At 54.6% G+C, this 56,478-nt stretch carries 55 protein-coding genes (2 of these 55 only partly in view); 19 read left to right on the top strand and 36 right to left on the bottom strand.

Annotated features, from left to right (window positions below; all coding sequences use genetic code 11):
* From AC2FIB_RS01670 to AC2FIB_RS01650, 5 genes are all read right to left on the bottom strand, one after another.
* A protein-coding gene (locus AC2FIB_RS01670; RefSeq protein ID WP_058277666.1) for a CarD family transcriptional regulator crosses the window boundary here: on the bottom strand, positions 1-363 show its 5' portion. The gene continues 156 nt to the left of window position 1, outside the view; the window shows 363 of its 519 coding nt (coding positions 1-363); it begins with the start codon at positions 361-363; the stop codon falls past the left edge of the window.
* A 285-nt stretch (positions 364-648) separates the two neighbouring features.
* Positions 649-987 (bottom strand): ferredoxin FdxA, encoded by a 339-nt coding sequence (gene fdxA, locus AC2FIB_RS01665; RefSeq protein ID WP_058273871.1) that lies wholly within the window; start codon positions 985-987, stop codon positions 649-651.
* Positions 988-1,053: 66 nt separating this feature from the next.
* Positions 1,054-1,419, bottom strand: coding sequence for an RNA-binding S4 domain-containing protein (locus AC2FIB_RS01660; protein WP_496732991.1), 366 nt, complete (start codon positions 1,417-1,419; stop codon positions 1,054-1,056).
* A gap of 6 nt (positions 1,420-1,425) precedes the next feature.
* Complete coding sequence (locus AC2FIB_RS01655) at positions 1,426-4,257, bottom strand: helicase-related protein (protein ID WP_496841625.1); 2,832 nt, start codon at positions 4,255-4,257, stop codon at positions 1,426-1,428.
* A gap of 22 nt (positions 4,258-4,279) precedes the next feature.
* On the bottom strand, positions 4,280-4,849 hold the full coding sequence (locus AC2FIB_RS01650; RefSeq protein WP_496732989.1) for a tetratricopeptide repeat protein: 570 nt from the start codon (positions 4,847-4,849) through the stop codon (positions 4,280-4,282).
* 69 nt (positions 4,850-4,918) lie between these two features.
* On the opposite strand from AC2FIB_RS01650, the gene AC2FIB_RS01645 reads away from it, so the two are divergent.
* From AC2FIB_RS01645 to AC2FIB_RS01635, 3 genes are all read left to right on the top strand, one after another.
* On the top strand, positions 4,919-5,209 hold the full coding sequence (locus AC2FIB_RS01645) for an SCP2 sterol-binding domain-containing protein (RefSeq protein WP_058273875.1): 291 nt from the start codon (positions 4,919-4,921) through the stop codon (positions 5,207-5,209).
* On the top strand, positions 5,209-6,186 hold the full coding sequence (locus AC2FIB_RS01640; protein WP_496732988.1) for an alpha/beta fold hydrolase: 978 nt from the start codon (positions 5,209-5,211) through the stop codon (positions 6,184-6,186). Before AC2FIB_RS01645 ends, AC2FIB_RS01640 begins: the two co-directional genes overlap by 1 nt.
* Before the next feature lie 74 nt (positions 6,187-6,260).
* The gene (locus tag AC2FIB_RS01635; protein WP_496841622.1) at positions 6,261-8,081 is read left to right on the top strand and encodes a M3 family oligoendopeptidase; all 1,821 of its coding nucleotides are present in this window, start codon (positions 6,261-6,263) and stop codon (positions 8,079-8,081) included.
* Here AC2FIB_RS01635 and AC2FIB_RS01630 read toward each other — a convergent pair whose 3' ends face one another.
* From AC2FIB_RS01630 to AC2FIB_RS01620, 3 genes are read right to left on the bottom strand one after another with little or no spacing between them, the layout of a single operon-like run.
* Positions 8,082-8,969: a DMT family transporter gene (locus AC2FIB_RS01630; protein WP_496841620.1), complete on the bottom strand. Its 888-nt coding sequence runs from the start codon at positions 8,967-8,969 to the stop codon at positions 8,082-8,084.
* 13 nt (positions 8,970-8,982) lie between these two features.
* Complete coding sequence (locus AC2FIB_RS01625; RefSeq protein WP_496732985.1) at positions 8,983-9,252, bottom strand: DksA/TraR family C4-type zinc finger protein; 270 nt, start codon at positions 9,250-9,252, stop codon at positions 8,983-8,985.
* Between the two features lie 58 nt (positions 9,253-9,310).
* Entirely contained in the window at positions 9,311-10,285 is a 975-nt protein-coding gene (locus AC2FIB_RS01620; protein ID WP_496732984.1) for a Gfo/Idh/MocA family protein, read from the bottom strand.
* Positions 10,286-10,508: 223 nt separating this feature from the next.
* On the opposite strand from AC2FIB_RS01620, the gene AC2FIB_RS01615 reads away from it, so the two are divergent.
* Positions 10,509-11,579 carry a fasciclin domain-containing protein gene (locus tag AC2FIB_RS01615; protein WP_496732983.1) on the top strand — a complete coding sequence of 357 codons (1,071 nt, stop codon included), beginning with the start codon at positions 10,509-10,511 and terminating at the stop codon, positions 11,577-11,579.
* 41 nt (positions 11,580-11,620) lie between these two features.
* Here the strand turns inward: AC2FIB_RS01615 and rpoH are convergent, their stop codons facing one another.
* Positions 11,621-12,517 (bottom strand): RNA polymerase sigma factor RpoH, encoded by an 897-nt coding sequence (gene rpoH, locus AC2FIB_RS01610; protein ID WP_058273882.1) that lies wholly within the window; start codon positions 12,515-12,517, stop codon positions 11,621-11,623.
* A gap of 146 nt (positions 12,518-12,663) precedes the next feature.
* Entirely contained in the window at positions 12,664-13,698 is a 1,035-nt protein-coding gene (locus AC2FIB_RS01605) for an RluA family pseudouridine synthase (protein WP_282168528.1), read from the bottom strand.
* On the opposite strand from AC2FIB_RS01605, the gene AC2FIB_RS01600 reads away from it, so the two are divergent.
* Positions 13,697-14,002 carry a DUF6476 family protein gene (locus AC2FIB_RS01600; protein ID WP_058277654.1) on the top strand — a complete coding sequence of 102 codons (306 nt, stop codon included), beginning with the start codon at positions 13,697-13,699 and terminating at the stop codon, positions 14,000-14,002. The genes AC2FIB_RS01605 and AC2FIB_RS01600 overlap by 2 nt on opposite strands.
* Positions 14,003-14,005: 3 nt before the next feature.
* Here AC2FIB_RS01600 and AC2FIB_RS01595 read toward each other — a convergent pair whose 3' ends face one another.
* From AC2FIB_RS01595 to AC2FIB_RS01575, 5 genes are all read right to left on the bottom strand, one after another.
* A complete protein-coding gene (locus tag AC2FIB_RS01595) occupies positions 14,006-14,989 on the bottom strand; it encodes a hypothetical protein (RefSeq protein ID WP_496841617.1) in 984 nt (327 codons plus the stop codon).
* Positions 14,990-15,020: 31 nt separating this feature from the next.
* Positions 15,021-16,019, bottom strand: coding sequence for a glycosyltransferase family 2 protein (locus tag AC2FIB_RS01590; RefSeq protein WP_496841615.1), 999 nt, complete (start codon positions 16,017-16,019; stop codon positions 15,021-15,023).
* A gap of 109 nt (positions 16,020-16,128) precedes the next feature.
* Positions 16,129-18,126: a hypothetical protein gene (locus AC2FIB_RS01585; RefSeq protein ID WP_496841613.1), complete on the bottom strand. Its 1,998-nt coding sequence runs from the start codon at positions 18,124-18,126 to the stop codon at positions 16,129-16,131.
* Entirely contained in the window at positions 18,123-19,067 is a 945-nt protein-coding gene (locus tag AC2FIB_RS01580) for a hypothetical protein (RefSeq protein WP_496841611.1), read from the bottom strand. The genes AC2FIB_RS01585 and AC2FIB_RS01580 overlap by 4 nt, the downstream gene beginning before the upstream one ends.
* Positions 19,068-19,072: 5 nt before the next feature.
* Positions 19,073-20,056, bottom strand: coding sequence for a glycosyltransferase family 2 protein (locus AC2FIB_RS01575; RefSeq protein WP_496732978.1), 984 nt, complete (start codon positions 20,054-20,056; stop codon positions 19,073-19,075).
* Positions 20,057-20,466: 410 nt separating this feature from the next.
* Between AC2FIB_RS01575 and AC2FIB_RS01570 the strand changes: the two genes are divergently transcribed.
* Positions 20,467-20,697 carry an integrase arm-type DNA-binding domain-containing protein gene (locus tag AC2FIB_RS01570; RefSeq protein WP_496732977.1) on the top strand — a complete coding sequence of 77 codons (231 nt, stop codon included), beginning with the start codon at positions 20,467-20,469 and terminating at the stop codon, positions 20,695-20,697.
* Positions 20,698-20,947: 250 nt separating this feature from the next.
* Here the strand turns inward: AC2FIB_RS01570 and AC2FIB_RS01565 are convergent, their stop codons facing one another.
* Positions 20,948-21,889, bottom strand: a complete 942-nt coding sequence (locus tag AC2FIB_RS01565; RefSeq protein WP_496732976.1) for a response regulator — start codon at positions 21,887-21,889, stop codon at positions 20,948-20,950.
* 556 nt (positions 21,890-22,445) lie between these two features.
* On the opposite strand from AC2FIB_RS01565, the gene AC2FIB_RS01560 reads away from it, so the two are divergent.
* The gene (locus tag AC2FIB_RS01560) at positions 22,446-23,186 is read left to right on the top strand and encodes an acyl-homoserine-lactone synthase (protein WP_496732975.1); all 741 of its coding nucleotides are present in this window, start codon (positions 22,446-22,448) and stop codon (positions 23,184-23,186) included.
* A 403-nt stretch (positions 23,187-23,589) separates the two neighbouring features.
* Positions 23,590-24,723, top strand: a complete 1,134-nt coding sequence (locus AC2FIB_RS01555) for a response regulator (RefSeq protein ID WP_496841608.1) — start codon at positions 23,590-23,592, stop codon at positions 24,721-24,723.
* A 66-nt stretch (positions 24,724-24,789) separates the two neighbouring features.
* On the opposite strand, the gene AC2FIB_RS01550 is transcribed toward AC2FIB_RS01555, so the two are convergent.
* Positions 24,790-26,040: a cytochrome P450 gene (locus AC2FIB_RS01550; RefSeq protein WP_496732973.1), complete on the bottom strand. Its 1,251-nt coding sequence runs from the start codon at positions 26,038-26,040 to the stop codon at positions 24,790-24,792.
* Positions 26,041-26,423: 383 nt separating this feature from the next.
* Between AC2FIB_RS01550 and AC2FIB_RS01545 the strand changes: the two genes are divergently transcribed.
* Positions 26,424-27,857 carry a sensor histidine kinase gene (locus AC2FIB_RS01545; protein ID WP_496732972.1) on the top strand — a complete coding sequence of 478 codons (1,434 nt, stop codon included), beginning with the start codon at positions 26,424-26,426 and terminating at the stop codon, positions 27,855-27,857.
* A gap of 1,476 nt (positions 27,858-29,333) precedes the next feature.
* The gene (locus tag AC2FIB_RS01540; protein WP_496841606.1) at positions 29,334-30,485 is read left to right on the top strand and encodes a tyrosine-type recombinase/integrase; all 1,152 of its coding nucleotides are present in this window, start codon (positions 29,334-29,336) and stop codon (positions 30,483-30,485) included.
* Between the two features lie 461 nt (positions 30,486-30,946).
* Here AC2FIB_RS01540 and AC2FIB_RS01535 read toward each other — a convergent pair whose 3' ends face one another.
* The 11 genes from AC2FIB_RS01535 to AC2FIB_RS01485 all read right to left on the bottom strand — a co-directional run bounded on the left by AC2FIB_RS01535 (position 30,947) and on the right by AC2FIB_RS01485 (position 42,003).
* A complete protein-coding gene (locus AC2FIB_RS01535) occupies positions 30,947-31,291 on the bottom strand; it encodes a hypothetical protein (RefSeq protein WP_496841604.1) in 345 nt (114 codons plus the stop codon).
* 822 nt (positions 31,292-32,113) lie between these two features.
* Positions 32,114-33,502, bottom strand: coding sequence for an NAD(P)/FAD-dependent oxidoreductase (locus tag AC2FIB_RS01530; protein WP_496737260.1), 1,389 nt, complete (start codon positions 33,500-33,502; stop codon positions 32,114-32,116).
* A 20-nt stretch (positions 33,503-33,522) separates the two neighbouring features.
* A complete protein-coding gene (locus AC2FIB_RS01525; protein WP_496737262.1) occupies positions 33,523-35,028 on the bottom strand; it encodes an aldehyde dehydrogenase family protein in 1,506 nt (501 codons plus the stop codon).
* Positions 35,028-36,092: an aminoglycoside phosphotransferase family protein gene (locus AC2FIB_RS01520; RefSeq protein ID WP_496841602.1), complete on the bottom strand. Its 1,065-nt coding sequence runs from the start codon at positions 36,090-36,092 to the stop codon at positions 35,028-35,030. Before AC2FIB_RS01520 ends, AC2FIB_RS01525 begins: the two co-directional genes overlap by 1 nt.
* Positions 36,089-36,433 (bottom strand): cupin domain-containing protein, encoded by a 345-nt coding sequence (locus AC2FIB_RS01515; RefSeq protein WP_496737266.1) that lies wholly within the window; start codon positions 36,431-36,433, stop codon positions 36,089-36,091. Before AC2FIB_RS01515 ends, AC2FIB_RS01520 begins: the two co-directional genes overlap by 4 nt.
* Before the next feature lie 15 nt (positions 36,434-36,448).
* Positions 36,449-36,811, bottom strand: a complete 363-nt coding sequence (locus AC2FIB_RS01510) for a cupin domain-containing protein (protein WP_496737267.1) — start codon at positions 36,809-36,811, stop codon at positions 36,449-36,451.
* Complete coding sequence (locus AC2FIB_RS01505) at positions 36,808-38,094, bottom strand: nucleotide disphospho-sugar-binding domain-containing protein (RefSeq protein WP_496737268.1); 1,287 nt, start codon at positions 38,092-38,094, stop codon at positions 36,808-36,810. The genes AC2FIB_RS01510 and AC2FIB_RS01505 overlap by 4 nt, the downstream gene beginning before the upstream one ends.
* Before the next feature lie 58 nt (positions 38,095-38,152).
* Positions 38,153-39,217: an ABC transporter ATP-binding protein gene (locus AC2FIB_RS01500; protein ID WP_496737270.1), complete on the bottom strand. Its 1,065-nt coding sequence runs from the start codon at positions 39,215-39,217 to the stop codon at positions 38,153-38,155.
* A complete protein-coding gene (locus tag AC2FIB_RS01495; RefSeq protein ID WP_496737271.1) occupies positions 39,214-40,005 on the bottom strand; it encodes an ABC transporter permease in 792 nt (263 codons plus the stop codon). Before AC2FIB_RS01495 ends, AC2FIB_RS01500 begins: the two co-directional genes overlap by 4 nt.
* A gap of 1 nt (position 40,006) precedes the next feature.
* Positions 40,007-40,861 carry an ABC transporter permease gene (locus tag AC2FIB_RS01490; protein ID WP_496737273.1) on the bottom strand — a complete coding sequence of 285 codons (855 nt, stop codon included), beginning with the start codon at positions 40,859-40,861 and terminating at the stop codon, positions 40,007-40,009.
* A 92-nt stretch (positions 40,862-40,953) separates the two neighbouring features.
* Entirely contained in the window at positions 40,954-42,003 is a 1,050-nt protein-coding gene (locus AC2FIB_RS01485; protein ID WP_496737275.1) for a polyamine ABC transporter substrate-binding protein, read from the bottom strand.
* A 194-nt stretch (positions 42,004-42,197) separates the two neighbouring features.
* Here AC2FIB_RS01485 and AC2FIB_RS01480 point away from each other — a divergent pair, with 194 nt between their 5' ends.
* The 3 genes from AC2FIB_RS01480 to AC2FIB_RS01470 all read left to right on the top strand — a co-directional run bounded on the left by AC2FIB_RS01480 (position 42,198) and on the right by AC2FIB_RS01470 (position 44,695).
* The gene (locus tag AC2FIB_RS01480; protein ID WP_496737276.1) at positions 42,198-43,130 is read left to right on the top strand and encodes a GntR family transcriptional regulator; all 933 of its coding nucleotides are present in this window, start codon (positions 42,198-42,200) and stop codon (positions 43,128-43,130) included.
* Positions 43,127-44,413 carry a nucleotide disphospho-sugar-binding domain-containing protein gene (locus AC2FIB_RS01475; RefSeq protein ID WP_496737277.1) on the top strand — a complete coding sequence of 429 codons (1,287 nt, stop codon included), beginning with the start codon at positions 43,127-43,129 and terminating at the stop codon, positions 44,411-44,413. Before AC2FIB_RS01480 ends, AC2FIB_RS01475 begins: the two co-directional genes overlap by 4 nt.
* 144 nt (positions 44,414-44,557) lie before the next feature.
* Positions 44,558-44,695, top strand: a complete 138-nt coding sequence (locus AC2FIB_RS01470) for a hypothetical protein (RefSeq protein ID WP_496737279.1) — start codon at positions 44,558-44,560, stop codon at positions 44,693-44,695.
* Positions 44,696-44,929: 234 nt separating this feature from the next.
* On the opposite strand, the gene AC2FIB_RS01465 is transcribed toward AC2FIB_RS01470, so the two are convergent.
* Positions 44,930-46,972, bottom strand: a complete 2,043-nt coding sequence (locus AC2FIB_RS01465) for an amidohydrolase (protein ID WP_496841597.1) — start codon at positions 46,970-46,972, stop codon at positions 44,930-44,932.
* 263 nt (positions 46,973-47,235) lie between these two features.
* Here AC2FIB_RS01465 and AC2FIB_RS01460 point away from each other — a divergent pair, with 263 nt between their 5' ends.
* The 3 genes from AC2FIB_RS01460 (at position 47,236) to AC2FIB_RS01450 (ending at position 50,466) form a co-directional block, all read left to right on the top strand.
* Positions 47,236-48,066 (top strand): class I SAM-dependent methyltransferase, encoded by an 831-nt coding sequence (locus AC2FIB_RS01460; protein WP_496841595.1) that lies wholly within the window; start codon positions 47,236-47,238, stop codon positions 48,064-48,066.
* Between the two features lie 43 nt (positions 48,067-48,109).
* Positions 48,110-48,904, top strand: a complete 795-nt coding sequence (locus tag AC2FIB_RS01455) for a class I SAM-dependent methyltransferase (protein WP_496841594.1) — start codon at positions 48,110-48,112, stop codon at positions 48,902-48,904.
* Between the two features lie 224 nt (positions 48,905-49,128).
* Positions 49,129-50,466, top strand: coding sequence for an alpha/beta fold hydrolase (locus tag AC2FIB_RS01450; protein WP_496841592.1), 1,338 nt, complete (start codon positions 49,129-49,131; stop codon positions 50,464-50,466).
* Positions 50,467-50,580: 114 nt separating this feature from the next.
* On the opposite strand, the gene AC2FIB_RS01445 is transcribed toward AC2FIB_RS01450, so the two are convergent.
* Both AC2FIB_RS01445 and AC2FIB_RS01440 read right to left on the bottom strand, forming a co-directional pair.
* On the bottom strand, positions 50,581-50,799 hold the full coding sequence (locus AC2FIB_RS01445) for a GDCCVxC domain-containing (seleno)protein (protein WP_496841590.1): 219 nt from the start codon (positions 50,797-50,799) through the stop codon (positions 50,581-50,583).
* 4 nt (positions 50,800-50,803) lie between these two features.
* Positions 50,804-51,127: a hypothetical protein gene (locus AC2FIB_RS01440; RefSeq protein ID WP_496841588.1), complete on the bottom strand. Its 324-nt coding sequence runs from the start codon at positions 51,125-51,127 to the stop codon at positions 50,804-50,806.
* An 89-nt stretch (positions 51,128-51,216) separates the two neighbouring features.
* Here AC2FIB_RS01440 and AC2FIB_RS01435 point away from each other — a divergent pair, with 89 nt between their 5' ends.
* Positions 51,217-51,606, top strand: a complete 390-nt coding sequence (locus AC2FIB_RS01435) for a MerR family transcriptional regulator (protein ID WP_271946491.1) — start codon at positions 51,217-51,219, stop codon at positions 51,604-51,606.
* A 189-nt stretch (positions 51,607-51,795) separates the two neighbouring features.
* On the top strand, positions 51,796-52,593 hold the full coding sequence (locus AC2FIB_RS01430; protein WP_496841586.1) for a GNAT family N-acetyltransferase: 798 nt from the start codon (positions 51,796-51,798) through the stop codon (positions 52,591-52,593).
* 248 nt (positions 52,594-52,841) lie between these two features.
* Here the strand turns inward: AC2FIB_RS01430 and AC2FIB_RS01425 are convergent, their stop codons facing one another.
* From AC2FIB_RS01425 to AC2FIB_RS01405, 5 genes are all read right to left on the bottom strand, one after another.
* Entirely contained in the window at positions 52,842-53,516 is a 675-nt protein-coding gene (locus AC2FIB_RS01425; protein WP_496841584.1) for a class I SAM-dependent methyltransferase, read from the bottom strand.
* Positions 53,517-53,690: 174 nt separating this feature from the next.
* Positions 53,691-54,461: a DUF2182 domain-containing protein gene (locus AC2FIB_RS01420; RefSeq protein ID WP_496841582.1), complete on the bottom strand. Its 771-nt coding sequence runs from the start codon at positions 54,459-54,461 to the stop codon at positions 53,691-53,693.
* A gap of 28 nt (positions 54,462-54,489) precedes the next feature.
* On the bottom strand, positions 54,490-55,110 hold the full coding sequence (locus AC2FIB_RS01415) for a DUF1326 domain-containing protein (RefSeq protein ID WP_496736534.1): 621 nt from the start codon (positions 55,108-55,110) through the stop codon (positions 54,490-54,492).
* 246 nt (positions 55,111-55,356) lie between these two features.
* Entirely contained in the window at positions 55,357-55,551 is a 195-nt protein-coding gene (locus tag AC2FIB_RS01410) for a DUF1059 domain-containing protein (protein ID WP_496736533.1), read from the bottom strand.
* A gap of 31 nt (positions 55,552-55,582) precedes the next feature.
* Complete coding sequence (locus tag AC2FIB_RS01405) at positions 55,583-55,993, bottom strand: GFA family protein (RefSeq protein WP_496736532.1); 411 nt, start codon at positions 55,991-55,993, stop codon at positions 55,583-55,585.
* 159 nt (positions 55,994-56,152) lie between these two features.
* Here AC2FIB_RS01405 and AC2FIB_RS01400 point away from each other — a divergent pair, with 159 nt between their 5' ends.
* Positions 56,153-56,478 carry the 5' end (the start) of a LysR family transcriptional regulator gene (locus AC2FIB_RS01400; RefSeq protein ID WP_496736530.1) on the top strand. It continues 571 nt past the right edge of the window, so the window shows 326 of its 897 coding nt (coding positions 1-326); it begins with the start codon at positions 56,153-56,155; the stop codon falls past the right edge of the window.

The following is a 56,478-nucleotide window of genomic DNA, read 5'->3' as shown; positions in this document are numbered from 1 at the left end:
GTCAGTGCGGTGCAGATCGCGCACAACTTCAGCGATCGAGATCAGATCACCGGAATTGATCTTTTGTTCATATTCTTGCGCCCGGCGCGACCACATTGCGCGTTTCACCTTGGCCTTACCCTTCAGCGTTCTCATCGCCTGGCTTATAACGTCAGGAGAGCTAAGGGACCGAAGGCCGGATTCGGTAACCTTGTTGGTCGGCACCCGCAGGGTCATCTTGTCTTTTTCAAAAGAAATGACAAACAGCTCGAGCGAGTATCCCGCGACTTCCTGCTCTTCGATCGAGATGATCTGGCCCACACCATGGGCGGGGTAGACAACATAATCGTTCGGGCGGAACTCAAGCTTTTTCGACTTAGACATACAGGTTCATCCTTGGTTACAAGAGAGAGGCAGAGACAACAAAAGACCCCAAACCGCGCCACTATCTGGCCCAGTCAGGCGGTAAGTTTGTCAAAAAATCAGAACTCCAAAGCGTACATACTTACGGAGTCATCCCCATCTCATTCTTCATTCAGTTTCTGAGTATATCACAAAATTGCGACGCCCGAAAGTCCGGCCCCCACATTGGTGAAGAAACCCCAGACTTTTCAAAGCGATACAACAGAAGACCGCTATTCAAACTACCCGGTTCAGTTACCGAATCGCTTAACCGCCTTCGCCGGGTGCTTCGGAGAAATACTTCTCCATTTTGCCCTCTTCGCCGTCACGCTCTTCCGCTTCAGGCAAGGGGTCTTTCTTGGTCACGATAACCGGCCACTGTTCCGAGAATTTTCGGTTGAACTCGACCCACTGTTCCATTCCAGGCTCAGTGTCGGGACGAATGGCGTCCGCAGGGCATTCGGGTTCACACACACCACAGTCGATGCATTCGTCGGGGTGAATGACCAATGTGTTCTCACCTTCGTAAAAACAATCCACCGGACACACTTCGACGCAGTCGGTGTATTTGCAGCCAATGCAGTTTTCGGTGACGACATAGGTCATTGTGGGATTCCCATTCTCGGTTTGGGCGTCTAGCTAATTCAGTCTGGCCTTCTCTTCAAGGTAGGATCAACCATCCCGGGGGCGAGAAAGATCAAGCGCGCGCCTATCTTTCTTTGTTGGACGACCCCTTCCCTCAAATCCCGGATTCTTAGGAGGCACGTCCTTCTTTTCCGTTATATCGAAGTATAACGTTTGTGCCTCGGTCGCCGGGCCACGCCTTTCCCCCAGTGCTTCGACGCGTACTACGCGCACGATACGGCCTTGGGGGAAGGTCAGAACGTCACCGGGCCCGACGGCCTGTGCCGGTTTCAGAACCCGGTTTCCGTTCAATCGGACATGGCCGCCGCTGACCTGTTTGGCGGCCAGGCTGCGGGTCTTGAAGAACCGCGCCTGCCACAACCATTTGTCGATCCGCAGCTTGGCCTCGGCCATCGCAGATCAGTTGCCGTCCTTCAAACCCATAAGCGCTGCTGCAAACGGGTTATCGGGGTCGATCGCCTTTTCCTTCCGGGGCGGACGGGATGAGAAGGTCTTGCCACCTTGCGGTTTTCCACCCTTCTTACCCTGCGGTTTGCCGCGGCCGTCCTGAGGTTTGCCGCGCGGCTTGCCTTTTCCTGGCCCCTGCCCTTGCCGCTGTTCGCGGCGCGGAGCGCGGTTGGCTGGACGCTGGCGACCCCAGGTGAAAGTGTAGAACACCTCAACTTCGGTCTCATCTGAGGCGGGTTCGGTTGCCGGAGCCTCGACTACCGCCTCGGTGCTTTCGGTGGCCTCGGCTGGCGCCTCGGCGGTCGCGACGACCTCTTCGACTTCTGCCTCGGGTGCCGGGGTTTCTTCGGCGGCAGGTTGTTCCGTCACATCGGTCGCAGGCTTTTCGGCCTCGACCGGTGCAGCTTTCACCTTTTCACGCTCACCGCGCTCGGCCTTATAGCCCAGCCCTTGCATCAGATCCGCGAACTGCTCAAGCGTCATGCCGGTGATCGACAGCATATCGGGCTTGGCCTCGAAACCACCCCGGCTGTCTTCGGCACGCAGCATGTCTGCCAGACGTTCCAGCATGTCGATACGGATCGAACGCTCGCCCGCATCGCGGTAACCGCACATAGTATCGTAGCCATCGGGCGCGCCTTTGGCGACCGGAACCGTGACCAGACCCGGAGGCGGCGCGTCAGGGAATTCCTGCAACCCACCGGCCAGAGCCCAAAGAACCAGACGCAGACGCGTAGGCGCGGGTTTCAGCAGAAGCGGCATGAAGATTGTGAACTGACCAAACCGGATGCCGTGCTTGCGCAAGGCTCCGCGGGCGTCCTGATCCAGATCTTTGACCTCTTGCGCAACACCTGCGCGGGGCAGAACGCCCAGCCCTTCAACCATGCGGAAGGCGAACCCTTTGGCCAGACCTGACAACTCTTCGTCGCGCGACAGGTTCAGCAGCGGCTCGAACAACGCCGCAACCTTGCGGTCGATGAAGTGCTGCAAACGGCGCTGCACTTTCTGTTCGACATCCGGGCCTGCGGCCTCATCCACAAAAACCTCGACCATCGGCTTGAGAGGTTCTGCCCCGGCAACCAACTTGCCAACAGCATACTCACCCCACATCAGGCCACCCTGATCGGTAAAATCAATTTCGGTATCGGGCGCGTTATAGAAGCGGTCTGCACGCAGATGGAATTGCGGTGCGAGTGCTTGCAGAGAGGCCGATTTGAGAGCTTTCGCCTCGGTTCCCTGTGCGCTTTTGTCCGGGGTAAACCGGAACCCTTCCAGACGACCGACGAATTCTCCTTCGACGGTCACTTCACCCTTGTCATTTACTTCGGCCAAAAGGGCCTCCTTCTGTTTGAGCCGGCGCAACAACACTGACGTGCGCCGGTCCACAAATCTCTGAGTCAAACGATCATGCAGAGCGTCCGACAGCCTGTCTTCTACAATGCGCGTTTCCGCGCGCCAATGTGATTCGTCACGCACCCATCCGTTTCGTTGCGCAACATATGTCCAGGTGCGAATATATGCCAACCTTTTGGACAGTGCATCAATATCCCCATCTGTTTTGTCGATGCGGCGGATTTGCCGCGCCATGAACTCGTCAGGGATAGCGCCGCGTTCATGCAGATGACCATAGATCACCTCAAGCAGGCTGGCGTGTTCTGCGTGGCTGATACCGCGAAAATCGGGGATTCGACACACATCCCACAGCAATCGGACGGACGGCCCATCGCTGGCGCGGGCGATGACCTCGGCCTCCTGAGACAGCGATTTCAGAGCGCTCATGTCGTCTGCGGGTCGGGCCTTGATCAGATGTTCACTGTCCGGGCTGACTTCCAATGAGTCGATGAGGGCCTCAACCGAACCAAACCGCAAAGCGGCATTCCGCCAATTCAGCTTTTTCATCGGCGTGAACCGGCTGTCCATGATCGCCTGCGCGACCCCGTCGTCCAGCGGAGGGGCTTCACCAGTCACCCCAAAGGTGCCATCAGACATCCCGCGCCCTGCCCGGCCTGCGATCTGGGCCAGTTCATTGGGGGCCAGGTGGCGCATCCTACGACCGTCGAATTTGGTCAGCGACGAAAACGCCACGTGGTTCACATCAAGATTCAAACCCATCCCAATGGCGTCAGTTGCAACGAGGTAGTCCACCTCACCGTTCTGATACAGCTCGACCTGCGCATTCCGGGTGCGCGGGCTGAGCGCGCCCATAACGACGGCCGCCCCGCCCTTTTGGCGGCGCAGCAGCTCGGCAATGGCGTAGACGTTATCGATCGAAAACCCGACAATGGCACTACGTGCGGGCATGCGGCTTATCTTTTTCGAGCCGGAATAAACCAGCTGAGACATTCGTTCACGGCGAATGAACTGCACTTCGGGCACCAGCGCCGCAATCGGACCGCGCAAAGTGTCAGAGCCCAGAAACAGCGTCTCGTTCGTTCCGCGCGAACGCAGCAGACGGTCGGTGAAAACATGTCCACGCTCGGGATCTGCACACAGCTGGATTTCGTCGATGGCTACGAAATCTGCGCCCATGCCTTCCGGCATCGCCTCAACAGTGCAGACCCAATACTTAGCACGCGGCGGAACGATCCGCTCTTCACCCGTTACAAGGGCAACGACCGACGGTCCGCGGATCGCGACGATCTTGTCATAGACCTCGCGCGCCAGCAGACGCAGCGGCAGGCCGATCACACCTGTCCGGTGCCCCAGCATCCGCTCAATCGCGTAATGGGTTTTGCCTGTGTTGGTCGGGCCCAGTACGGCCACGATTCGGGATGACCCGCTCACCTTTGCCCCCTGCCCCAGCTTGTTAGAGGGCCGAGCCCTCGACCCGGGGCTTCAGTCGATTCACGGCATTGGTTACTTCTTCGTGATGGGGATGTATAGCTAAAGCACGCTCGTAAGCGTCCAGCGCTTTGTCGGGTCGATCGATGATCTCAAAAATCAGTCCCAATCCGTAGATAGCCTCGTAGTTGTTGGGGTTCAGCGTCAGGGCGTATTCCAGATCAGCCGCAGCCATACCGAAACGTTCGATCCCAAAAAAGGCCGATGCCCGCACGTGCCAGGCTTCGGCGAATTGTGGCGCGTGATCAGTCAGCGCAGTCAGATGCTGGATCGCGGCCAGCGAGTCGCCGTCCTCCAGCGCCTCTCGCCCGCGCTCAAGCAACAGATCTGCCGAGGCCGAGCCAGACTGTGCCCACAGCGCCTTAAGCTGACGATCTATGTTCATCGCCTGTTCGGGGGTTGCCTGCGACAGTTGCAACAATAGCTGTTCTTCATCCTTGGAATCCGCCGTTTGGGCGAAACAAGGAATGGAAAACGTGACTAGAAGCGCTGTTGCCGCGACGATACCTTTGAGATTGGTGCTTGCAATGCTCATAACAACGTTCAGTGTAGCGCTGCGCCCGCGGATGTCCATTCCCGGCGCACAAACATAGTGAGGAGAATCATGAGCGACACTCTGGAAAAAGCGGCAGCCGCATTGAACGAAAAACTGTCGGGCGGCGATTTTACCGCGTCGGCAAAATTTGCCATCGCAGATCTGGGCTCAATCGTTCTGGACGCAAGCGGCGCGCGCGTCAGTGACGAAGAAACAGACGTCACCATGAACGCCGATGCGGACACGTTCGAACAAATACTCAGCGGTGAATTGAACCCCACCGGCGCGTTCATGTCAGGCAAGCTGACCGTGGATGGTGACATGGGCGTTGCCATGCAACTGGCATCGGCACTGGCCTGATGGACCTGTCGCCGGCCCCTTTCTTTGCAGACATGGCCGGCGTCCCCGCCGGTGGTCAGGCTCATTGGCTGAACACAGCGGACAACACACGCATTCGGGTGGGCCACTGGTCGCCCGAACGCGATGCCTGCGGCACGGTGATGATGTTCCCCGGCCGCACCGAATACATCGAGAAGTACGGCAATTGCGCGGCCGAATTCACTGGCCGCGGCTTTGCCTTCCTGGCTGTCGACTGGCGCGGTCAGGGTCTGGCCGACAGGCTACTGGATGACCCGCGCGTCGGGCATGTCGAGCAGTTCACGGATTATCAACAAGATGTTCAAGCCACACTGAACCTGGCAACCGAGCTGAATCTGCCGAAGCCTTGGTTTGTGATCGGACATTCCATGGGCGGGGCCATCGGTATGCGCGCGGCTTTGGAAAAGAACTGCTTTGCCGCCTGCGCCTTTACCGGACCGATGTGGGGCATTTTCTTTACGCCGATCATGAAACCGCTCAGCCGTCTGACAGCCTATTGGGGGCCTAGGATCGGGTTGGGGGAAAAAACACCACCGACCACATCCTTGGAAAGCTATGTGGCCTCCCAACCGTTCGAGGGGAATGTACTGACCCGCGATCCGGACATGTTCCAGATGATGAAGGATCAACTGGCTTCACAGCCCGAACTGGCGCTTGGTGCGCCTTCGACCATCTGGCTGCGCGAAGCCTTGGATGAATGCGCCTGGTTGATGGACCAGGCCGCTCCGGATACGCCATGCCTGACCTTTCTGGGCAGCCATGAACAGATTGTCGACCGCAAGGCTATCCGCGCCCGCATGGCGAACTGGCCCAGTGGCACTCTGGTCGAAATCCCAGATGGCGAACACGAAGTTCTGATGGAGGCACCCGACGTGCGCGGGCCGGTCTTTGACCAATTGGCCGCTCATTTCAAAGCCACGCAAACTGACGCGGTGCCGGAACCGGTTCTGTCTTCCTAAGTCCGATCACGCACCGCTTGTGATCCCTGCCTCGCGCGCCTAGATGTTGGCGAAAGCTATTATCGAGGTGATCCATGCGCGACCTTCCTTTTCCTGTCCGAGACGCAAATGCTGCCGGAGGTGCCGGCAATCTGGGCAACCTGCCGGAATGGGATCTAACCGATCTCTACACCTCAGAGGACGCCCCCGAACTGTCCCGCGATCTGGACTGGTTGGAAAAGGAATGTGCCTCGTTTGCCGAAAACTACGAGGGTAAGCTGGCTGATCTGGATGCTGCGGGTCTGCTGAACTGCGTCGAGCGCAATGAGAAGATCAATTCAATCGCCGGGCGCATCATGTCGTTTGCTGGTCTGCGGTACTATCAGCTGACCACAGATGCCGAGCGTGCCAAATTTCTGTCCGACATGCAGGAAAAGATCACCATCTTCACCACCCCCTTGGTGTTTTTCACGCTCGAAATCAACCGCATCGACGATGATGTCCTGAAGGCACATTTCGATGTGAATGCCGATCTGGCGCGGTACGAGCCGGTGTTCCGCCGCATCCGCGCGATGAAACCCTACCAACTGTCCGACGAGCTTGAGAAATTCCTGCACGACCTCGGCGTTGTTGGCGACGCGTGGGAGCGTCTTTTTGACGAAACCATTGCCGGGTTGACCTTCACTGTTGATGGCGAAGAACTGAACATTGAAGGCACCCTGAACTTTCTGACAGAGCAGGACCGTGCCAAACGCGAAGCAGCCGCGCGCGAGTTGGCCGCAGTGTTTCAGGACAACGTCAAAACCTTCGCCCGTGTCCACAACACACAGGCCAAGGAAAAGGAAATTGTCGACCGCTGGCGCAACATGCCGACCGCGCAAACCGGTCGCCACCTGTCCAACGACGTGGAACCCGAAGTCGTTGAGGCCCTGCGCGAGGCGGTCGTGGCCGCCTACCCCAAGCTCAGCCATCGCTATTATGAGCTGAAACGCAAATGGCTGGGTCTGGATGTCATGCAGGTCTGGGATCGTAACGCTCCGCTGCCGATGGAAGACACCCGCATCGTTGATTGGGATGAAGCCGAAAAGACAGTGATGGACGCCTATACTGCCTTCGATCCCCGCATGGGTGAAATCGCGGCTCCGTTTTTCTCGAAGGGTTGGATCGACGCTGCGGTTAAACCCGGGAAGGCTCCGGGCGCGTTTGCGCATCCGACCGTCACCGAGGTTCATCCGTACGTGATGCTCAATTATCTGGGCAAACCGCGCGACGTGATGACACTGGCGCATGAGTTGGGGCACGGCGTCCATCAGGTACTGGCGGCCGATCAGGGCGAGATGCTGTCTTCTACCCCACTGACGTTGGCAGAAACGGCTTCGGTCTTTGGTGAAATGCTGACCTTCCGCAAGATGTTGGACAAGGCCGAAACTCCGGAACAGCGCAAGGTGCTGCTGGCCGGCAAGGTCGAGGATATGATTAACACGGTCGTACGTCAGATCGCCTTTTACGACTTTGAATGCAAACTGCACGCCGCCCGTCGCGAAGGCGAGCTGACCCCGGATGACATCAACGCTTTGTGGATGAGCGTTCAGGCCGAAAGCCTTGGGCCCGCATTTGAATTCATGGATGGGTACGAGACCTTCTGGGCTTATATCCCGCACTTCGTCCATTCACCGTTCTACGTCTACGCCTATGCGTTCGGTGACGGTTTGGTGAACGCGCTATACTCGGTCTACGAAAGCGGTGCGGACGGGTTCGAAGACAAGTATTTCGAAATGTTGCGCGCTGGTGGGTCCAAACACCACAAGGAACTGCTGGCACCGTTCGGATTGGATGCAAGCGATCCCAAATTCTGGGACAAGGGTCTGTCGATGATTTCCGGCTTTATCGACGAGCTGGAAGCGATGGAAAACTAGTCACTTCTGGCTTTTGGTCGTCAGGAAAATGGCGACCACAATCAACACAGCCCCTAGGGCCGCGACCGGCGTGATTGCGGCCCCCAGAAACAGGGCTGAGTTGATGAACGTGAACACCACAGATGCGGCGAACATCAAGGTCGCGGTCAACGTCGAGACCCGCGCGGCGGCCTCGTACCAGAGGTAGTAGGCCAAAGCGGTCGGCAGCACCCCCAACAAAATCAGGAACACGGCATCGTTGGCTGTTGGTATTTGCAGTGAAAATGCGGCCAGCGGGACCAATAGCACACCCGAGCACAAGAATATCCCAAATAGGAAGTTCAGACGTTCTCCGGTCGTTTCAGAATTTCGCATCGCCCGGCTGCTCGAGATTAGGAAAACCGCCCAGCTTAGCCCTGCGCCAATTTCAAGCAAGTCCCCGAACAGGGGCTCTCCACCGCCTTGGAAATCCTGATAAACCGTTAGGAATACGCCGAAAATCGCCAACCCCGTGGCAAGTATGTCTGTGCGTGTAACGGGCGTGTCGGCAAAGAAATACAAGAAGATCAGCACAAAGAATGGCGCCGTGTTCTCAAGAACCATGGCATTGGCTGCACCGGTATGTTCAAGCCCGATATGGAACAGGATGTAGTTGACCACGGTGGACAGAACGGCCAGCCGAAAATTCCAGTCATTCAACCGGATCGAAACAGCGACCTGCATCACGCGCAGCATGCAATAGATGGCGATGGCTGCGATGAACAGGCGCGTTACCGCGATTTGCAGCCCTCCCAGATCGCTGGTCAGGTAGCGGACTATGACGCTGTGCGTGCCCCACAGGAAAGCCGCAAGAAACCCAAGAACCAGCCCGTTTTGCAAGAGTGGCTGCTTCTCTTTTGCGTCGGGCATCCCTATGCCCCGCTTACTTCAACTGACTGTCTTTTGAACCACGGCGATTGATGCCAGAACGGGCCTTGAAGGCCCCGTCCCGATCCTGCTGGCAATCCAGGCAGAGTTTAACACCAGGAATGGCGGCCCGTCGCTTTTCTGGAATTGGCTCTTCGCATTCAGCGCAATGGGTCAGGCTTTCCCCGCCAGGCCGCTTTTGCGCCTGCATCCGGGCCAGTTCGTCCGTAATGGACGCCTCAATCTGTTCACTCACCGCGCCGTCACGCGCCCAGCCGCCTGCCATGGTCTCCCTCCTGATCAGGTGACGACCAGAATAGTCCAGCCGAGTGCTGCGTGGCAAGTCAGAGGGCGACCGCGCCCTCAAACACCCTGTCAATCATTGCTTGCGTTCCACGCGAGAATTCCAGCGGGCATGGGTAGTTGGCCCCGTCGCGGACTGACTTGCAGAATGCCTCGACCTGAAGCTTGTAGTGATCGTCGCCCGGGAACCGCGTGACCTGAACCTCAAGTCCCGGACGATGCAGTTCCACCCGTGCCTCACCAAAAACACGCGCATTGAAAGGCGCGGTCATGCGGATCACGCCACCCTCGCCATGGAACACCATTTCCTGATGCGGGTGCATCCGGATCGAGACGTAGCTGGAATAGGTAAAATCGGGGAATTGCGCGCGTATCTCGGTGAAGGCATCAATGCCATCTTCCCAGCGGATCGCGGATTGCACCGAAACTGGTTCTTGCCCAGTGGCGAACCGGGCGCTGCCAATCACGTAGACGCCGATATCGCGCAGCCCACCGCCGCCGGTTTCGGCCCGGTTTCGGATGTTGCCGGTGTCCGCCCGATTGTCAAAGCTGAACGCGCCGGTCACATGCACAAGCTTTCCGATCGCCCCATCCGCGATCAGTTGCCGTACGAATTGCCACTGCGGGTGGTGCACGATCATGTACGCTTCGGCCGCCAGTAAACCGGTCTGATCCCTTTTTTCGATCAGCGCATCAAACTCGGGCGCGGACATGGCCATGGGCTTTTCACACAGAACATGCTTACCCGCGTCCAGTGCCTTGAGGCTCCATTCGACATGCAGATGGTTGGGCAGCGGGATATAGACCGCGTCGATCTTGGGATCGGCCAAAAGGGCGTCATAGCTGCCATAAACCGTCAGATCAGGGCAGTACTGCTGGAACGGCTCAGCCTTGGCTGCGTCCGACGTGGCAAGACCTGCCAACCGGGCCCCGTCCGCCGCGTGAATTGCCGGCGCCATGAACTGTCGTGCGAATTTCGCGGCGCCAAGAACGCCCCATTGAACAGGTTGCTGCATACCGCCGCCTCATCCTTTGTTAGCTTGTGCCGTCTCTATCAGGGAATCGCTTTAAAGTCAGGGGTTTCGTGGTGTTTTCCGCCCATTAACGCACGCAAACCTGAGAATTTCTTGATCCGTTTCATTGTCTGCGCCGTAGCAACTATGTCACCGGGATGTCGGCATTGTCCGCTTTTGCACCCGGGATTGATGTTGTGACCAACTGGGTGGGAGATTACCGGACATGCCAACACCGACAGAGACAATTACCGGAACCGTGTTGATGAGCGGAGCCGTTGGCTCGTTCGATGACAACAACGGAGATTTGGACATCCTGCGCGAGGCCGTTGTTGCCGCTGGCCTTGCTGGTGCACTGGATGACCCCGAGGCCAGCCTTACGGTATTCGCCCCAACCGACGCCGCCTTTATCGGACTTGCCCAGGCTCTGGGCTATGCGGGTTCGGACGAAGCAGGCGCGTTGGGGCACATCGTCAAGGCGCTGACCCTGTTGGGCGGAGGGGATCCCATCCCCCTGCTGACAGAGGTGCTGAAATACCACGTGGTGAACGGGGAATTCGACCTGGCTGCCGTTGCCGGCTTGGGCGACGGCGCGCAGATCGAAACGTTGCAGGGTTCGTCAGTTGAATTGAACCTTCAAAGCGCCCCACCAAGTCTGGGCGATGCGGATGACGGCATCGCCGATCCGGGTATCATCCAAACCGATATTGAAGCCACAAACGGGATCATTCACGCCCTAAACGGAGTCCTTCTGCCTGTATCGGTTACGGACATTCTGGGTCAGAAGAACACCGATTTCATCCTCGGCGACGACTCGGACGAGTTCTACTTTACCGGGCGCGGTCAGGACTTCGTTCATGGTGGTGGCGGAAATGATGTCATCAATACTGGCCGAGGCAATGATGTCGCGCTTGGAGGCGCTGGACACGACGTGATCTTTGGCGGTCGTGGCAAAGACATTCTGCGCGGTGATGAAGGCGAAGATACGATATTCGGCGGCAGAGGGGCCGATGTGATCGACGGTGGAGCCGATGATGACATCATGTTCGGCGGACGTGGCAAAGACATGTTTGTCATTGAAAACGGGGATGGCGATGATTGGATCGTCGACTTCCGGGTCGGAAAGGACAAGATTGACTTGTCCGGCTACGAAGGCATCGCCGGATTTGAAGATATCGAGGATGATATCTCCGGTGGCTTCTTCCAGACCACCATCGAACTAGGGGACGGGGACAGTATTGTCCTTACGGGCGTTGGAGCCGGACATCTGACCGAAGACAGCTTTATTTTCGCCTAAAGAAAATCAGCCCGCCGTTGTGGCGGGCTGAACCAATGGGGTCAGACAGTACCCAGCATGCCCTTTTCACGGGCCAACTCGCGCATCTTTTTCTGCAGCTTCTCGAAGGCACGAACCTCGATCTGACGAATACGCTCGCGGCTGACATTATACTGCGTGCTGAGCTCTTCCAGCGTGACGGGCTGATCCATCAGACGGCGCTGAGTCAGGATGTCCTTTTCCCGGTCATTCAGGACATCCAGCGCAGCCGCAAGAAGCTCGCGGCGGGCGTCAAGCTCGTCGCGAGCTTCGTAATCGCCGGCCTGATCTGCATCTTCGTCCTCAAGCCAGTCCTGCCATTGCATGGTGCCTTCGCCTTCGGACCCGACGGTCGCGTTCAGCGAGGCATCACCACCAGACATCCGGCGGTTCATGCTGATGACTTCAGCTTCGGTCACGCCCAGATCAGTAGCGATCCGCTTGACGTTTTCAGGACGCAGGTCGCCTTCTTCCAGTGCACCGATACGGGCTTTGGCTTTGCGAAGGTTAAAGAACAGCTTTTTCTGTGCCGATGTCGTGCCCAGCTTGACCATCGACCACGACCGCAGAACGTATTCCTGGATCGAGGCACGAATCCACCACATTGCATAGGTCGCCAGACGGAAACCTTTTTCCGGATCAAACTTTTTGACTGCCTGCATCAGGCCCACATTGGCCTCGGAAATCACCTCGGCCTGTGGCAGGCCATAGCCGCGATAGCCCATAGCGATCTTGGCCGCCAATCGCAGGTGCGACGTGACCATCTTATGTGCAGCTTCAGTGTCTTGCTCTTCGACCCAACGCTTGGCGAGCATGTACTCTTCTTCCGGCTCAAGCAGCGGAAATTTGCGAATTTCCTGCATATAGCGGTTCAGGCCGCCCTCGGGCGTCGGCGCGGGGAGATTTGCGTAATTTGCCATGATTCATGTCCCTCCGACAAATGTTTACTTCGTTAACATGGGATATGGGAATAAGTCCCGATCCATTCAAGAGGTACCGTTAACAGTTTGAAATTAACGATTGATAAAGGAAAGCTAAGAACGCGTTACTCACGTATGTTTGCGTATTATGTCAGCGGCGCGCGCAGTTGTTCAATCAGAAATTCCATATCATTTGGCAAATCGGCCTCAAACCGAAGGTTTTCGCCTGTCACAGGGTGCTCAAAGCCTAAAACTGCGGCATGCAGCGCCTGTCGCGAAAAACCGCGCACGGCCTCGGCAGCGGCCGGGTTGAAGGCTTTCGCCGCAAGCTTGCGTTTACCCCCATACACCGGATCGCCAACCAGCCCATGCCCGGCATGGGCCATATGGACACGGATCTGGTGCGTTCGGCCGGTTTCCAGCCAACATTCAATCAGCGCGATGCCTGCCGGGTTGCCAAATGTCTCGACCAACCGCGCCCGAGTTACCGCATGCCGACCACCGTGGAACAGAACCGCTTGTTTCTGCCGGTCGTTTTTGTGGCGCGCCAATTGCGTGGTCAGGCGCATGATATTGCCCGGTTCAAAGCTGACACCCTTGATGCCGCGCAAACGTGGGTCATTCGCATCCGGTACGCCGTAGCAAATCGCGCGGTAATAGCGTTCGACGCTATGCGCCTCGAACTGCGCCGCCAGACCGTGATGGGCCGCGTCAGACTTGGCGACCACCAGCAAGCCGCTGGTCTCTTTGTCGATGCGGTGCACGATGCCAGGGCGTTTGACGCCCCCCACACCTGACAGGTCCTCGCCACAATGATGCAGCAACGCATTGACCAGCGTTCCGTTGGGCGAGCCCGGCGCAGGGTGAACGACCATGCCTGCCGGTTTGTTGATGACGATCAGGTCCGCGTCCTCATAGACGACGTTCAGTGGGATATCTTCTGGACCGATGTGGCTTTCTTCGGCTTCGGCGACGGAGATTGACACGGAGGCACCTTCGGCCACCTTGGCCTTTGGGTCCCGAACTTCGACCCCGTCGATGGTCACCTCGCCGTTTTCGATCAGACGGGTCAGGCGGGTGCGCGACAGGTTTTCATCCGCTGGTACATCCCGTGAAAGCGCCTTATCAAGGCGTGGCGGCGGATCGGCCGCGATCTGAAATTCAATCTGGCGGGTGCCCATGACTGTCCCTTCCGAACCCCAAGAACCGCAGGAAACACCGCAGCTTCGCTTGCTGCGGCGCATGGTCATGCTGCTGACCGCGGTGATGATTGGCGGGGTTCTAGTGACATTCGCACTGATTGTCATCCGGCTATCGGACAGAACCCCTACCCTGCCCGATCAAATCGAACTGCCGGACGGGGCCAAAGCTCAGGCCGTGACCATCGGCAGCAACTGGTACGCGGTCGTGACCGACGACAACCGCATCCTAATTTTTGACAAGACGACCGGAAAACAGCGTCAGGAAATCGCCGTTCAGGAATAACGATCAGGCGTCCAAAGCCAACCGAAACACAATCTCAGAGGCTTTACGCAAAGCCTCATACTCTTCGGGCGTATCCCGGCGAAACATCTTGTCCTCATCGCTTAGTTTTGTCGGGGTGAACAGTTCGGGCCGGTCGGGAAAGAACTCTTGCTGAAAGGCGGTATCCTGCTTGGCCACGAATTCGTCTAGCCAAGCGCGCTCATCGGGTTCCAGCACATCATTCCGGCGCACCATGACAGGATCATCGACAAATATCCGGCGTAACTGGCGGCTCTTCTTACGCCCCAGCGCACGGGAGATGACACCAAAAGCTTCGCTCGCCGCGCGGGATTGCGACGGGTTGGACACGGCTCCTGCTGAAACTTCCTCAGCCAATGGCGTACCGATCCGAGACAGGAAGTCATCGACGACATTCCCCCGCACCATGCCCGCGCGTTCGTATAAAAGCGGAGCAACGGTGACGCCGGGAAAGGCACTGCGGATTTCGGCCAGCTTGGCAGAAAAGCTCAACCGTTCCGGGTGATTGCGGATAAGATCAAGTTGCTGGCGGATGTATTCTGTCCCGCCGTTGGACAGCCGCCCTGCCTTGGCCCGCTGTTTGTAATCAGCCTCGAAGAAATCGGAATACCGGCGGCAATAGTAAGTGATCGTCAATCCACGCGAGGGGATATCAGCAAAAACCTCGGCCAGCCGTTTCAGATTGCAGCCATAGAACATCTCGGAAGAGACAACACAGGTCTGATCCGCATGCGCGTCGTATTCAGTCGTCATGGCAGACCGAAACGGATCCATCGGATCAGCGCTCTGGTTGATGTGAAAGGCGACGATGTTGTGACTTATCGCCAGACGTGTGCCGCCATCCAGCCGGCGTCGGCCGGTTTCCATATAATGCAGGCCGATCTCGTTCATTACCGAATGTTTCCGGCGCAGAAATCCCTGCAAGGCAGTCGTGCCGGTTTTGGGCATCCCCATGTGCAGCCAAAGCATTACCTAGCTCCTGTCCCCGAACTGTGCTACGTCATGCCTGCTGGCTGGCCGTGAAACCTGCGGTCATCTGCTGCATGAGGTCCTGCATCTCGGGCAGGTCACGCAATTGCGCGATCTGTTGGCGGTGCAGATCGCAAGACGCATGATGAAGACGCGCAACCTCGGGGTCAGAGAGCATTTCGTAATAGAAACCACGTTTGCGATCCAAAACCACGTCTATCGAGGTATTCGTCTCGGCGTTCTGGTTCATCATGTTCCAGTATTCCAGACCAAGGCTTTCCCCCAAATGGTGGGCCCGACCGCGCATCTTTTTGACCAGATAGCTTTCACAGGACTTCAGTGCGTAATGGTTGACCTGCACGAACTTATACCCGACCGAGTCACGGGCCGATCGCCAGCTTTTTTCATAGTATCGTTCAGGCATCAGTTGGCCTGATCCGTTGTACCAACGACATTCTTCGATGGTTTCAACGGTCGGCTTTTTGGGGCGGTGAACACCCAACCCATCCCAAATCTCCCGCTGAAACATGGTCTTGAAGCCCCATGCCTGCGGCGGCCGGTAAGTCTGTTCACGGGCAGCCTGTCGGAACTGATCCGACAAAAACCGGTCTTCATACCGCACAACGCCTGCGTTTCCGAACAACCGCCACGTCATTGAGATCGTCTTGGCGTCCGGAATGGCATCGGACAAAGCCCGCAGCGTATGATCACCGGTCTTGACGTTGATATGTTCGTCGGCGTCGATCACCACGACCCAGTCCTGCGGGCGTGCGACTTCCATCTTCAGAAAAGTCCTATAGGCCCGTTTTTGAGGACTGGTCTTGCGACGCGAGTTGTTGTCGACGTGGATCAGAATGCCCTTTTCATCCAACCGTTGCAGCAAGGCATCGGTACCATCGGTGCAGTCATTGGTCATCACGACCATCTGGTCGATACCAATCGCACGGTTATGGGCCACCCACTCTAGCACGAACGGGCCTTCGTTCTTCATCGGAGTGACACTGATATATCGAGGGTCCTGATCGGTCATGATTGACTGCCCTGTTCGTTGTTTTTGCCCGGAACTAATCGGGATCATTCTGAATTTGCCGGTAAATTACGTTGAATTGGTGGAACTACCAAGGGGAAATCCACGCAATTCACCCGCCCGTCCGTTTAAGCTGGTTTGAGAACCGCTTGTACGTCGGGCACAAATCTCGGGCTTTTTGAAGAAACGCACGAGCAGCTTCCTTTTTGCCCTGTTGCAACAATATTCGCCCGGCCTCGCCCTGAATAGCGGCGGTGTCGTCGTCGATCTCTGCGGCCTGAATGATCTGCCTCTGGCCCTGTTCAACGGCACCGTTCATTTCCAGCATCTGTCCCATAGCAAAGATCAAAAAGGCGTTACCCGGATCGCAAGCCAAGGCATCCGCCATGGTTATCCGCGATGTTGTTCCCTCGCCTTCTGCTTGGTACAGTTCGGCCAATCGTTTGTGATAGAGTGGATTGTCGGGCACATCCGACAGAACCTTACGTGTGATATCAATAGCCTCAGCATTGGAAATACTCCCAATATGTGCTCCCAGCTTGGCGCTAAAACTCCGTACGCGCGGATCCTCGTCAGGCATATCGGTCATCCGAATAAGACCGTCATGCAGCTGCTTCAAACGGGGTTTGTTTTCCAAAAGTCTGCGGGCTTTTTGATCCAGAGAAAGGATCGACCAATCCAACAGAAGAAAGTCGAAATTGCACGGCAATCTCACCAGCACTTTGCGCTGTGCGACATGGGAGTTGAAATTGAACCAGGGCCTGCGGATAACCTTTTGCAGCGACCAGTCGGTAGGTGGAAACAGCCGCAATGATATCTGATCCCGGTAGACAACACGCGACCCAAACACCAACACGTCAGGTCGGATCGGTTTGGCCCAAAATGCACGGCTGAATGCCTGGGCTGCTTGCCAGCGCTTTCGCTTTTCCCCCAACGCTGCTGCCTTCAAGGCCCCACAAACCGCGTAGTCTTCGGGCCATGTATGGGGGTCCAACAAAGCCGTCTCGACCATCTCTGCAGATTCATCCCACTTGTTTGCGTAAAACAAGTTGAGCGCTTGAAGAAGTGGCAGAAACGCGTTGTCCGCCCCCTCATCCAGCAACCTTGAAGCGATATCGCTGGCCTCTTCGGTTCGATCGTCTGAATGCAGCCGGTTCATGTGGAACAGAACCTTGCCATAAATATGCGCGGCCTCGGACGTGTTCAAAAAGCCATCAAACCCAGCCTGTAGGCGCCGAATTGCGCTCTCATTCGCCTGAGAAATCTCTTCTTCTGTCAGAACATCCCGAAACACTTTTCGCTGCTGTCCCGATATTCGGGCTGCTGCCATGGAAAAGGCTGAGATGACCGGTGCAATCACCTGATCAGCACGCGACATCGTATAGAGTTCCAGAAAATCGCGTTTCGCCCGTGTCATCCCGGACACATCGGCAATGTCTGGCATCTGCAGCAGGTGCGGAAACTTTGACTGAAACCGGGCAATCAGTTCCGGCTGGTCCGAGAACATAATGGCCGCTTTATCGGCGTTCTTCGCCAGATGTGCCTCATATAGTTCTTCGGGTTCGATCTTTGCGGGCCAGGTCGTGTGCTTCCACGGCAACCCATTCAGAATATCACCGCGGCGGATGTGATAGGCAGATACGCCCTGCCCTGACAGTCTGGCATCCGCGCAACCCATGATTTCACGTATTTCTTCGGTGAACCCGACCCGGTGAATGAAGTCGCGATACCTTGGCCGGATGGTCTCGACGTCCTCCCATGGGAAGGCCAGCACCTCGAAACCTTCCTCGACCAACACCGACCGTCCGGCGTTGAGATGCGCAGTCAGGCGGTCGGGCGACGTGTCGCTTTGAAACGACCAGATCGGCAAGGCATTCTGCGAAAGAGCTCCGAACTTCTTAGGAGTAAGGAAATGTTCATCCATCCAATCCTGCGCGAACAACTCTTGTGGGTGGTCAAGCTCGGGCGCGTCCGCGCCCTGCGGGAACCAATTCACCCGGTAGGTCGTGCCGAAATCTTCGGCCAGCCGGATGCAGGTCAGCATCATCAGCAACCGCGCGCCCATGCGGTCCTTGCGCTGACCGACAAACACACCTTTGGCGGCGCTCACGAGGCGTCCCTTTCCTTCTCGGCCATGGCCTGCCGGCGCAGTCGGCGGAACCGCTGCCGGGCTTTTGCCGCCAAGTCAGGGTGCCGCTCGGCGCCGATGGCCTCAATCCCCCGAATATACATAGGCAGGCGACGTCGGGCGCGCATCATCTTGTAATACTCGACCGTATCCAGTGAGCCGTCCATCGCCCCCAGCATTACGGGCTTGAGGATATCCAGCTTGCGCAGCATGGGCGCCGCGAAATGGTTTGAAAACCAGGTCTTGAGCAACATCACGTTGTCGCCCTGCAGACGCTGGACCTGCTGCCGGTCCAGATCAAAGAACGGGTCGTAAAAGACGTAAGCCTTACCAGCTGTCTGAACGGTTTGGGCCGCATCGCTCATCGGCAGGTCCCAGTCCTGCACGCGGCCAAACCGATAGCGGGTTTCCCAAGGCACCAGCCGTTCATCCAGGGTTGTTTGGGGATTGAACGCGATCACATGCGCACCAGGTACATGCGCCGAAAAGGTCAGTGCCCCAAAGCCGCCCATCGATGCGCCCGCAAAAACCACCTGATCGAACCGGTCAAAGAATCCCTCGGCGACCTTGTTTTCAAAATAGGAAATGATCTCGGGGTCGCGATACCATGCCTTGGTGCGTGCGAAGACGCCCATGTGGGACCACCCTTCGTCGCGAAAGAATTTCCAGCCCCACGGCTCGCGCGCAAAGGACAGGTCATTGGCGTTCGCGATATTGTCGAAGCTGACTACCAGACGCTTTGGGTAGCGCTGATGGAACAGGATCGAGTGGCGTTCCAGCTTTTGAAAGAAGCCAGTGCCGTCGCCGCCGGGGTACAGCTCGACAAACCAGGGCGGAGCGGGATCCGTCAGGATACGCTCATACCCTGTCTTGCGATCAGGGTGTTCCGGTTTTAGCTGCTCTTTCGATAGGTCTTCGGCCATGATGATCAGATCAGGTTATCGGCGAGCCAGACGCGAAACTCTACCCATTCCGGGCGCATCTTGATTTCGGATACTTTGGCTCGGTGCCAGTCGCAGGCCTGCGCGTGCAATTCGTTCAACTCTTCATCCGCCTTCAGTTCGGCCAGCAAAGGTGCGGCGCGGCGTGCGGCAGGCAAGATGGATTGGTCGGCCTCTTTGTTGGCATTCATGTCCTGCCAGTAGGCTTGTCCCTGATCCACCTTGATGTGGTTTGTGCGTCCCCGGTCGCGCTTGACAAGAAACCCGTCCATGGACCGGACTGAATAGTGGTGGATGCGTCCCAAGGAATGGTCGAACCCGCGCCACGCCCGCCAACCGACTTTATCGGCTGGAAACAGCTTTCCGCCAGCATCTGACCAAGCGATGTCAGGCGCTACCTCCTCGTCAAAGCCCTTTGGGCGATGCGGACCAAACCGGGTGAACTTGCCATTGTTTCGGAACAGCGTTTTCAGCCCAAAAGCGCGGCTTGAATGATAGGGGAACTCTTGATCCCCCATCGAGAATACCTCTGTCACCGGTCTGTCTTCGAAACTGATGTTTCCAGAACTTCCAAACAACTTCCACGCAAGAGATATCGCATCGACCGGTTGACCTGCCTTTTGTTCGACCTCGGAAATCAGGTCATGAAATCCGTTGTCGCCGCAGCGGATATTCCAGAATTCATCTACATCCAGACACAGCAGCCAGTCGGCCTCCTTGACCTTGGGCTGGCGGCGCGCGCGGCGCAGCATCTGGTGCTGGGGATTGCCCCCTTCTTTCACTTCATTGCTGACATGAGTGGCCAAGCCAAGCTCTTGCAACCTTGCAGCAATCTTGTCCGTTCCGTCATCACAGTCGTTGGTGAAAATCACAAAATGGTCGACGCCCAGTGTTTTGTGGAACGCAACCCATTCCAACATATAAGGGCCTTCGTTCTTCATCGTTGTGAACACGGTGATGGACTGAGACATATTACCCTTCCCAAATAGTCTTGCCCACTCATACACATCCCGATCCGCGTGGGCGAGACAGGAAATTACGGTGCGGGCATTCCAACGCGAACTGGTGCAACTCTACACGGCAGATGCACTGAAATACGTTTGTTTCGGGAGTACAATGGTGTGGTCGAGATGCATTGAAAACTTGAACACGCCTCTTTCCGGACGTTTCCGGCATCTCAAGAAACTAGGAAATTCATTTAAAACAATACAATGAGGTTCCCAGTCACCTCTAGATGGATCACTGTGTCTCGCAGTAAAAGATGGACCATGGGGTGGACCATTTCTAGCAGTCAACAAGCTATCATTTTTGCAAGCGAAGGAAGCTCAACCTGGTCAGTATTAGGATAGCGAGGACCTCAGGTTGCCATAAAAAGACGGCGATGCTGGCAAGTGGTTGCTGCATCGGGTTCATGCCCCGGGCATCGCAGAGAGTTGGTTTTGGCGTTCCGTCAGCCGTAGCTCTGAAGGATGCACGCCAAGAAGCCGAGAAATGGCGAACCGTAGCCCGTCAAGGAAAAGACCCGATTAAAGAACGAGAACGGATACGCCGGGAAGCTGCTAAAGCCGATCACACTTTGACCGTGGTCGCGAAAGAAACCTTCAGGAAATGAAGGAAAGGCGAAGATGACAGATCTCGCATCAGATGAGAATTCGAGAAGAGGCTGACGGGTTCTTTCTGCGAATTGTTGCCGCCGGGCGGGCACTGAGATCGGGCAAAGTAGGCCAAAAGCACAAAGGTTGACCGCCTGATGGATGAGGGCGCGGCTTTGCTTCAACCCGCAAAATGAAGAATTCTGGGCGTTTTAACGTGCCCTTTTCACCATTAGCCTAGTCTTGAACATCATCGATATTTGCAGTTCTTCAACCGATACTCGCCGCTCGACCTTCCGACATTTCAGCCATTTCGACGGCCTTGTCTATCAAGAACAACGCCTCCATTTTGGTTTTGGCTTTAAGAATAACTTCTTGGCTCACCTGGAAGCCAATTGGCCGACCTGAAGTGGCATCACCGGAAATATCTTTCAATGCTTCCGGAAGCGGAGCACCCAACTGGTCCACTCTCAAGTTAATTTGATTGTCGTAGATCACCAAGAACACGCCATTTCCCCAATAGGTCGCCACTTTACGCCCTTCCTGATTAGATGACAGAACCGCTGTGCCAGCTAAAGTCATGGCACTACGGAATTCACTGACCGTGCTCGTCTTATAGATTTGTTCGGCGCCTGTGCATTTAACCGCCACAAGTTTTGCAGCCATAGAGTGCATCGTTGAAAGCTGAATTACGTAGTTCTCAAATTCAGCTAACCCAATGAATCCGGGCAATTCTCCGAAACATTGCGGGTCACTTAAGCGAACGTCCGGACTATTGTCAAAACACAACTCAAAATCCGCTTCAGCTTCGAGCACCTCGATTGCGGCTCTGCGTTCCGCTGCCATCCTATACGCGTCGGACAACCTCTGCTTCAGATCAGAGAACTCAAAAGGCTTTGTAACGTAGTCTGTGGCCCCAACTCCGAATGCCTCGTCGATGTACTCTTTTTGTACCATGGCGGTCACCATGATAATGGGCGTGTACGTGTGTTCTGGTAGTTTTCGCACTTCTTCGCAAAGAGTAATGCCGTTCATTTGCGGCATCTGCACATCCAGTAGCAAGCAGTCGAACGCTTCGTTTGGTCTCGACAATATTTCAATGGCCTCCCGCCCACTTCTGGCGGTGACGACATCTTTATAGCCGAACGCGTCCAGAACTTTATCTAGCAACTCCAGGATGCTCGGGTCGTCGTCTACAGCAAGTATACGCATAACTTTTCACCAACCTTTTGCACCTCACCAAACGTTGGGCATTGCAGACTTAGGGCAACGTTTGGCTGGCGCATAAAACACTCAGGGTTCATTCATCCTCTCTTACGAAGGCGGCAAAACCGTGACATAAGGCGGGCTTCCTTATGTCTGTGCATTTTTTTAATTTGCACAATTTTTTCCGCGCGGGTGCACAAGTTGAAAAGTAATTCCCTCCAGTTCTTGATGCCATTTTGACTTTGCTCCTATCAGCCGTCACGGCTGCCTCGAAACGTTATCGGACAGCGACACGACGCCTGATCCATCGTGAATTCGAAAGGAAAACGCAAAAGAAGCTGTCTTTTTTCAAAATGTTGCCGGACACAGGGAAATAAATGAAGCCCGCGGCAGAAAATAACAGCCAAGAACTTTCTAAAGTTATTGGTCAGTCAGCAAACTCGGCCAAAGAGAGGGAGGAGATTTAGACACACCTATCCATCTATTCGGGCAACTACCGCATAGGGTTGTGGACTTGCTGGGCTGAATCTTGCCATAAGTGTGTCAAAAATATGAGTAAAATATGGACCGACCACTCAGGTATAAGCAGACATACCAGGTCCCGGAGGGGATTCCGGAACTGACACCTGCTAACGGCACTTCAGGCGCACCAAATACTTTGGCGCGACTAGAAATTTTTGCTGTCAAAAGCAGTCCGCCAACGTCACATGGTGACATTGGCAATATTCGCGCTGCTACACTAAATTTTCGCAATATTTACGAGTATGGTACCCTGCTGGCAAAATACCTTGAAACCAGAAAGTCAATTTTCATTGACCAGTTAAAGTGGCAAGTTGGTGAAGCTGACGGGATGGAATTCGACCAATACGACACGCCAGCCTGTCGATGGGTTGTGTTGCATGAATTCGGTGAAGTTTTAGGAGGTGTGCGACTTCTGCCCACGACGGCAGAATGCGGAGTATATAGTTATATGCTGCGCGACGCGCAAAGAGGTATCCTTAAAGGAATACCATCTGACGTTCTATTCATTGACGCCCCGGTAAAGCACTCTGTTTGGGAAGCATCTCGTTTCTTCGTGGCAAAGGATGTTGCATCGTCACGCAGGCTGCTGGTTCAACAGGAGTTGTTTCACCAGATGACTACTGTCGCGATGGAAGGTGGTGCAACCAGCATACTGGGCATCGTCCCCTCAGTCTGGGCACGGTGGTCACGGCGACTGGGCGTCAATGCCTCGCCTGTCGGCGCAAAGTTTTCCATCGATGGCACCGTCAGTCAGTCGGTTTTGTTCAACATCCATAAGTAAATGGAACAACTCAGCCACTAGAGCATCTTTTGTAGTCCTGATCGCGCGACGCAGATTTCATAGCAACTATGAATGTTTTCCAGGCTATTGGGAAACCGCGGCTGTTGTGCATGTTAGTGGGGCTTCCAGAATTGATGCTTGGACTTCCAACCGTTGTTCCATTCCGTAGTTTTGCGGTCGAAGACTGCTCTTAGGCACGAAAAATTTGCCGAAGAAATAACGTTAAGAGAATGCGACGGTAGTTCACAACAATAACAGGCAACTCTTCGCTGACGCCGTTGTCGCCAAATAAAGGTCAAGAAAAAACCCCTTTCTACGACGATTTTCTCCGATTTTGCCGCTGTTTCGACCCACTTGCCTCATAAGTTTAACCCGTTATGAGGATATCGGCGGTTCACAAGTTATGAGACATTCCACATTCGAAAGTGATCGGTTTCAAAAAAAGTTGGAGCTTAGAGCACAAAGAAAGACCGCGCTTACAGTACTGGCGGTTGATGATGATCCTGACATTCTGAAATTGCTCCAATCAGCACTTCCTGAACTCGAAAACTGCAAAGTGGTTGCAGCCAGTTCAGCTGATGAAGCACTTCGGCTGATAGAAGCAGCGGAATCCCCGTTCGACTGTCTGCTTGTTGACATTCAGATGCCCGGAACCACTGGGATTGAGTTGCTTTCACAAATCCGAAACTTGCCGGACAATCTGGAAACCCCTGTCATAATGTTAACTGCTCTAGATGACAGGCAGAACATAGAGAGGGCATTTTTAGAAGGCGCGTTTGACTATATAACTAAGCCCTTCGACTTCTTTGAATTGCGTAGCCGTATGAACGCCGCCCATCTTCTTATGATGGAGAGAAAGAAAACCCAATCCTCTTCAGCGTCGATAGAAAATCTTCGTTGTGAACTGGATTTTAATCAGAAATTCAGTTTCGAAGACCCCCTGTCCATCGACGAGCAGGAGCAATGCTTGGGGTATGTCGAGTTCGACAACTATGTGGAGCAGCTTTCACGGGGGCGCCGATTTGACTCCTGGGTAACAGCAATCAAATTCCGCGATGCGGAGTACCATTTTGATCTGAGGGAATTTGGTGATTTTCGGCGCGCTGTTTCCGACATTGGATTTTGCATTCAAAATACAACACAGGCAGCCGGAGGAATCTATTCCTATCGAGGGAGCGGCGTTTTTCTCGTTATTACACATGGACGGGAACGTACCCAGAATATTCCAACCGAAGCTTTTCTAAACCAAGAACTAAGGACCGTTCTCAGAAACCGTTGCGCCTCTGCCCATCTTAACGCGGTGAAGAGTACACCGATATCGCTTCGTTCATTTACAAAGGTTGGAGCATTCGCATCTTTGGACATGGCTGTTAAAATGGTGAACCTTCGTGAGACCAATCTCAGAAAGGGCCTTGTTGCGACCTGCCCCTCGATTTCGAAGCACACGCCGCATCGCAAAGAAATGGTCAACAATAGATTGTTTGATACCGTCCTGCGTGAAATGTACGGCGATGACACTTACCTCACTCGCCGGTAGCAAGCTTTGTCTTTGGCAAAGGCCGACCTCGAACAGAAGTCGAGCACTAGGGTTTAGATATTAACTTTAGTCGCGAACCCGTTCGGCATTGAGGATGAGTGGGCCACTAGTACGCATGGTGAACGTCAAAACTGGTTCCGGTATTTCTGACTCAGTAGTCGAAAAATTTATTCTACGGAGCACCGAAGCCATAAGCACCATGATCTCAGTTTCAGCGTACTGAGCGCCAATGCAGATTCTGGGCCCTTCTCCGAACGGAATGTACTGACCTCGAGGCAGTGTAAATCCCAGGAACCGTTCCGGCCGGTAGTCGTTGGGAGCATCCCATAATTTTTCATTTCTGTGCAAAGAGTAAACTGGGAAAAACAACGCATCGCCATTTTCGATCTTTACCCCTTTAATTTCAAGGTCCGCAGCTGCGTCTCTGGCAAAAAACGCGGCGGAGGGATAAAGCCGCAGCGTCTCTTTAACATGCGCGCGCAAGAGTGGCATTGCCTCCAAGTCCGAAAATTCCACTAAGCCTTCTGGGCGAACAGATCGAATTTCTTGTCTAACCCTTGCTTGCATATCTTGGTGCAAGGCCAGCAGATAATACCCCCAGGCCAATGCGTTAGCGGAAGTTTCATGACCAGCGACGACAAAGGTCAAAAGGTTGTCAACAGTTGTAGCTTCATCTTCGAAATCGGTTTTCAACGCCTCAATCATGAAATCGAGGAAGTCCAATGGCTCGCTACGGCCTTCGGCCCGACGCTGATCTATGACCCGTCTGGCGAGGTCTCGCATATTAGTAACCGGGGCCAAGCTGCGTAGCCAATTTTTCCGCGGCAACCACTTTGGCAAACCCATTAAATCGAAAAGGGACAGATCAGAAATGTACTCAAAATACTTGATCAGCCCCACTCGTACCTGCTCTGAACTGACTTCCTTATTACCTGAAAAAATCACTCTAGAAATATTCGTCAATGTTGAAGCAGGCGCAATTTGTGCAATATCCACGGGGCCTTCGTGTTCCGCCAATGAGTCTGCAATCTCGACACCAGTCTCTGCAAAATGCCGAGCCAGAACCGGAAGGTTTCTGGCGGCGAACAATGGAGAATACCTTCGCCTCTGCTGACGCCATTTTTCCCCTTCTGAGAGTATTAGACCGTTGCCTACAGCCGATCCAATAATGTCTTTGGTGAACTTGGCTTTGGGAAACGAACGGCCCTGGCCGACGAGTAATTCGGTTACCATTTCAGGATCGCAGATATAGTGTATGTTCAAAGGACCACGAACATAAGTTTCACGCAGAGTTTCTGCCGGGATGACTTCGAACATGTTGCGGCCAGCTGACCTTGCAAACTGAAGCAGTGTCACCGGCTTTGTCGCAAGCCTAGCGGTAACAGGAGCGACAGTACCCTGCCTCAACTTCGTAATTTCAACTGCAGTCAAACCCCAACCCTTTTAGAATTATCCCTTCTTTCGGACACATTAAGGTGAAAAAATTCCCACTTAGCAACGAGATCCTCGATTTTGGGTACCTTTCTCTGCAATTGTGCAAAAAATTTGCGGTCTCCTATACCAAAAACTTGCGTGAAGCGCCCAACAATCGCGATGGGCTTCAAAGGATTGGTGCCAAACTGTGAACCCAATTTGGACCAACTAAGTCCTCATTATGTCGGTATTGGTACTTTCCAAGCGCGAAAAACGAAGACATTTGGATGACAGCCATCGACGCCAATCTGCCGGACCGGGATTCCGGTGAAACGGAAAACCGGCTTCTGCAAAACATCATAGATTATACTGCCATGAGCTTTGCGCTTCTGTGGCAGCGGCAGGCTATTTATCTGGCCACGACCATTTTGACTGCATTCTTCTTCGACCCCTTTAACGCCATGCTGTTCTATGGGACAATCCTCGTTTGCGAAGTGCAAGATTTATTGCTGGCCAAACGCGTACCGCGCTTAAAGCCAAACCAGCACAAAGCAATAGGTATGATGGTTGTTTGGATTCTGTTAAACACGATCCTGAGCTCAGCCGCAATCTGCCTATATGCTGTTTCAGTTGCTTTCGCACAACCCGCCGGTGGTCACTTTACGCCAATGTTCTTCTTGTTTGCTGCGGCGTTGTTTGCAGCAATGAACAACCATCAGTTTCTGTGGGCGATGATTGTCCGATTGGCCATGTATGGCGTTTCGTTCATGTTGATTGTCGTCAAGGACATCTGGATCGAACGCCCCGAGCTTTCATCTGAACTCTGGCTGCACTTCTTCACCGTTATCTTTGTAATGTATTTTCTGATCGACTGTTCGATAGTGTTTCTGAAGCTCTACCGCAGGAATTTGGAACAACTCGAAAAACTCAAAGCAGAGCACGAAAGAACAAAAGCGGCTTACATTGCGAAAACTCAGTTCATATCGACAGTCAGCCATGAGCTGCGTACGCCTCTTACATCGATCAAGGGGTCACTTGACCTAATCAACACAGGTGCTTTGGGTGAAGTTCCAGAATCAATGCAAAGCCTCATACATTTAGCATGCAAAAACAGCGAACGGCTCGCGTCACTTATCAATGATGTGCTGGACATACAAAAAATGGAGGCCGGTGAAATGAACTATCGTGAAGGAACTATTGAAATAAATACGCTAGTTCAGGAAGCGATTTCCGTTAACACTGGGTACACCAGTGCTCACAACGTAGAAATTGTGGAGGACATAAGGGGAAACGAAGATCTGTTCGTTAAAGGTGATGCGTCCCGCCTTCTTCAGGTGTTGGCCAACATGATATCCAACGCAGCCAAATTTTCCCTTGATGGAGGCGAGATTACCGTCGGATGCGAAAAAGTCGATGGGAAGATTCGCCTCTTCGTCAAAGACCACGGCATCGGGATACCCGAGGGGTGTCAGGACAAAGTCTTCGATCGCTTTTCCCAGATCGACTCTTCCGATGAACGTCATGCAGGCGGTACAGGGCTCGGGATGCACATTTCAAAGGAAATTGTGGAGCATTTTGGAGGAGAAATAGACTATAGAAGCAAACTTGGTGAAGGCACAGAGTTTTTTATTATGCTTCCCGCGATAAACGGGCATGAAGTAGGTTCCGCCGGAGACGAGCACACCTCACTACCCTGCGCCATGCAATCCAAGCAACTTTAGCCGAATCCCACTGGGCAAGTTCGATGGCATATCACCATACTTTTTCGAAGGGATCCCACGGTTTCAGAGCGGGTCTTCCGCAGTAAAGCTAGCCTCAAAATTACATGACTTCATGGCAAACTCGAAACCGCCTGTGGTAAAAAGAGGGAGCCTGCATATTGCCAATGCAACTCCAAAAATAGAAAATGCTGTCCCGATCATACGATCAGAACAGCACACTCGTTACCCAAAACACTTCCGAAGATGCAGTAGATTTACAACTTTCGGCAAAAAGGCCTCCTACTTGCAGGCCGCGATATCACAACACCCATTCTAAAGGATGAACTATCCAAGCACCGAGAATATCCTGTATTTTGCTCGTTTCAATTGCTCTAAATGATGGAAATCGGAAACAAAGAAGCCAATCACCACCAAACTGTCAACAGTTTCGGCTTCTTCATCGATTCGGCACACTCTATTTGAACTAATTCACGCAAACTTTGCCGCCCAACTCATATTGCATGGACGTGACAGCTCTTAAGCCCGTCTTGCATGCAATCTCAATTTTCGCGGCAAATCAGCCCCACAATTGCGGCAGAGCGCGAACCGGAAATTCGGTATGTCGGTGAAACAAGAATCGTAGGAAACGGTCAACAAAAAATGTTTGATTGGCCAACTTTGGCTTACAAACATGCATTCAGGCGGCAACAGGGTAAGTTGTGCAAAAAATGCCTATGCCACCCGCCTTCCAACGCACATGGGCCAACTGACAAGCGGATACGTGACCCTCTTGGAGCTTGGGATGGCAGCAGACCGGAAGGTGAAAGTGGTTAGGCGGAAAGCCATGTTGTCGAAATTTAACAAAAAACGCGTACAAGCAATGTATATTGCGGTTGCTTCGTGAAAAAATTCTGTTGACTTATTGTATACTTCAAGTGCTTTTGCGATTTGGGTACTTCGAACAACCGAAAAACTTGCTGGCCGATTTGCGGTTTGTGCGCGTCACCATCTGTGATCCACCTTTCTAGAATTTTGCCAATAGTGAACCTGTTGCCCGGATAGTGACTTTACATGCTTCACGTGATTTCAACGGGTCTTGCAGCCAGTTTCGTTGGCGCGCTCATACAGTCTCTTGATCAACAGTGGAACTTCATCCTCGACAAACAGTAATTGGTGAAAGCCATTTATGTACTTGAACAGTTGTCGGGCACTCATATTGACGATCGGAGGCATCAGCGTTCGCGCGTGCAGAAGCAACGAAAGCGACTACGTTGCGCTGATGACCAAAACACAAGCCATAAGGTGGACCAAGATCGTTCACGTCAACATAATAAATTGAAATTACACAACTAGATGAATTATGTGGTGCGGTCGAGACGCATCCACCTACTGCCACGCTGTAACACACCATTGCACAAAAACCCTTGCAACACATAGCACCTATCTCCAACTGTGCCTCACAGGACCACACGATACCACAGTGCATAGAGGTTCAAGATGGCGGGTAAAGCGGCGGGTAAGTTGAAAGCAGCGCAAGTGATGAGATTGCCGGATGGTCGTCACTCTGATGGGCGCGGATTGTACTTGTATGTCACAGGTTCGAGCCGTTCGTGGTTCTACCGCTACACCGACGAGAACAAAAAACGCCGTGAGATGTCCCTCGGAACCGTCGAGGTGCTGTCGCTCAAAGAGGCACGAGACCGGCGCGACGAATTGGCAATCAACAAACACCGTGGCCACGATCCGATGAAGGAACGCGCCAAGGGTGGCCGCACAGTCGAGGAATTGGTCGAGGAGGCGTTCGAGGCGATCAAGGGCGATCTAAAAAACGAAGGCAAGGCTGGTCGCTGGATGTCGCCTGTGAAAGTCCACATCATCCCCAAACTCGGCAAGAAGGATGTCACCAAGTTGACCGCCGTCGAGGTGCGGGACGCTCTGGCTCCGATCTGGCGTGCAAAGACAAGTGCAGCAGCCAAAGCCATGGATCGCCTCGGCATCACCATGCGCCACGCGGCGGCCAAGTTTCCCGGCGAGGTGGACGCTACCGTGGTGCCAAATGCTCGCATTCTCCTCGGATCTCAGGGCCACAAGGTGAAGCATATCCCGGCAATGCCATGGGCCGACGTCCCGGCCTTCTACGCCTCGCTTGGGGAACAGACAGCAGAGCTTGCGCTGCGGCTGTTGATCCTGACCGCCAGCCGCTCGTCGCCGGTACGCCTCGCGCACGTCGATCAGTTCGACGATGACACTTGGACCGTGCCAGCCGAGAACATGAAGGGTGGCCAAGAGTTTCGCATTCCACTCTCCGAAGAGGCGCAGCGCGTTGTGGAGAAGGCCAAACCGCTCGCCAGAGAGGGTTTTTTGTTCTGCGCACGCAGAGGCAAGCCGATCAGCGACATGGCCATGACTAAGCTCCTGCATCGTCGTGAGCTTGTGTATCGACCTCACGGGTTCCGTTCATCGTTCCGAGATTGGGCCGCTGAGACTGGACAAGATTGGACCTTGGCAGAGACGTCGCTTGACCACCGCATCGGCGGTGCCGTGCAGCGTGCCTATCAGCGCTCAGACCTTCTCGAGCAGCGCAGACCGCTGCTCAATAAATGGTCAAGTCTAATACTAACTTTAGAAAAACCACGATCAGAACACTAGCACTGGTCCTGGGCAGCGTTCTATCTGCTGATAGTGCACACGCACACTTACGCGCGAGCGCAACCTCTGTGTGTGCCCCAAAAACCTTACTGTTACCAGGATAACTAAAACTGTACTACGGAAGTCGCTCACCGACTGCCTCAACCTGCGCAGCCCAATCAAAGCTGTACCACATCAATTGGTCGGTAGCCGATTGAAGCTTCAGGAGGTGATCGGTTCAATTGGTGGCCAGAGGACAAGTGGACTTGCTGAACGATAGCATAGCGCTCAGAGCGGAGCCTCGGCGCGTTGGCAAACCCCTATCCCGAAGCGCCTGGCCCTTTGATGTGACTGGCCAGCTTTCATCGCCGAAGTTCAAGCTGGATGTGGGCGGGTCGAGAAACAAGGCCCCGGAAGGCGCTGATGCCATGCCTGTCGACAAGCGACCCTGTGTGCCAGACATCAATCAATTGCGATAATACCTAATTCTTCAGTGGTTCTGGCTGTTCGGCCTGGCACTCCAGAACGGCCTCAATGGCTTTGGCAGACCCGCTGAGGTCAAGTTCCACCTCGGCCCCGCTTTCGCCAATAATCGTAACACTCTGGCGTTTTCCAAACTCGGTCACGAACGCCGGGTTGTCGAAAAAGGCGTAGCCACCGGGTACGCCATTCTTGAAGACCCCAACCGCTTCGCCTTCGAATTTCGCATCACCAAAATCGAACTGTACGATCCCGGTCGCCCCGTCCTCGATTTGCACCCAGGCCGGATTAGAGGCTGCAAAAAAGCCACCCGCCTGATTGGGTGCCGCGCCAATTTCAACGGTCATTTCATTTTCAAAGGGTTTCCAAGCTATACAGCCGTTGCCCTTTTCGGGGTCAATCAGGATTGTCCAGTCCCCGGATTAGTTTTGAAGGATTACTCATCCTACCGATCAAGGAAGATCAATCAAACGATACAAAAGAAGCTTCATCAGGACACAAGTTGTCGGGGCGCAACCGTGAAGTCTGCTTCCTGTTCACGCCGCATACGCTGCTATTGGAAGGAATGCCCGCTTTGAGCAGTCTGCTGCACTTTGCAAAGTCCGCTTTCTGCGCGTTGCTGTAATTGGGGCATCGAGCAGCATCGGTCAAAGTGGGCTCGATGCGGCCGTTCAGCAGAATTCATTCAACGTCTGCTCTGCGGACAAACCGGACCCTGGACGCAAGAAGCTCAATGGCCGCTTTCAACTGGCCGTAACGGAGCCAAACGCTGAAAGGGCGGAGGCGTGAATTCGCTGCGGGTGCAAGCCAGCGACGCCGGGACGGTCAAAACTGACATTCAATTTGCTGAGAACCGGAAACTATCGCCGCTCTGCCGCAAGTCGGTTGAGAGCCCATTCTGACTGCTGCTACGCTATGCACGAGCTGGCGCGTGGCGCTCATTGGTGCCAGTGGCAGAAGAAAAGCTGGCTCATTGCCTATGTTCGGCGTGGTGATCCGATGCTGCATTGCAGCCTACCGAATCTGCCATTCTTGCGCTGTGCAGCGTTTCCAACGTCGCGATGGTTAATTTTGCGGGATGATGTCATCCTTCCCTCGTTGATTGCGGACTGGTGTTTTCGCCGTTTTTACCGTCTCACGGTGGCTTGATCAGCGATTCAATCAGTGTCTTAAGACCCGAACCCGATGCCAAAACGGTCGAGTGTTTTGAGGAACAATGAGCGCCGCCCTGTTCTGTCTTCTCGGGCCAAATCGATTTGTGCCCATTTCACCGCCAATGCCCTGATCGGTTCCGGGGGAAACGGGACAGTTCTGCTCCGCGTCATGCGTAATTCTGTGCGCTCGGTTTGCACATCCTGTAACAGATCCAGCATAGTCAGGGCCGCAAATCGGGTCGCCGAAACACCTTGGCCGGTAAAGCCAAGCGCATAGGCAAGCCGACCCTGCATGGTTGTACCCGCAAAGAAAGTAAGGCGTGCCGACGTATCGATGATGCCGCCCCACGCATGAGAGAACCCTACATCCGACAAGGCCGGAAAGGTTTCCCGGAAATTAGCTTCAAGACGGGCATAGCTTTCCGGGCGATGATGCAAGGCCTCGTCGCGCTTGCTGCCAAAATGGTAAATCGCGTCATAGCCACCCCAAAGAATTCTGTTGTCAGCAGTCTTTCGCGAATAGTGGAACTGATTGCCGCTGTCGGCAATACCGTGACGCCCCAACCACCCGATCTCGCGAAGCTGCTGCTGGCTCAGTGGGTCTGTCATCAGGGTGTAGTCGAAAATCGGGATAATCCGCGATCGCAAATGCCTGACCAATGGCACCGCAGCATTTGTGGCCATGATCGCCTGTTTGGCCACCACTACACCATTGGTCGTACGAAGAACCAGCCCATCGCGGTGCAGAGACAGATTGGTGACTGCGCTCTCCTGGAATATCTCGACACCTTGGCTGGCGCAGGCCTTGGCAAGACCGCTGACCACTTTGCCCGGGTTCAGCAAGGCGTAGTTGGGCTCAAACAGACCTGCATTGTATTTTGGGCTGATCATGCGGGTTTTGAGTGCGTCGCCCTCGAGGAAATCGGTCTGGATTCCGAACCGGGCATAGGCGGCCTGCATGGATCTGAGCCCGTCGACTTCCCAAGGTGCAGCCGCAACATTCAGCTTGCCTTCGCGTTCGAACTCACCGTCGATGCCATACCGCGCAAGGTCATCTTCCAACTCATCCAGATTCTGGCGCCCCAGACGAACAAGGGTTTCGGCTTCGTCCGGCCACCGGGCAACCGCATTGGTGACCCCGTGCGAAATGCTTGGCGCACAAAAGCCACCATTGCGCCCGCTGGCAGCGTTGCCAAGCTGACCCGCCTCCAGCAACACAATCCGTGCATCCGGAAAACGTTCGCGTGCTTTTAGCGCCGACCAAAGCCCAGTAAACCCTCCACCGATGATCGCAAGATCGCAAGAAATCTCCGAATCCAGTGGCTGGCTTACGATCTGCGCGACGACCGTTTCCGCCCAAAACGGCGACGGCTTTGCCGACGCGAAATCGGTGTGCCGCGTCACGTTAATCGACCTTGCTGACATCAGACATGCTTGCGCCCACCAGCATCAAGAAACCAATCATCCGGGTACGGGTACCACCAGTCTGCTTCTTTGGCGGTCGGGTCCAGAATAACCATCTTGGGTTGGCGAAAGGCGTCAATGCCATTGCGCCCCAAAGCCCGACCCATGCCAGAGCTTTTTACGCCCCCGAATGGCAGGGCATCATTGTCGACCAACGGATTGTTGACCCAGACCATTCCAGCCTCGAGCTGATCAATCGCCTGATGGGCTTCGGCCAGATCGTTGGTAAAAATACAGGCGCCAAGACCAAAGTCAGAGTCATTGGCCAGTTTGATCGCCTCGTCAAAAGACGTCGTTCGGACGATTGACACGGCCGGGCCGAAAATCTCTTCGTTCAGAATGCCCATGTCCGGTGTCACATCAGTCATCACCGTCGGCTCAAGATACCACCCCTTTGGAAGGTCGGCTGGGATGCTCCCCCCCAAAGCAAGCGTTGCCCCCTTGGCCCTGGCGCGCTCAATCCAGTTCAAAACCTTGTCCCGGGCGGCTTTAGACACAAGTGGACCAATCTCGGCAACCCCCAGACCATTGCCGATGCGCAACTGCTGTGCTCGGGCAATAAAGGCTTCGACAAAATCATCATGCACTGCGTCATCAACGTAAATCCGCTCGGTCGATGTGCAAACCTGACCGGTTTGCAAGTAAACACCGGTGACTGCGGCAGCAGCGGCAACGGCGACATCGGCATTGCGGGTCACGATCATCGGGTCGTTGCCACCACCTTCAATGACAAATGGTTTCATTCGACCCGCTGCTTCGGCAGCAACCAGGCGTCCGACCTCGGCAGACCCGGTAAAGGCAACGGCATGGGTTTTCCGGCTGGCCACCAGCTTTTTGCCAATTTCCGGCCCACCAGCCACGCAGGCCACCAAGTCGGCGGGCAGACCATCAAAGAATTTCATGAAGGCAAGCGTGCACAACGATCCGGCAGGCGCGGCCTTTAACACGATACCATTCCCGGCGGCTAACGAAGCCGCAATCGTCCAACACCCCAGGATCAATGGAAAATTATAGGGAACGATATGGACAGATACGCCATAGGGCGCATAGGTCTGGAACTGAAACGAGCCGGGCTGCATGGTTCCGGCGATCTTTCCGGCGTCATCCCGGGCAAGCTCGGCGAAATAGCGAAACACCGGTGGGATATTGGCAATCTCTCCAATCGCCTCGGGATAGGGCTTGCCAATTTCACGCGTCATGGTGACGGCGATGTCTTTCATATCCGCCTTTTCCATGGCATCGGCTATGCCGTGCATCAGGCCCGCACGGGTCTTGCAGTCCATTTTTGACCAGACCTTCTGGGCGGCATTGACCCGGTCAAGGATGTGATCAAGCTGTGCGTCGGACGGGGTGCCAACAGCACCGATGTCCTCCAGTGTGGCTGGATCAACGGCCATGTGCTCGGTGCCTTCGGTCGGCACGAAACCAGGCGCAAGATAAAAACAGGGGGCGAGAACATCAGACATCAGACACTCCTAGATTGGATTGGCATTTCACGCCCAATATCAAGCGCCTTATGTGCCCAACCGGGCAATTCTCTGTCGAGAAACGATGCGATTTCAGATAATTGGGCACTCGCAAGTGCGGTTTGGAACTGAGCCAGAACACGGGGGATGAATTCCAGATACCGTGGTTTGCCATCCCGCTGGAAGAGGCGGACGAATACGCCAAGGATTCGGGCGTGGCGCTGCGCACCCAGCAGGGCATAGCGCTTGCGAATGTTATCTGCCGGACCCAAATGGCCCGGCGCGTTGGCCACGTAGTGCTCGAGAAGCTGCGTCTCCAGCCCGGGGCCAAGGTCACGTCGCGCGTCCTGAAGCAACGACACCAGATCATATTCGCATGGCCCCAGAATACCATGCTGAAAATCCAGCAAACCACAGCGCGCGACCCCGGTGCGATCCTCAAGATGCATCAGGTTGTCGACGTGGAAATCCCGTAGCACGAGCGTGTCAAAGCAAGTAGCCACAGGGACAAGCGCATCGCGCCAAAGCCCGAGAAAAGACCGCGCAAACGGCACAGGATCGACTTGCGGAGCAACCGCCGGTACGAACCAGTTCGCGAATATCTTCAACTCGTCCAAATGCACCGTCAGATAATAGCTCAGCTGATCAACTTTGGCGGCGTTGCTGTCATGGTGAAGGTGGAGCAATGCATCGACTGCAAGCTGGTACAACGCCGCTTCGTCATGACCCTGTTCCAGACAGGCAGCATAGGTTCCTTCGCCAAAATCCTCGACCAGAGCCAGCCCATGGGAAGGATCCGCGCCAAACACCTTTGGTGCCGACAAACCGCGATTGTTCAAGTGGTGCGATAAACGCAGATAGGCGGCAAAACCGACAGGATCCTGCCGCTCTTCCATCAGCGACAGCCCTTCGCCCTTCACACGGTAGTACCGCCGCGGCGATGAATCCGCCTCGAACTTCTCTAGCGCGAACCTCTCCAACCCGTGACGGGTTAGAAAGGCTCTTGCCGGTGCCGACAACTGGGCCGCAGTCAGGTGTTTGTTTCCGGGCGGTGGGCGGTTCATCGGATCATATAGACCTTCTTGACCGTTTCATGGACGGTACAGACACCCTTCCAATCTTGCTGAAAGAACGCCGCTGTGTCGGGTGTCACTTCGATCACATCGCCGCTTTCGTGAACGTAAGTACAGCGCCCTTCAAGAAAGTGGCAAAACTCATCTTTGGTGACATGGCACTCCCACTTTCCGGGGGTGCAAATCCACAGGCCACATTCACTTTCGCCATTCGGGCCTTTGTGAAGAACCCGGCCCGAGGTGTGGCTTTCACCCTCGATCATGGTCGGGATGATGCCCCAGTCCACCGTGTCGGTGACCTGAAGCGGGTTGCGCATAACGGGTGCTTTCATGATCCCAATTCCTGTTCAGACAAGCATGTAAATGTTGCGGAGCGTTTCGGTGATCTCGGCCGTGCCTTCCCAGCCTGCGGGAAACAGCACGCAGGTACCGGCAGAGGCTTCAATGACTTCGTCCGACCCATCGCGCCGGTAAATCACGTGACCTTCGACAAAGTGGCAGAACTCGTCTCGTGGCACGCTGATGCGCCATGTTCCCGGTGTGCACACCCAGACGCCGGTTTCCGGCGAATTGTCCGGACCTTTGTGCAAAAGGCGGCCCGTGGAATGAGACTGCCCTTCGATCATGTCCGGCTGTGGCCCCCAATCGAACAAGTCGTCATAGCGGGTCGCCTCATGGATATGGGGCGCCGATGATACCAGGTTGGTCACGCGTTGTTCTCCACCAATTGAACCAGAAGACTTGCTGCTTTTTCCTGGCCATTTTGCGATTGCATATGCGCCGATGTCGCCTTGAGTTTCGCGGCCATCGTCTCGTCATTCAGGCAGGCCTCGATCTTTTCGATCATCTCGTCGTCGGTCCACTCGTAACGATCCGAGCGGAACCCGTGACCGGTTTCCTGAACCCGCATGGCATTGTCGTGACCGTCCCAGACATAAGACATGATAATCGCCGGTTTACCGAAGTAGAGGCATTCCGTGAACGAGTTGTTGCCACCATGGTGGATAACGGCGTCCATCTGCGGGATCACCGAGGGTTGCGGGAACCAGCCGTCGATAATCACGTTGTCAGGAATGTCCTTGTACTCGTCTTTGTAGTCGCCCACATTCACCAACGCCCGGTACCGGCTGTTTCCAATGAGTTTGATCAGCCGCTTGAGAAGATCGGTATCTCCCGCCCCAAGCGAGCCAAACGATACGTAAAGAAGCGGGCCGTCATTGTTCATTTTGAAGGTCGGCACGACGTAGGGATCATCCTGGCGCACACAGCCTTCAAGATACTGGAATTGCGCCGGATCCAACGGCACAGGGCGATCATATTTCGCCTGCTCGGGATAGAGCAGCAGATTCATATGAGGCGAGGCCTCGAAAAACTGTGGGATCGGATAAGGGTCTTCGTTGCAGTCGGCCAGGAAGGCGTTGAAATCATCGTGGATCGGCTTGATCACCTCGTTGAACTTTGCCCGAAACGCGGCGTGACCTTCGGTGTCGTTTACAGACATGCCCGACAGATGCGGCGGAATCGCATCGTCCTCGATCTCGTTTTCCGAGCATGAAATGATCCGCACCCACGGAACCCCATGCTGTTTGATGGCTGGAAACAGGATGACGTTGTCGACGGAAATAACATCCGGTTTGATCTTGGCAAGAATACCCGGCAGGTCTTTTTGCGCCCATTTGGCACTATCAACGATCGCCTCCCAACACTCCTTTACGTAGTTATCAATCTGGTCGATCGGGGCTTTGCGAAAATTCGGGATATGACCGTTAATAAAGTCTTCCCAGAATTTGGCCATCTGCTCAGCTGGCATCGGCTCGGACAGGTTCACAGGGTGGGCTTCAAATCCATAGCCCTTGTAAACATCGACAAATCCCGGGTCGGACAGGAACACAGCTTTGTGCCCCATGCGCTCGACGGCCTGCGCAATACCAACCGAGTTTAGCGCTGGCCCAAAGGCCGCCTCGGGAAAGAAGGCAAAGGTTTTCTGTTCCATGGTGTTCTCCTCTGTTGTGTCTGGCCACTTTGCGGCAGCCTGTTATTTGTGCGCCGCTTCAGGCGGCAAAAACCCGTGTGTCTTTGGCTGACCATCCCACAGTGATGTCGTCGCCAACCGATAATGGGTGCCCTTCGGCGGCGTCGGCCGTTACGCGAACCATGATCGGGTTGGCAGAAAGCGGCGTGTCCAGATGCAATTGCAAATCAAGCCCGTGATAGGCCAAGGCACTGACCTTGCCAGTCATGCTGTTTTCTTCACCTTGCCCTCCCAGACGCAGGCGTTCCGGGCGCACGGCCGCAACCGCCTCGCTGCGATCTGCAAATCTGTCATCCAGTTCCGCGATGATCTTGCTGCCGTCCAGCGCGATCAGATCGCTGCCAACACATCGCACCGGCACAAAATTCATCACACCGATGAAATCCGCCGCGAACCGGCTTTGCGGATGCTCGTAAATTTCGTGCGGACTGCCGCATTGCAAAAGCTTGCCGTCTTGCAAAATGGCGATCCTGTCCGCCATCACTAGGGCCTCTTCCTGATCATGGGTGACGATGATGAAGGTGATGCCAAATTCGTGCTGGATCCGCTTTAGTTCGAGCTGCATTTCGCCGCGCAGTTTCTTATCCAGCGCGCCCAGCGGTTCATCCAGCAATAAAAGTCGGGGGCGTTTGATCAGGGCGCGCGCCAAGGCAACCCGCTGACGTTGACCACCGGACAATTGATCCGGCTTGCGATTCGCCAGATCCGACAGTTGGATCACGTCCAGAATCTCGACCACACGCGTCTTGATCTCTGCCCGCGGCAGCTTCTCCATTTCAAGCCCATAGGAAATGTTTTGTGCGACGCTCATATGCGGAAACAACGCATAGGACTGGAACATCAGGTTCACGGGGCGATGGTTGGGCAAGGTGTTTGAAATGTCCTGCCCGTCAAGCTCGATTGTCCCTGATGTCGGCATCTCAAACCCTGCCAGCATCCGCAGCAACGTGGTCTTGCCGCTGCCCGACGCGCCAAGTAGGGCAAAGAATTCGTTTTCATGGATATCAAGGTCGATACCTGCGACAGCATGCACCGAACCGAAGTGTTTCTTGATGTTCCGCAGCGAAAGCAAGGTTTGGGTCATTGTCCCGGAAGCCCTCCGCGATTGAGGCGCTGTGACACGGCCAGCGCGATGACGGATAGCGTCATCACGATTGTGGCCAGTGCGTTGATTTCAGGCGTGACACCAAAGCGGATCATGGCAAAGATCTGCATTGGCAATGTGATTGAATCCCGCCCGGCCCCCGCCGTGAAGAACGCGATGATGAATTCATCCACCGACAGTGTGAAGGCAAGCAGAGCCCCCGCGATTACCGCAGGCAGCATCACAGGCAGCACCACGCGCAGCAGGGTGATCGGTGTTGACGCCCCCAAATCGGCAGAGGCCTCAACGATTGACCAATCAAACGTTTTGAGCCGTGCACGGACAACCGAACAGACAAAGGCCAGATTGAACACCACGTGGCTCACGATCACCGTATGCAGCCCCATCGTGACGTTTAGCATGGAGAAAAAGCTGAGAAGCGCGATGGCCAGAACGATGTCAGGAATGATCATCGGAGCGAAAATGATGGTTTCGAGAAACCGCCCCTTGCGGCGGCGAATTTCGACTCCGATGGCCAGAAGCGTGCCCAGAACCGTAGCCAACAACGTCGAGATCAAAGCAACGATCAGAGTATTGAGCGCAGCCCCGATGATATCTTCGTTGGCGAACAACTCACCATACCATTTGACCGAAAACCCGGTCCAAGCGGTCGGCAGGCCGCCTTCATTGAAGGACAGCGCGAACAGAACCGAAATCGGAATGTACAGGAAGGCAAAAACTGCTGACAGGATCATTAGCATCAGACGGGGATTGGCCTGAATTCGCATCTCAGGTGTCCTCGTGTCGGGCACCGGACGCGCGTTCGGTGGCAAAGGTTTGAAGTGTCAGCAAGCCCATCATGATCGCGATAAGGAACATCGACAACGCGGCCCCAAAGGGCCAGTCGTTGGCCGTGAGGAACTGGGCATAAACCAGATTGCCGATCATCTGGAACTGGCCACCACCCAACAGGGCCGGGGTTACAAAGTTGCCAATCGACAGGACAAAGACAAATACAAACCCGGTTGCAATTCCTGGGGCGGTCATCGGCAATGTTACACGGCGAAATGTCGTCCAGCCTGATCCGCCCAGGTCACGCGAGGCTTCGGTGATTTCCGGATTCAGCCGGGACAGCGGCGCATAGCAGGCCAGGATCACGAAAGGCAGGTAATTGTAGACCAGCCCAACCACCACCGCAGTTTCGGTATAAAGCAACTTCGGCAATTCCCCGTCATACCCAAGCGAATGCACCACCGACGCAATCAGACCTTCGCGGTTCAGCAACACAATCCAGGCATAGGTGCGCACCAGATAGTTCGACCAAAAGGGTAGGACAGCAAAGAACAGCAGGGTCGGCTGTCGGCGGGCGGGTGCCGCAGCGATGGCATAAGCCGCCGCATAGCCCACGATCACTGCAATTAGAGCTGACAGCCCGGCAATGATCGCGGATTTCAGGAAAATACCGGCGTAAAGCGGATCAAAGACCAGCCAGATGTTTTCCAAAGTAAAAGTGTATTCAATGCCTCCGTAGATACCCCGGCGAAAGAAGGCGAGCGCCAGGATCAGCAGGCAAGGGATCACCATCAGACCCGTCAACCAGGCCAGCGCCGGTGTCATCAGATAAAGTGATTTCCGATCCGTCATCTGTATCTCATGGCTGGGGTGTGCAGAAGGGTCTAGCGATAGGCGACCCGGCACCAACCGGTGCCGGGTGCAGTGTTCAATCGATTCAGGCGTTAGTTCGCGGCCTTGATCTCTGAGACGGTGCGGGCGTATGCGCGCGTTGCCTCGCCGACGTCACGCAGTTGCTCATAACCAACCAATGCGTCCGGAGTTATGCCCATATTCGGGAACGAGGTTATCAGGTCAGCCGACAGCGCAGTCATGGCCGGTTCATTGGGCACCTTGTAAAGGATGTTTTCCGCAGCCCAGCCATGGTTTTTCGAATCCAGGATGAAATCCACAAACGCATAAGCCGCGTCTTTGTTTTCGGAGTTTTTCAGAATCACCATGGTGTCGACCCAAAGATCGGAACCTTCGCTTGGGATCACGTATTTGATGTCCGCATTCTCGGCAATGCCATAGTTGCACCAGCCGTCCCAGGCGTGCACCAGTTCGGCTTCGCCGGAAACCAGCTTGGCATAGAAGGTAGCGTCGTCATAGGCCAGCAGGGTTTTCTTGGCCTCGATCAGCAGATCGCGGACCTCTCCAAGCTTGCCTGCGTCGGTTTCATTCACGGAATACCCTTTGGCCAGGAACCCGGCCCCAAGCAACCAGCGATCAGTGGCCAGCATGGTCGTCTTGCCCCGAATACTGTCGTCAGGTGCCAGCAGGTCCATCCAGCTATCCGGCGCATCAGTCACAATGTCAGAACGATAGCAAAGGCCGGTGGTCCCCCAGGCATAAGGAACCGAGAACGTGTTTCCCGGATCATGCTCAAGCTTGGTCGCTTGTTCATAAAGGTTGGCCATGTTCGGGATTTTTGCGTGGTCCAGATCCTCGGCCAGCCCGAGATTGTGCAAAACTTCGGCAAACGGCGAGGATACGAAAACAACGTCATACCCTTTGCCCTTGGAGGCGATCAGCTTGCCCATAATTTCTTCGTTGGTGCCGTGCAAAACGAGTTCTGCACTGTTGCCGCTGGCAGCATTGTACTTGTCGACTGCATCGGGCGCCATGTAGCCATCCCAATTCGATATCACCAACCCTTCAGCCGACAGAGCTGTCGCACCGAAAGCAAGGCCGAGTCCGATTGCAGTGAGTGTCTTCGGGAAATGTCGAAACATTCCAATCCTCCTTGTTTGCCATTGATCATCGCCCGCCTTGAAAACGAGCCACGTCTTGGGTTGTTACAAGCGGTTGTTGTCTACCGCCTTGCCTTCCAGTATTAATAAAAGAAAAAATACGTCAAACTGTATTCGCTGTTCTTTTTCGCAATGGGCGAAAGGTCAACACGAAGCTTCAGCAGGGAACGCAAGAAATGCCGGAAGTTAGGCGCAACACCAGACAGAGTCATTTGGCGCTGGCAAAACAGATCCTGAGCGTTGCGCTGGAGCGAGGCTTGAAGCCTGGTGACCACCTTCCCGAATTAGCGTTTTCAGAAGCGTGCGGCGTATCGCGAACACCAATTCGATCAGCATTTAAGATGCTGGAAGGTAATGATATTTTAGAGCACAGGCAGGAGGAGGGCTACTTCTTGTCGGTGGATGCCGCCAACCAGGCCACGAAGGCCCTTCAGGCCCTGGAAGAGGCTGAGGATTCTCTGGCGCGCCGCATTCTGTCAGACAGGGCGGAGCGCCGCATCGATGAGGTGCAATCAGTAAGCGCGCTTTCTCGCCGTTATGGCGTATCTCGAAATACGGTACTACTTGCTCTAAAAATACTATCACAAGACGGAATCGTAACTCAACTGCCTGGACGAGCCTGGGCCTTTCAGCCGATGATTGATTCGCCCAAGTCGGTCGACGAGAGCTTCGATTTCCGCCTAACAATGGAACCACAGGCGGTTCTCGCGCCCGGTTTCTCACTGGATATCAAGCGCGCAGGTCTGCTGCGTGCGCAGATCGAGGAGTTTCTGGGCGCGAGCGAAGAGCGCGTCACGACCGGTAGTTTCCGCCGGATCGACAATGAATTTCATATCCTCATTGCACAGTGTTCCGGTAATCGGTTTATCCGCGGCAGCCTTTTAGCGCATCACCGATTGCGCAAGGTGTCGCGACGCGGTAGCTCGATGACAGATTTCCGTTTAAGGCAAGCCATGGTGGAACATCTGGAAATCCTGGACAGTCTTGAGCGCAACCAGTTCGATTTGGCTGCCGACCAGATAACCGTCCATCTGCGGCGATCTCGCATCCGCCGGCCCGAAGCCGCGAACCGCGGCATTCCACCGCTTATGAGAGGGCCTCGCGCGTGACTGGTAGACCGACAATCGCCTTGTTCCCGGAAGCCGGGTTTGGCGCTGGCCTTAATTGCGTCGGTATCGCCCAGAAACTGCACCAGCGTGGCGCCAACCCGGTGTTTATCTGCCACCCTGGCTTTACCGGAGTATTCGCGGAGTACGGCTTCAAAGAATACCACCTGCCGCAATCTCCTAAAAGCAGCAGAGAAGATGTTGAGGACTATTGGCAAAGCTTCATCACCACTCACCTTCCGCACTTCAATCTCAATTCAAAGGAGCAGTTATCCACATATGTCTCGCCGACTTGGGAGGCCATTGTGGACACCGCAATTGCGGTCGAGCATGATCTTGAAGTGCTTCTTGATCGGATTAAGCCGGACGCAATTCTTCTGGACAACGTCATTATGTTTCCGGCCATTGCAAAAGCCGGATGCCCTTGGGTGCGCGTCGTGTCTTGTGCGGAAACCGAGATTTCCGACCCTCTGGTGCCACCTTACCTTTCCGGGCTTAAGGCCGAAGACAACGATGAATGCGCTGGTTTCAAAAAGGCATATGACAAGAGCACGCGCGCCGCGCACACCCGATACAATGCTTTTCGAAAACAACGCGGGCTTCCCCCGCTTGCAGCAGGCACCTTTCTAGAGCCTTCGCCAACGCTGAACTTGCTCTTGGCACCAAGCGTTGTTCGCTACGAGCGCGAGGCACCGCTGCCAGAAGACAGGTTCGTTTTTCTTGAGGGCTGCGTCCGGCAGGAAACCCATTTCGAATTGCCTGACTTTCCTGTCACCAATGGTCCCCTGATCTACACCAGCTTTGGATCGCTCGGTGCCATCGATACCGATCTAATCCGAAGAATGATCGACGTGTTTGCAACCATTCCTGCCCGGTTTCTTGTCAATGTCGGCGGCTTTGAGGAGTCCTATGATCACATCCCCGACAATGTTTATTTGGGCAATTGGTTCCCACAGCCTTCAGTCGTTGCGGACTCCGCGTTGTTCATCCACCACGGTGGCAATAACAGCTTCTGCGAGGCGCTGTATCATGGTGTACCTTCACTGGTCATACCTTACTGCTGGGATGGCCATGATAACGCCCAAAGGGCGGAGGCGACCGGTGTCGGGCGTCGCGTCAACCGCGCCAACTGGTCCGCTAAAACGCTGAGATCTGAGATCATGGCACTGCTGGAAGACCACGATATGCAGGGGCGGTTGAAAGAATTTTCCGGGCAAATGCAAGCTAACTCGGGTACAGACCAAGCCGCTCAAGCAATCTTGGCTGCGATTTCAGATACCCGGTAGCCAGGTTAACTGCCCCATACCTTTGCTTGAAAGTTGGCAAACCTTTGTTCAGGGCCCGGAACGAATTGCAGGCAATTGCAACGAAAGGCCACACTAAGTCGGCTGAATGTCCGCTTCCAGCTTTTGCACTGGAGCGCCATGCCCATGCAACGAATGACGGCATGCCGCCCGACCTCGATTTCGATGCAAAAGCTACGCGCTGACTTCCGCCATTCGGAACTGGCTAAGAAATTTCACACGTTTTCCGCGCTGCCGCCGTTCGCCGAGAAGAACGCTGCGTGATAGTTGAATGGCCACTTCGGTGAAGCTGCGGTGCGGCGGCGGGCGAGTTGGTGGATGTCTCCTTTGGACCGTAATCTCAGGGGCAATTTCGCCTGTTCCCGGAAAGCGGACTTTAGCTGCAGTACAGATATTCGGCAAAGTGGGCTCAGATCCGCCATTCGCCGCATGGTGCATCAATGACTGCAGCGCGGACATTTCGGATATTTGAATACGCTATCTCAGCCTGGCTCCAATCTAAACTTTGGAGGCCCATTCGGATACGACGGCCCACCCCAACGCGTTGGTGCCGCAACAGCTAACTGCCGAGACTTGTCCCGCAGCAGATGTCGTGCACGACTGAGCTACTGGTGAAGCGCAACACGAGCATCCAGCAAGCATGCCTTTCGTTGCGATGCCTGATACGTCAGCAAGCGCGTACAGCGGCTTTTTTGGCGGATTTATTGTATCCCGTGGCGGCGATAATGAAGCGCGGTCGAGATCGAAGTCATCTGACACGGGAAATAATTCACCTTCAAGGATAGTCCCCCAGACACCAATGTCTTTTATCTTGTCAGCTTCCACTTCGAATGGGTCTTCTTCAAGGATGGTGAAGTTCGCCAACTTGCCGGGAGCGATGGAGCCAACTTCATCCTCCAATCGAAGGGATTGGGCAGCGTCAATGGTCACAGCCCGCAGAGCGTCTTCGACCACCAAGCGGTGTTCCGGGCCAGCGACGCGGCCTGAGAGTGTTGTTCGGTTTACCCCTGCCCAAACAAGGAATAGCGGTTCACCGGGAGCCATTGGTACGTCGGAATGAAATGAGATCGGAATGCCGTTAGCCTTTATTGGCCCGAGGGGCACGATGTCATCTGCACGTTCTGGACCAAGTCCAAGCTCGCTATATCGATCTGACAGCGCCGTTACGTAATATGGATTTCCGCTGACGATGCAGCCCAGCTCAGCAATCCGCTTTGCTTGATCTTCTCTCGCATAACCAAAGTGAACCAATGTCGTGCGGTGATCGGCTCGAGGCATCCGGCGCATGTTTCGCTCAACAGCGTCCAAGATCAAGTCCACGGCAAGGTCGCCGGTCTGGTGAACATGTATTTGGTAACCTGCATCCCAGTATGCATCGAATACGGGATTGAACTCGTCCGGTTGCATGATCCACTCGCCGTGAAAATCGCCGCCCACATAAGGCTCCGAGACCTGCATGGCCAAACTGTAAACAGCGCCATCGGCGAAGAGTTTAACCTGTTTCGGCATGAAAGCCGTCTTGCCTTCACCCCAATCCAGCAGCTTTTCGGTCTCCTCAATCATCGAACCACTTTGAAAGTGCATCGCAGCCAGTGATTTGCCGTCGGCTATGAAGTATGTCCTAAGCGGCGCGTCTGGCCCGGAAAAGACGGCGTTCGTCGCTTCTTGAAGAGGTCGAGACAATACGCCTCCCGGTTCAGCGGCAACAGTAACACCGGCACGGTGCATGTACTCGCGCGCCAGCCTAAGACCGGCGCCCAAACGTTCCGGTGTTGAAAACACTGGAGCGACTGCGGGAAGAACGGCGAACATTCCTGCCTCGAAGAAGTAACCGTCTTCGAAACTCGACTGCTCGCGGGCGAGGCCATCAAAACCATCGACGTACTCTTGTGTGACGCCCAGCATCTCCAACGCGGGCGTGTTCAAGATAAGCTCGTGCGCCGACCGGTGAACAATAATGATTGGACGCGTCCTGCTAATCTTGTCGAGTTGTGTACGCCTGATTTCTCCATGAAAGAAGTGGTGGTACCCCCATGTGAGCAGCAAGGCGTCAGGATCGTCCATAGCCGCTTCGGCAGCTTCTAACCGCGATCGATAGTCCTCCGCGTCCTTTGCCGCCTCCGAAAAGCCAGTCGGAATGTTCCAATCCTCGATCGATATGATCTCGGAGGTCAGGGTCAATCCGGCGAGGAAAGGATGCACATGCTGATCGATCAAACCAGCAATAATAACTTTCTCGGAGAACCGATCGTCCAACCGAAAGGGCTGCGAGCCGATGCGATCAACGAGTTCGTCGCGCGAACCGGCGGCCAGAATACGGTCTCCGACCACGGCAACAGCGTTTATTGCCGGGTCGTTGTCCTCCATGGTGATTACGCGCTGCGCTGAGTAGACAGTGATCTCGGGCAGTGTTTGGAGCTGGCTTCCAAAATCCTGCAATGACGAGGCCGCTTGAGTAGACGCGGCATTGGAAATCGCGATTATCGACGCGCTGCCAAGGATAGTCATTGCAGTGCGGCGAGTAACATTCAGTTTGGTCATAGCTTTTCAATGCTCTGTTAGGCGAAATTTATCTGAGTCTAGCATCGCGATGATCTCAGGTGGAAAAGAAAATTGGTGCCGGCCTTGGATTGAGCGCCAAGTTTTCCAAACAATATGAGTCACCGATTTGACGACTGAATCCGACCGCTTTGGGCTCGAAGCGGTTATTCGCGGCACTCGGCGTGTACGACTGCGATGCGGACGAAGCTGACATTTCGGAAAACTGCGTGTACCCTAGCTGCATCGATTAGAGAGGCTGCGTAATGACTAATCCCAATGAAGTCGCGCACCATTACCATTCCGGTCACCTGCTACAGCAGATTTCTGCTGGTTGCGCAGCGCTGAACCTAACCCCACCATTTTCTCAAGACGCCTTGGCTCCAGTTGACGAGTTTCACATTGGTGGGCGCCTCGCAACCGAACCGTTTGTGAAGGCTCTTGGCCTTACGCCCGAAAGCCGGGTTATCGATTTTGGATGCGGTCTCGGCGGTCCGGCACGCTATGTCGCGGCAGCTACCGGAGCGCACGTAACTGGCGTTGATTTGACCGCTGAGTTTGTGGAAACCGGAAGGACACTTACAGAATGGACCGGGTTATCGGATCGGGTTCAACTTATCGAAGGCAGCGTGCTCGATTTGCCGCTAGATGCTGGTTGCATGGACGCCGCTTACATGATCCACGTTGGAATGAACATCGCGGACAAAGTAGGCATAGCGCGCGAGGCAAAACGGGTCCTCAAGCCAGGAGGAATCTTTGCAATTTACGATGTGATGCAAGTCGGAGAGGGACAAATGGACTATCCGGCGCCTTGGGCTTCTTCCTCAGATCAAAGTGCACTTGCACCACCGGAGACGTATGAGGCTGCTTTGAAGTCCGTTGGTTTCGAGGTGCGTGACCGGATCGACCGCACTGAATTTGCCAAACAGTTTTTCGCCGATCTGGCTGCCGCGCAAAGCCGGGCAGATGGCCCTCCACCGCTGGGTCTTCATCTTATCATGGGCGATGATACGGCGCTTAAGGTTCAACACATGGTTCGGAACATCGCCGGCGGATTGATTGCTCCGATTGAACTCCACGCTTGCCTCACAGAGTAACAAACCACTCTATACGATCGGCGAATACCAGAAAGGTACGGTGATGGCTGCAGACAATTTCCGACTGACCAAAGAAGCTGCTCTCAAATACGACAGCCATAGTGTACCCGCCATGTTTGGACCACTGGCGCAAGCGACGATGGAGAAGGTTAACCTCCGCAATGGCGCGCACATCGTAGATATAGCCTGCGGCACTGGCGCTTTGACACGTGAGATCGCCAAGACTTTGTCTGGCAAAGGACGCATTGTCGGCGTGGACCTAAACGAAACGATGATAGAGGTTGCGCGGGCTAACCAACCAGAATCTGATCATACTTTTGAATGGCACGCCGCGGATGTATGCAACCTGCCCTGTAAAGACGGCTCGTTTGACTATGCTTTCATTCAACAGGGCCTGCAGTTCTTCCCCGACAAACCGGCAGCCTTGACAGAAGTTCACCGCATACTGCGTGATCAAGGGCAGCTCTTTCTGACGTGTTGGCGCGCTGTGTCACCATTTAATGGGGCGCTTGCAGACGCCCTCGAAAGACATGTTGGCCCCGACGCAGCGACCAAGGCGAAGGCGCCGTTTTCGTTCCGCGATGGAGACTTAATTTCGAACCTTCTGACCGACGCAGGCTTCCAAATCAGCCGTCATGACGCCTTGGTGCTTGAACGCCGTTTTGAAGACCTGCGGGCACAAATCATGGCTCTGCCGATTGAGGTGGACCTCAGAAAGGCGGGAGACAGTATTGCTGAAGCGGTTGTGGCAGAAGTGGCCGCTAAGCTGGCCCAGTACGATAGATCCGGCGTATTGCACGTTCCACAAGAAGCGCATCTTTTCGTCGCGGAAGCGTGAGCGGACGTTCGTTGCGGGCTGAACCAAAGACAGCAGTGCGGACAATGCAAACCTCCGGTTTTTACCTGATTATGACAATCCTTGCATGACGCACGTTGCGCTCAACTAAAGAGATCATTGACCGATAGGCCAATCGAACTTCAATATGATCATGCGCTGGCTCCGTCGCGAACCACATTGAAAACACGGCGGAGTATTGGCCAGAGAACGACTGGGAGGGGCGCATGACTGCCAATGTGGAGACCCTTTTCACCGAAAGCGACGGGCTATCCATCGCCTATCAAGTTTGGGGCGATGGGCCGCGCAATCTTGTGTTGGTCCCCGGAATGATTTCGCATCTGGAAGCGTCCATGGAAAATCCGGGCTACCTGCAGTGGATGACAGCTCTCAGCTCGGTGGGAAGATTGGTGACCTTCGACAAACGCGGCAACGGCATGTCAGACCGCATTCAGGGGACACCAACCCTTGAAGAGCGCGTCATGGATATAGAGGCTGTGATGGATGTCACTGAAATGACCTCAGCCACGGTCATTGCTTTCTCCGAGGGGGCTTCACTTGCCTGTGTCTATGCCGCAATGCGCCCCGAGCGCGTCGAACGTCTGGCTTTGTGCGGCGGGTACGCTCAAGGTCGTCTTACTCGCGGTTACCTGACCCCTGAAAGCCTAAAAATCGCGTTGAAGCAGTTCCGCGAGAATTGGGGGAAGCTCTATAAACCTCACCCATTCTCGGCTTTTGGCCCAAGTGAGGACGATGCTGAAGCTCAGGAAGCATGGGCGCATTTCCAAAGGATGAGCGCGACCCCTATTACAGTCGCTAACCTGTTCGAATTGGCTGCCCGGATAGATATCCGGGAATTGCTGCCTTCTATTTCACAACCCACTTTGGTCATACATCGCGAATTTGAAGAACCCAACGGGGCTGATTGCGCCCAGGATTTTCTGCGTTTGATGCCATCCACTAAATACAAAACCATACCCGGCCACGAGCATGTGCCATGGGAAGGCGACGTGGACAGCTACGCGGCCGCAATCGTCGAGTTTGTTACCGGCGAAGCACCGGCGACGATCCAACCCAAGCGCACCCTTGCTACCGTTCTGTTCTCAGATCTCGTCGCGTCCACCTCACAACAAGCACGTATCGGTGATGAGAATTGGCGCGACCTTATGAACCGCCACGATGACGTCTGCGCAAACCAGATCTCTCGACACGGTGGTCATCTGGTGAAATTCACCGGCGACGGCGTGCTGGCGACGTTCAGCTCTCCTACAAGTGCGCTGGCCTGCGCTGGTTCTTTACGTGAAGCATTGTTTGCAATCGACCTTAACGCCCGCTTCGGCGCTCACACAGGTGAGATTGAAATTCGCGGCGAGGATATCAGCGGCCTTGGCGTGGTCATAGCCGCTCGGGTGATGGGCCAAGCCCAGGAAGGACAGGTTTTGGCCTCCGATCTCACGCGGCAACTGATGCTTGGTGCGCCGTTCGAGTTTCAAGACTGCGGAGAGCACGAGTTGAAGGGCGTTCCAAATTCTTGGAGACTGCACGCGGTCAGCCCTACGAACTAAACAACTCGGAACGCTGGCATTGCCTACTGGTCTTTACCACGCGATCCGATTGTCGGCTTTGGGCTCGGTTCGGTCATTCGTGAAATGACTGCGCAGCGGACAAAGCAGACTTTGTCATCCGCAACAACTATCGCCATTCTGGATCGGCGGACAAGGCAGCGTGGCATAGGAGCAGTAGACACAACAGTCCCCTTCCAACGGCTTCAAGACCGCTGCGCAAGACTTGCATTCATAGAACCACTGGCAAGCATCCGTCGGCATTATTTCGGTTTCGCTGTGACCACATTTCGGGCACGTCAGGGTGCTTTCAAGCACTACAGTTTGCTCTGTCATTGTTTCACATCTGCATTATCAGGTAATCGTTGATCCGGGCCTCGTTAAAGGCGACGACCCAAGCTAACGCGGTGATTGCGGTCGTCCCCGAAAGCCACCATTTCAACTTTGTTAGGGAACCGCGCTGATAAGATACCAGCCACGACATAGCGACAAGCGCCGTCGAAATCGCCAATACGTAGTAGCTTGCGGCCGCGATCTTTCCGAAAATGGCCAACCAACTGCCTCCTAGTCCCAGCAACATCATTGTCATGGGCAATACACAGCAAGTCGCGACGCCGAGTGCTGACAGTGATCCCAGATAACTAACGCTAAGGTACTTTTGCATTTCATTCCCCTGACTAGTTGGAGTTGTCGAAGTGTCAGCCTCTCGTATAACTTCTGTAGTCGCTACAGGATCAAGACGGGAAAACTCACATGTTTGCGATTGGGGAAGCATCCCGGCAAAGCGGTGTCGGCATTGAAACGATCCGCTACTATGAACGCGAAGGGATCGTGCCCAAACCAGAACGGGCACCGAATAACCGGCGGATGTACTCCGCGCACGATGTTGGAAGGCTTCGTTTCCTGAAAAAATGCCGTAATTTGGGCTTTCCACTAGCCGATACAAAGACGCTTCTCAGCCTGTCCGAAGGCGACGGAGAGGATTGCCGATCTGTAAAAGAGCTGGCTGAGCTTCATATCTTCAATGTGCGTGAAAAGATAAACGAGCTGAAGCGATTGGAAGCGGCGCTGAACGAACTCACAGCCAACTGCGACAGCGGGAATGTCTCTTGCCCTATGCTCTCAAAACTGCGTACCGACTAATGAAACTTTGGGCTCGGTGCGGTCATTCGTCGAATTGTCGTGAGTAACCGTACTGCGGACATGGTTGACGTTCACCCTCGACCAATAACTCTCTTTTCGTCGCGGTCTCGCGTCTGACGTGCGCTTGACGACGCAACTCATATCAAACGATCATCGGCGAACCATTTTGCGGCGCCCAAAGGATAACCCATGGAAGTATTTGGAAGTGATGCACAGCGACGCATGTCGACCATGGGTGAGCACCTTATCCAGCTATTGGGTGATGACCCTCGATTTTGTAGCCATGGGCGCGGTATTCAAATTGTCAACGAGTACAACGGGGCTTTGGATGATGCCGTTGCAATGGCCCAAGTACTTGGCATCACGGCGATAGAAAGCATACCGCGTCAGGAGGTGGCAAAGACGCGAGAAGTCATTGAAAGTCAGGGATTAAAAACCGACACAATAGCTTGTTATCTTGGCGGCCTAAACTGTGTTGACATTGCTCGGAAAATAATTGCCACACGGGCGTTGCCCGAGGATTTGACCGTACGTGTGATTGATCGAGACTCTCCGCCAGAATGGCTTGAAGCTTTCGCAGAAGTCGCGATGAGCCACGGTGTTCTGCCGCCAATAGGGCCGGTTATGCGAGGATTGTCTCGCCCTGGATTTGCGATGGTCGTCTTTGACAGCTCAGGTGCTCCCGTTGCAACCGCAGGCTCAGTTCTGTGCCATCCGCCCAGCAGTAGGCTGCATCGTCGCGCTCAATGGGGGCAACTTTCGACCAAGCCTGAACGCATGGGTGAAGGTGTAGCAAAAGTCTTGGGGGCCAAAGCTATGATACACTCTCATGAAAAGCTTGGCGCAACTGGGTTCAAGACAGGCATTGCCCCGGGCAACGTTGCATCAGCACGGTTGTGCGAAAGACTTGGCTTGGAGGATAGCGGCAGCGACATAGTCGCGATCATCGACCCGAATGTATACTCGGAAGATCGGTTGACCAAGTGAGCCATTCGGAAGTTTGTTGTCGCGTTATATCAACGAAACTCGCGCGAACCTGACTGAAACTTCTTAAAAAACTAAGATTAGGACGAGTTCTAGCCTGCATTGGGCTAGTTGTAGCCGCTTGCCGGAGGTTACTGGCCAATTGCTTTGCCGAACCCAAGGCCGCGTCCATGATTTCATCGAATAATCTCCAAGGATCGCTATGTGGGCACAATTGCTATACGGAGCTGGATCTCGCGGTATGGCAGCCGTTAACAGGAAACGATAAAGTGGTATGCGGCGCAGGGCTGGTGTAAAACGATCTTCCCATCAAGGGTTTCGACCGACCGGTTGAATGCGTCTTCCACGTCGGAAGAAACCTTTTCATAAGCTCTAGAACGATCTGGATCCGGCCAAACAGTCTTTTCCAGGAACGCTTCGAAAGTCGGATATTCACGAGTAAGGACGTACTCTTTTTTGTTTTCCAACAGAAATCCGTCTACTCCGTCCAAGTGGTTAAGTGTTTCGTGAGAATGCGTTCGAACTAGGGTTTCGTCTTCCACCAATCGTACAACGTCAAACATTGTCCCATAAGGATAGGGCTCCACTATGTGCAACCGCCCACTGTTTCCAAGAACGCGGTGAATTTCAGTGAAAGCGTTGTGCTGAACCTCCACTGGAATGTGATGAAGAGAGAAGAACAAACACGCTAGGTCCTGCGAACCCGATTCGAGAGGTAGGTCTTCAGCAGCCCCAAGCCTGACGTCGATGTTTTTTGGTAGATTTTCTTTGGCTTTAGCAACTTTGCCCGGATCGATTTCTATTGCGATGACTTTGGCTCCTGCAGCGTACAAGTCTCGCGAATAGACGCCGTCACCCGCACCAACATCGACGACCTGAAGCCCTTCAAGTTCGCATATCGATTTTAGGTGATCGATGTGAGTCATTGCCAACTCCAGAAAATCTGAATGGTCTTGCAACAGTTTAGCACACCAGTTCCCCTATTTCCGCTTAGGGTTCGGAGCGGAACTTAAACTCCCGCAGAAATTGCTTGCCCGGTGACGTGTTGAAGATCGCTCTACGGTGGCATTTATCCAGCCTGTGAATGCACCAACGTTTCCTCAGGCGAGCATGATCAGCCACCCGCCCCAGACAATCAAAACCACGCCCAATCCGCGGCTCAGAAACCGCCCGAATGGCAACGTCTTTTCTGCCAACACTACGATTGTAAGTACGGCAATCCACGGCAGGTTCATGACGCCCAACACAAACAACAGCACCATCAGCATCCAGCAGCAGCCAAGACAGTAGGCCCCATGGTGAAGCCCCATCTTCGCGGCACCCAGGGTTCCCTCGTGCCAATGAGCTATCAAAAAACTCACGGGCGAGCGGCAATGCTCTAGGCAAGCGTTCTTGAGCGGCGTCCATTGGAACAACCCGGCAAGTATCAACATCACGCCGCCCACGGTCGGCGCAACCCTCCCCATCATTGAGGAAAGCGCGCCACCAGTGTGCAGCCACCAATTCAATACAGTCGCCGCCAGCGAGAACCCCAGCCAAACCAACAGATACCCCGCCACGAAGCTGCCCGTTGGCACGAAGGGTCGCCCTGCCTCCTCCCGCTTCGCGCGGACCCGCTCGTAGATCATTACGGCGGGTGTAACTGAAGGCAGCATCATCGCGAACATCATTACCGCCCACATGACAAGCATGAAGACAAAATCCGCGACGGACCACTGCATCATCATCGGCATGGCCATGTCGCCAACCATCGTCATCGAGGACGAACCAAGCCCGAGGTAAATTGTATAGGCCCACGCCAGCGCCGTGAGCGCGGCTAGCGCTGCCAGCACCAGCGCCCGATCTCGTCGTGCAACTCCTACAGCATTCATTATGACGGCCTGACGATCCGGCCCGGCCTCAGCCGGCCCAAGCGACTTGTCCGACCACACCCGACCGGCCCGTCCAGGTCACGGGCATATCCGCGTCATTCCAGGTGGTTCCTTCACTGGGGGCCAGATCACCTTCATGCCCTTCATGCCCGAAGGCCAGGCTGAACGCGGCGTTCTGCAGTTTCATCTTGTTGCCGAGGTCATTGACCAGACGACGGGATTTCATCTCGCCCACACCTGCCACGCTTGCAGTTATTTCGCCATCGGCCTCGGTCACGCTGATCCCGGCGCGTTTGGTCGGAAGCCAGGTCGACAACAGGCTTGCCGGCACCTCCATGCCGCCACCAGACGCACCCTGCAAGATAGTCTCCAATGCCGCCGCCTGCGCATCGCTGGCGTTTTCGTCAATGTACACTCGCCCGGTGCCGTTGGCGTCGAACAGTGTCGGCCCGGGGAAATGCAATGAGACAATCGCGTTTTGGCCAGAAAGGTCCACGCCTTCATGAGAGCCCTCGCTAATGCGTATCAACAGGGACGTCGCGCAATACCTTTGGTCCAAGAGCATAAGGTCAGCTTGTCCGAACCAGCATGGGCATAGCATGTTGCAATTGCAGGTTTCGACGAGTTCCCCTGAAACATTCCAAGACATGATTTCTCCTCCCATCCCATATTTTCCACGGAGGCATTTTAGCAGAAAGGCTGCTTTTCACCAATCAACCAGAAGGTTAACCATGTCTCCTCAGGGCTCAGAGCTGCCTATCCCTACAGCTTGCATGATTAGCTGGTTGGCAGCCCATGCCGGTCCTTCTCAACAAAGTCGCCATTCGTCACCAAGCGATCCAAATCGAAGTTCAAGGCCGATATCTCGTTGGGCGTCGAAGCCCCACTGATCTTATCAAGCTGGCTTAATTAATGTTTCCAAGTATGCCCGAGTGTCGGCATCCCATGAACTGGGGTTCTCTCCATGAGCGACCACCGCGTGGAGCTCCATGAGTTTCCATACTTCATCTTTGGTCGCTGCGATCACTTTGCCTGGGCAGGCCTCCATGCCCTCGCAATCCTTGCAGGCATATGAATAAACAGTGTTCATCGCTTTCTCCTCCGTTCGCTCGGAAAGTTGATTAGAACTCAGGAAACGTCGGCAGCCCGTCGTCGAGTTTTATCCATGGCTGCTGATGTGAGACGAAGACGTGGGCCTTGGGCTGCGCAATCGATGGGTCGTCCAACGTTACAGCAGAAAACCACGCATCAGCGCTCCAGTCTTGGCCATCAACTTCATTTAGGGCGGCATAGGTCAACGTCGTTCCACAGTCCCGACAAAACCCGCGACGAATACCCGGAGTTTTCTCCATGTGTTGGATTTCGCCTTTGATAACGGCGAAGTCTTCGGTGGCTACCTTAGCCCAAGTTGCAAAGGCGCCACCAAGAGCCATTTGACATGAACGACAATGGCAATGTCCCGACCAGACAGGTGGTGTCGCGATCTGGTATCGAACAGCACCACAGTAACATCCACCTTGAATTTTTTCCATCGTATCAAGATCTCCCGGCATGCGGCTAGGCTGACATCCGTGATGAAGCCTATACCTACTTTTCTTGGAGCTTATAAACAGATTTCGATATGAATATTGTCAAGAATGCCGATATCATACGACTCAAATAGTCTAACCAAACATTAGAAAATCTACAGTATGGATTGGTTGCACCTTCCCCCGATGAACGCTTTGCGCGCTTTCTCAGCAGTTGCGGAAGCAGGGAGTTACACCGTGGCGGCTGAACGCTTGAACGTGACCCAAGCGGCTGTCAGCCAGCAGGTGAAATCGTTGGAAAGACATTTGGGTGTAGCTCTCGTTGCCAGACGTGGGCGCAGCATTGAATTGACAGAGCCAGGCATCATTCTTTCACGTGAACTGGGTATCGGCTTTGAAATTATCGGAAGGGGTGTCGAACGACTGGCGGAACATGCAGCACACCGTCCCGTTCAAGTGACCATGTCACCAGCATTCGCGGTGGAGTG

The organism is Ruegeria sp. YTSA072, assembly GCF_059610285.1.
The sequence above is the reverse complement of the archived record's forward strand: the minus strand, read 5'-3'. Positions and strand labels throughout refer to the sequence as shown.

What these genes read in the sequence shown, in the direction of transcription:
- fdxA (WP_058273871.1), bottom strand. Translation starts at nt 987, where the DNA reads ATGACCTATGTCGTCACCGAAAACTGCATTGGCTGCAAATACACCGAC.
- AC2FIB_RS01660 (WP_496732991.1), bottom strand. Translation starts at nt 1,419, where the DNA reads ATGGCCGAGGCCAAGCTGCGGATCGACAAATGGTTGTGGCAGGCGCGG.
- AC2FIB_RS01650 (WP_496732989.1), bottom strand. Translation starts at nt 4,849, where the DNA reads ATGAGCATTGCAAGCACCAATCTCAAAGGTATCGTCGCGGCAACAGCG.
- AC2FIB_RS01645 (WP_058273875.1), top strand. Translation starts at nt 4,919, where the DNA reads ATGAGCGACACTCTGGAAAAAGCGGCAGCCGCATTGAACGAAAAACTG.
- AC2FIB_RS01640 (WP_496732988.1), top strand. Translation starts at nt 5,209, where the DNA reads ATGGACCTGTCGCCGGCCCCTTTCTTTGCAGACATGGCCGGCGTCCCC.
- AC2FIB_RS01635 (WP_496841622.1), top strand. Translation starts at nt 6,261, where the DNA reads ATGCGCGACCTTCCTTTTCCTGTCCGAGACGCAAATGCTGCCGGAGGT.
- AC2FIB_RS01630 (WP_496841620.1), bottom strand. Translation starts at nt 8,969, where the DNA reads ATGCCCGACGCAAAAGAGAAGCAGCCACTCTTGCAAAACGGGCTGGTT.
- AC2FIB_RS01625 (WP_496732985.1), bottom strand. Translation starts at nt 9,252, where the DNA reads ATGGCAGGCGGCTGGGCGCGTGACGGCGCGGTGAGTGAACAGATTGAG.
- AC2FIB_RS01620 (WP_496732984.1), bottom strand. Translation starts at nt 10,285, where the DNA reads ATGCAGCAACCTGTTCAATGGGGCGTTCTTGGCGCCGCGAAATTCGCA.
- AC2FIB_RS01615 (WP_496732983.1), top strand. Translation starts at nt 10,509, where the DNA reads ATGCCAACACCGACAGAGACAATTACCGGAACCGTGTTGATGAGCGGA.
- rpoH (WP_058273882.1), bottom strand. Translation starts at nt 12,517, where the DNA reads ATGGCAAATTACGCAAATCTCCCCGCGCCGACGCCCGAGGGCGGCCTG.
- AC2FIB_RS01600 (WP_058277654.1), top strand. Translation starts at nt 13,697, where the DNA reads ATGACTGTCCCTTCCGAACCCCAAGAACCGCAGGAAACACCGCAGCTT.
- AC2FIB_RS01605 (WP_282168528.1), bottom strand. Translation starts at nt 13,698, where the DNA reads ATGGGCACCCGCCAGATTGAATTTCAGATCGCGGCCGATCCGCCGCCA.
- AC2FIB_RS01595 (WP_496841617.1), bottom strand. Translation starts at nt 14,989, where the DNA reads ATGCTTTGGCTGCACATGGGGATGCCCAAAACCGGCACGACTGCCTTG.
- AC2FIB_RS01590 (WP_496841615.1), bottom strand. Translation starts at nt 16,019, where the DNA reads ATGACCGATCAGGACCCTCGATATATCAGTGTCACTCCGATGAAGAAC.
- AC2FIB_RS01580 (WP_496841611.1), bottom strand. Translation starts at nt 19,067, where the DNA reads ATGGCCGAAGACCTATCGAAAGAGCAGCTAAAACCGGAACACCCTGAT.
- AC2FIB_RS01575 (WP_496732978.1), bottom strand. Translation starts at nt 20,056, where the DNA reads ATGTCTCAGTCCATCACCGTGTTCACAACGATGAAGAACGAAGGCCCT.
- AC2FIB_RS01570 (WP_496732977.1), top strand. Translation starts at nt 20,467, where the DNA reads ATGCTGGCAAGTGGTTGCTGCATCGGGTTCATGCCCCGGGCATCGCAG.
- AC2FIB_RS01565 (WP_496732976.1), bottom strand. Translation starts at nt 21,889, where the DNA reads ATGCGTATACTTGCTGTAGACGACGACCCGAGCATCCTGGAGTTGCTA.
- AC2FIB_RS01560 (WP_496732975.1), top strand. Translation starts at nt 22,446, where the DNA reads ATGGACCGACCACTCAGGTATAAGCAGACATACCAGGTCCCGGAGGGG.
- AC2FIB_RS01555 (WP_496841608.1), top strand. Translation starts at nt 23,590, where the DNA reads ATGAGACATTCCACATTCGAAAGTGATCGGTTTCAAAAAAAGTTGGAG.
- AC2FIB_RS01550 (WP_496732973.1), bottom strand. Translation starts at nt 26,040, where the DNA reads ATGTTCGAAGTCATCCCGGCAGAAACTCTGCGTGAAACTTATGTTCGT.
- AC2FIB_RS01545 (WP_496732972.1), top strand. Translation starts at nt 26,424, where the DNA reads ATGACAGCCATCGACGCCAATCTGCCGGACCGGGATTCCGGTGAAACG.
- AC2FIB_RS01540 (WP_496841606.1), top strand. Translation starts at nt 29,334, where the DNA reads ATGGCGGGTAAAGCGGCGGGTAAGTTGAAAGCAGCGCAAGTGATGAGA.
- AC2FIB_RS01535 (WP_496841604.1), bottom strand. Translation starts at nt 31,291, where the DNA reads ATGACCGTTGAAATTGGCGCGGCACCCAATCAGGCGGGTGGCTTTTTT.
- AC2FIB_RS01525 (WP_496737262.1), bottom strand. Translation starts at nt 35,028, where the DNA reads ATGTCTGATGTTCTCGCCCCCTGTTTTTATCTTGCGCCTGGTTTCGTG.
- AC2FIB_RS01520 (WP_496841602.1), bottom strand. Translation starts at nt 36,092, where the DNA reads ATGAACCGCCCACCGCCCGGAAACAAACACCTGACTGCGGCCCAGTTG.
- AC2FIB_RS01515 (WP_496737266.1), bottom strand. Translation starts at nt 36,433, where the DNA reads ATGAAAGCACCCGTTATGCGCAACCCGCTTCAGGTCACCGACACGGTG.
- AC2FIB_RS01505 (WP_496737268.1), bottom strand. Translation starts at nt 38,094, where the DNA reads ATGGAACAGAAAACCTTTGCCTTCTTTCCCGAGGCGGCCTTTGGGCCA.
- AC2FIB_RS01500 (WP_496737270.1), bottom strand. Translation starts at nt 39,217, where the DNA reads ATGACCCAAACCTTGCTTTCGCTGCGGAACATCAAGAAACACTTCGGT.
- AC2FIB_RS01495 (WP_496737271.1), bottom strand. Translation starts at nt 40,005, where the DNA reads ATGCGAATTCAGGCCAATCCCCGTCTGATGCTAATGATCCTGTCAGCA.
- AC2FIB_RS01490 (WP_496737273.1), bottom strand. Translation starts at nt 40,861, where the DNA reads ATGACGGATCGGAAATCACTTTATCTGATGACACCGGCGCTGGCCTGG.
- AC2FIB_RS01485 (WP_496737275.1), bottom strand. Translation starts at nt 42,003, where the DNA reads ATGTTTCGACATTTCCCGAAGACACTCACTGCAATCGGACTCGGCCTT.
- AC2FIB_RS01480 (WP_496737276.1), top strand. Translation starts at nt 42,198, where the DNA reads ATGCCGGAAGTTAGGCGCAACACCAGACAGAGTCATTTGGCGCTGGCA.
- AC2FIB_RS01470 (WP_496737279.1), top strand. Translation starts at nt 44,558, where the DNA reads ATGCAACGAATGACGGCATGCCGCCCGACCTCGATTTCGATGCAAAAG.
- AC2FIB_RS01465 (WP_496841597.1), bottom strand. Translation starts at nt 46,972, where the DNA reads ATGACCAAACTGAATGTTACTCGCCGCACTGCAATGACTATCCTTGGC.
- AC2FIB_RS01460 (WP_496841595.1), top strand. Translation starts at nt 47,236, where the DNA reads ATGACTAATCCCAATGAAGTCGCGCACCATTACCATTCCGGTCACCTG.
- AC2FIB_RS01455 (WP_496841594.1), top strand. Translation starts at nt 48,110, where the DNA reads ATGGCTGCAGACAATTTCCGACTGACCAAAGAAGCTGCTCTCAAATAC.
- AC2FIB_RS01450 (WP_496841592.1), top strand. Translation starts at nt 49,129, where the DNA reads ATGACTGCCAATGTGGAGACCCTTTTCACCGAAAGCGACGGGCTATCC.
- AC2FIB_RS01445 (WP_496841590.1), bottom strand. Translation starts at nt 50,799, where the DNA reads ATGACAGAGCAAACTGTAGTGCTTGAAAGCACCCTGACGTGCCCGAAA.
- AC2FIB_RS01440 (WP_496841588.1), bottom strand. Translation starts at nt 51,127, where the DNA reads ATGCAAAAGTACCTTAGCGTTAGTTATCTGGGATCACTGTCAGCACTC.
- AC2FIB_RS01435 (WP_271946491.1), top strand. Translation starts at nt 51,217, where the DNA reads ATGTTTGCGATTGGGGAAGCATCCCGGCAAAGCGGTGTCGGCATTGAA.
- AC2FIB_RS01430 (WP_496841586.1), top strand. Translation starts at nt 51,796, where the DNA reads ATGGAAGTATTTGGAAGTGATGCACAGCGACGCATGTCGACCATGGGT.
- AC2FIB_RS01425 (WP_496841584.1), bottom strand. Translation starts at nt 53,516, where the DNA reads ATGACTCACATCGATCACCTAAAATCGATATGCGAACTTGAAGGGCTT.
- AC2FIB_RS01420 (WP_496841582.1), bottom strand. Translation starts at nt 54,461, where the DNA reads ATGAATGCTGTAGGAGTTGCACGACGAGATCGGGCGCTGGTGCTGGCA.
- AC2FIB_RS01415 (WP_496736534.1), bottom strand. Translation starts at nt 55,110, where the DNA reads ATGTCTTGGAATGTTTCAGGGGAACTCGTCGAAACCTGCAATTGCAAC.
- AC2FIB_RS01410 (WP_496736533.1), bottom strand. Translation starts at nt 55,551, where the DNA reads ATGAACACTGTTTATTCATATGCCTGCAAGGATTGCGAGGGCATGGAG.
- AC2FIB_RS01405 (WP_496736532.1), bottom strand. Translation starts at nt 55,993, where the DNA reads ATGGAAAAAATTCAAGGTGGATGTTACTGTGGTGCTGTTCGATACCAG.